Annotated in this window: 35 protein-coding genes (1 of these 35 running past the window's edge); 11 read left to right on the top strand and 24 right to left on the bottom strand. The window is 50.5% G+C overall.

Annotated elements, in window-relative coordinates:
• Nucleotides 1–557: 557 nt before the first annotated feature.
• The 6 genes from HY774_25805 to HY774_25830 all read right to left on the bottom strand — a co-directional run bounded on the left by HY774_25805 (nt 558) and on the right by HY774_25830 (nt 8,629).
• Nucleotides 558–1,193: a 4Fe-4S binding protein gene (locus tag HY774_25805; GenBank protein MBI4751915.1), complete on the bottom strand. Its 636-nt coding sequence runs from the start codon at nt 1,191–1,193 to the stop codon at nt 558–560.
• A gap of 105 nt (nt 1,194–1,298) precedes the next feature.
• A complete protein-coding gene (locus HY774_25810; GenBank protein ID MBI4751916.1) occupies nt 1,299–3,509 on the bottom strand; it encodes a molybdopterin oxidoreductase family protein in 2,211 nt (736 codons plus the stop codon).
• A gap of 86 nt (nt 3,510–3,595) precedes the next feature.
• Nucleotides 3,596–4,633, bottom strand: a complete 1,038-nt coding sequence (locus tag HY774_25815; protein ID MBI4751917.1) for an MFS transporter — start codon at nt 4,631–4,633, stop codon at nt 3,596–3,598.
• Nucleotides 4,634–4,825: 192 nt separating this feature from the next.
• Nucleotides 4,826–6,223, bottom strand: a complete 1,398-nt coding sequence (locus HY774_25820; GenBank protein MBI4751918.1) for an ammonia-forming cytochrome c nitrite reductase subunit c552 — start codon at nt 6,221–6,223, stop codon at nt 4,826–4,828.
• Between the two features lie 190 nt (nt 6,224–6,413).
• Nucleotides 6,414–6,887: a cytochrome c nitrite reductase small subunit gene (nrfH, locus tag HY774_25825; GenBank protein ID MBI4751919.1), complete on the bottom strand. Its 474-nt coding sequence runs from the start codon at nt 6,885–6,887 to the stop codon at nt 6,414–6,416.
• A 518-nt stretch (nt 6,888–7,405) separates the two neighbouring features.
• Entirely contained in the window at nt 7,406–8,629 is a 1,224-nt protein-coding gene (locus tag HY774_25830) for a VCBS repeat-containing protein (GenBank protein MBI4751920.1), read from the bottom strand.
• A 917-nt stretch (nt 8,630–9,546) separates the two neighbouring features.
• Here HY774_25830 and HY774_25835 point away from each other — a divergent pair.
• Nucleotides 9,547–10,077, top strand: coding sequence for a putative metal-dependent hydrolase (locus tag HY774_25835; GenBank protein MBI4751921.1), 531 nt, complete (start codon nt 9,547–9,549; stop codon nt 10,075–10,077).
• A gap of 205 nt (nt 10,078–10,282) precedes the next feature.
• Nucleotides 10,283–12,640, top strand: coding sequence for a prolyl oligopeptidase family serine peptidase (locus HY774_25840; protein ID MBI4751922.1), 2,358 nt, complete (start codon nt 10,283–10,285; stop codon nt 12,638–12,640).
• Nucleotides 12,641–13,081: 441 nt separating this feature from the next.
• On the opposite strand, the gene HY774_25845 is transcribed toward HY774_25840, so the two are convergent.
• Complete coding sequence (locus tag HY774_25845) at nt 13,082–14,344, bottom strand: ABC transporter permease (GenBank protein MBI4751923.1); 1,263 nt, start codon at nt 14,342–14,344, stop codon at nt 13,082–13,084.
• Nucleotides 14,345–14,488: 144 nt separating this feature from the next.
• Entirely contained in the window at nt 14,489–15,778 is a 1,290-nt protein-coding gene (locus HY774_25850; protein ID MBI4751924.1) for an ABC transporter permease, read from the bottom strand.
• A 176-nt stretch (nt 15,779–15,954) separates the two neighbouring features.
• On the opposite strand from HY774_25850, the gene HY774_25855 reads away from it, so the two are divergent.
• Nucleotides 15,955–18,576 (top strand): DUF3160 domain-containing protein, encoded by a 2,622-nt coding sequence (locus HY774_25855; protein MBI4751925.1) that lies wholly within the window; start codon nt 15,955–15,957, stop codon nt 18,574–18,576.
• 43 nt (nt 18,577–18,619) lie between these two features.
• On the opposite strand, the gene HY774_25860 is transcribed toward HY774_25855, so the two are convergent.
• From HY774_25860 to HY774_25875, 4 genes are all read right to left on the bottom strand, one after another.
• Entirely contained in the window at nt 18,620–18,913 is a 294-nt protein-coding gene (locus HY774_25860) for a hypothetical protein (protein ID MBI4751926.1), read from the bottom strand.
• 151 nt (nt 18,914–19,064) lie between these two features.
• Nucleotides 19,065–22,862 carry a PAS domain S-box protein gene (locus HY774_25865; GenBank protein MBI4751927.1) on the bottom strand — a complete coding sequence of 1,266 codons (3,798 nt, stop codon included), beginning with the start codon at nt 22,860–22,862 and terminating at the stop codon, nt 19,065–19,067.
• The gene (locus HY774_25870) at nt 22,862–25,108 is read right to left on the bottom strand and encodes a transglutaminase domain-containing protein (protein ID MBI4751928.1); all 2,247 of its coding nucleotides are present in this window, start codon (nt 25,106–25,108) and stop codon (nt 22,862–22,864) included. Before HY774_25870 ends, HY774_25865 begins: the two co-directional genes overlap by 1 nt.
• A 137-nt stretch (nt 25,109–25,245) precedes the next feature.
• Nucleotides 25,246–26,349, bottom strand: coding sequence for a hypothetical protein (locus HY774_25875; GenBank protein ID MBI4751929.1), 1,104 nt, complete (start codon nt 26,347–26,349; stop codon nt 25,246–25,248).
• A gap of 217 nt (nt 26,350–26,566) precedes the next feature.
• Here HY774_25875 and HY774_25880 point away from each other — a divergent pair, with 217 nt between their 5' ends.
• The 7 genes from HY774_25880 to HY774_25910 all read left to right on the top strand — a co-directional run bounded on the left by HY774_25880 (nt 26,567) and on the right by HY774_25910 (nt 40,607).
• Entirely contained in the window at nt 26,567–27,778 is a 1,212-nt protein-coding gene (locus HY774_25880; GenBank protein ID MBI4751930.1) for a hypothetical protein, read from the top strand.
• Nucleotides 27,779–27,898: 120 nt separating this feature from the next.
• Nucleotides 27,899–30,184, top strand: a complete 2,286-nt coding sequence (locus tag HY774_25885; GenBank protein ID MBI4751931.1) for a tetratricopeptide repeat protein — start codon at nt 27,899–27,901, stop codon at nt 30,182–30,184.
• 385 nt (nt 30,185–30,569) lie between these two features.
• On the top strand, nt 30,570–34,031 hold the full coding sequence (locus HY774_25890; GenBank protein MBI4751932.1) for a TonB-dependent receptor: 3,462 nt from the start codon (nt 30,570–30,572) through the stop codon (nt 34,029–34,031).
• Between the two features lie 212 nt (nt 34,032–34,243).
• Entirely contained in the window at nt 34,244–35,473 is a 1,230-nt protein-coding gene (locus HY774_25895; protein MBI4751933.1) for a type III polyketide synthase, read from the top strand.
• A gap of 195 nt (nt 35,474–35,668) precedes the next feature.
• Nucleotides 35,669–36,160 carry a hypothetical protein gene (locus HY774_25900; protein MBI4751934.1) on the top strand — a complete coding sequence of 164 codons (492 nt, stop codon included), beginning with the start codon at nt 35,669–35,671 and terminating at the stop codon, nt 36,158–36,160.
• A complete protein-coding gene (ubiG, locus tag HY774_25905) occupies nt 36,139–36,891 on the top strand; it encodes a 3-demethylubiquinone-9 3-O-methyltransferase (GenBank protein MBI4751935.1) in 753 nt (250 codons plus the stop codon). Before HY774_25900 ends, ubiG begins: the two co-directional genes overlap by 22 nt.
• A 224-nt stretch (nt 36,892–37,115) precedes the next feature.
• The gene (locus HY774_25910; GenBank protein ID MBI4751936.1) at nt 37,116–40,607 is read left to right on the top strand and encodes a protein kinase; all 3,492 of its coding nucleotides are present in this window, start codon (nt 37,116–37,118) and stop codon (nt 40,605–40,607) included.
• A 184-nt stretch (nt 40,608–40,791) separates the two neighbouring features.
• Here the strand turns inward: HY774_25910 and HY774_25915 are convergent, their stop codons facing one another.
• From HY774_25915 to HY774_25945, 7 genes are all read right to left on the bottom strand, one after another.
• On the bottom strand, nt 40,792–45,426 hold the full coding sequence (locus HY774_25915; protein ID MBI4751937.1) for an efflux RND transporter permease subunit: 4,635 nt from the start codon (nt 45,424–45,426) through the stop codon (nt 40,792–40,794).
• A gap of 168 nt (nt 45,427–45,594) precedes the next feature.
• Nucleotides 45,595–46,893 (bottom strand): efflux RND transporter periplasmic adaptor subunit, encoded by a 1,299-nt coding sequence (locus HY774_25920; GenBank protein ID MBI4751938.1) that lies wholly within the window; start codon nt 46,891–46,893, stop codon nt 45,595–45,597.
• Between the two features lie 374 nt (nt 46,894–47,267).
• Entirely contained in the window at nt 47,268–47,858 is a 591-nt protein-coding gene (locus HY774_25925; protein ID MBI4751939.1) for a TetR/AcrR family transcriptional regulator, read from the bottom strand.
• Nucleotides 47,859–48,148: 290 nt separating this feature from the next.
• The gene (locus tag HY774_25930; protein ID MBI4751940.1) at nt 48,149–49,171 is read right to left on the bottom strand and encodes an aromatic ring-hydroxylating dioxygenase subunit alpha; all 1,023 of its coding nucleotides are present in this window, start codon (nt 49,169–49,171) and stop codon (nt 48,149–48,151) included.
• 54 nt (nt 49,172–49,225) lie between these two features.
• Entirely contained in the window at nt 49,226–49,537 is a 312-nt protein-coding gene (locus HY774_25935) for a (2Fe-2S)-binding protein (GenBank protein MBI4751941.1), read from the bottom strand.
• A gap of 107 nt (nt 49,538–49,644) precedes the next feature.
• The gene (locus tag HY774_25940) at nt 49,645–50,841 is read right to left on the bottom strand and encodes a P-aminobenzoate N-oxygenase AurF (protein MBI4751942.1); all 1,197 of its coding nucleotides are present in this window, start codon (nt 50,839–50,841) and stop codon (nt 49,645–49,647) included.
• A 43-nt stretch (nt 50,842–50,884) separates the two neighbouring features.
• On the bottom strand, nt 50,885–51,802 hold the full coding sequence (locus tag HY774_25945; protein MBI4751943.1) for a ferritin-like domain-containing protein: 918 nt from the start codon (nt 51,800–51,802) through the stop codon (nt 50,885–50,887).
• A gap of 417 nt (nt 51,803–52,219) precedes the next feature.
• Between HY774_25945 and HY774_25950 the strand changes: the two genes are divergently transcribed.
• Nucleotides 52,220–53,041, top strand: coding sequence for an acyl-CoA desaturase (locus HY774_25950; GenBank protein MBI4751944.1), 822 nt, complete (start codon nt 52,220–52,222; stop codon nt 53,039–53,041).
• A gap of 78 nt (nt 53,042–53,119) precedes the next feature.
• Here HY774_25950 and moeB read toward each other — a convergent pair whose 3' ends face one another.
• The 5 genes from moeB to HY774_25975 form a co-directional block, all read right to left on the bottom strand.
• Nucleotides 53,120–54,595 carry a molybdopterin-synthase adenylyltransferase MoeB gene (gene moeB, locus HY774_25955; GenBank protein MBI4751945.1) on the bottom strand — a complete coding sequence of 492 codons (1,476 nt, stop codon included), beginning with the start codon at nt 54,593–54,595 and terminating at the stop codon, nt 53,120–53,122.
• 106 nt (nt 54,596–54,701) lie between these two features.
• Complete coding sequence (locus tag HY774_25960) at nt 54,702–55,148, bottom strand: M67 family metallopeptidase (protein MBI4751946.1); 447 nt, start codon at nt 55,146–55,148, stop codon at nt 54,702–54,704.
• A gap of 39 nt (nt 55,149–55,187) precedes the next feature.
• Nucleotides 55,188–56,144 carry a cysteine synthase family protein gene (locus tag HY774_25965; GenBank protein MBI4751947.1) on the bottom strand — a complete coding sequence of 319 codons (957 nt, stop codon included), beginning with the start codon at nt 56,142–56,144 and terminating at the stop codon, nt 55,188–55,190.
• Between the two features lie 252 nt (nt 56,145–56,396).
• Nucleotides 56,397–57,038, bottom strand: coding sequence for a helix-turn-helix transcriptional regulator (locus HY774_25970; protein MBI4751948.1), 642 nt, complete (start codon nt 57,036–57,038; stop codon nt 56,397–56,399).
• A gap of 80 nt (nt 57,039–57,118) precedes the next feature.
• A protein-coding gene (locus tag HY774_25975; GenBank protein MBI4751949.1) for a hypothetical protein crosses the window boundary here: on the bottom strand, nt 57,119–57,671 show its 3' portion. It continues 308 nt past the right edge of the window; 553 of the gene's 861 nt are visible here — the last part of the coding sequence; its start codon lies beyond the right edge, outside the window; it ends in the stop codon at nt 57,119–57,121.

Below are 57,671 nucleotides of genomic sequence, written 5' to 3' on the forward strand. Positions count from 1 at the left end.
CGCTCATCCGCGACTGCCCTCGCTTGAGTTCTCCTCAGTCTATTTGTCAAAGATCGATGGTCAACTTCTCTTCCAACCCCACCAACTTCTCAATAAACCCGGTTGGATTTTTACAGATTGAGTTCTGCGACACGCTCTAATTATCTTGCGGGACAGCAATCGGAAAATCCTGTCGCCATTGCGGCTGCTCAATTTCGGGCCGGCCATCCGGTGCTGTCGTGAGTGTTTCGATGTCAACTTTCGGCATAAATATCTAACCTTTTTCGAATGAAGAAATTGAGAATACTTTTTCACCTTGTCCCGTGTCCTCGTGTCCACATAAGTGCCAGGATAAGAAACCTCGTGTCCTTTCCGTTGGTATTGAATGACGCCCTTGTCGGGCTTGGGTCTCGTTGTGGGCTGTGACCGTGGGCTTCGCACCACGGCTATTACACGACGACCCTGCGGGCCTGAAATCCTTATCCTGGCGCTTATGCCCCCTTGTCCCCCCTGTCACTTTGTCACCTTGTCACTTTGTCACCTTGTCACTTTGTCACCTTGTCCCCCTGTCATCTGTGTCAAATGCCAATCGCGTCCATCAGCATTTCAAGCGTGAAGCTCTGATCAACCGGTTGTTCATTCATGGCGTCGGTCACATTCAGATGCTGGATTGGATTATCTTTGGGAAACAGCATGTTGACCTTGGTGGTAATCACCTGCTGTCCAAACTGAAAGCGGTTATTGGAAACTGACCGCGGTCGAATCTGTTCGATTTCCTCACGTGTACCGAAAAACAGCGCCTGACTTGGGCATACGGTGGCACACATTGGCTTTTTCCCAACTGATGTCCGGTCGTAACACATATCGCACTTCATCATCAGTTCAAACTCGGTCTTCATTTTCGGGACGCCAAACGGACAGGCCAGAACACAGTTGCTACAGGCAATACACCGGGGCTTGCGTGCGGTTTGAACCACGCCATCTTCGGTTACCTTGATCGCATCAGCCGGACAGACTTCAGCACAGGTCGGCGTGTTGCAGTGCATACACACGACCGGCGTGGTCTGAACCGAGATCGCCCGGTCAACATATTCGAGGTGGATCATCGGGTGTCCTTTGTGGGTATCGCATTCACCACACGCCTGGACGCACGATTGACATCCGATACAGCGATTCGGATCAATGAAAAATTCCATGTGTTCGGGCACTGGCATAGGCAATCCTTGGTTAGGGTTTAGGATTCAGAGGTTTAAACAAAAGGACATAAAGGGCGAACGGGACATAAAGGACAAAAATTCGAAGACCCGGAACCCGGAACCCTAATCCCTGGCTTTAAACACTTTCACCGCACAGACCTTGTATTCCGGGATTTTAGAAATTGGATCCTGGGCGGAAATGGTGAGCTGGTTGGCGCTTTGCCGGCCAGCCCAGTGATAGGGAATAAACACCGTATCAGGCCGAATCGTGGTTACAACGTGGGCTTTGAGTGTGCAATTGCCACGACGTGATTCGACAGTGGTTAAATCACCATTGGCGATGCCCAGTTTTTCGGCCAGCCGGGGGTGCATTTCAACTCGTGGTTCCGGGTATTGATCAACCAGGGGGCCAATTCGTCGGGTTTGCGAGCCAGAAAGAAAATGACTGATTACCCGGCCCGTGGTCAGAATGATTGGATATTCGGTATCAACATCTTCGGTCGGCGGTGTGTACCCAGCGACGACGAACCGGGCTTTCCCGTCTGGGAAGTAAAACGGCCCGGTACCTTTGGCAATCGGATTCCACGAGCCAGGTTCAAAAAGCCGTGGGGTTCCAGGGTGGTCATCGCTCGGACAGGGCCAAAATACCCCGTGCTGACGCTCCACTTTTTCATAGGTAATGCCTGAATAATCCGCCACGCCGCCTTTGGAAGCAATTCTGAGTTCATCCAGCATTTCCTGTGGGCTGGCAAAGGTAAAGCCTTTTTCCGCTCCCATTTGGCGGGCAATATCCTGGATGATGCGCCAGTCCTGGCGGGCTTCGCCCGGTGGGTCAATCACCTTGTTGATTTTGATAACCCGGCCTTCAATTTGAGTGACGATCCCTTCATCTTCTTCATGGAGCGAACCAGGGAGCACGATATCAGCGTGATGCGCCGTTTCATTCAGGAAAAAGTCAATCGCCACATAAAATTCAAGTTTTTCGAGCGCTTTGGTGACAAATGCATTGTCTGGCAGAGAAACCTTGGGGTTGAAACAAAGTGACAGCAAGCCACGGATTTCACCCTTGTCAATTTTGCGAAAAATTTCATAGGCATCAACGCCAGCCTGGGGAAGGTCATCTGGTGAAACGTCCCAGACTTTGGCGATATAGGCGCGATGTTCGGGGTTGCTGATATCACGTCCGCCAGGAAGTTGATCGCATTTCTGGCCGTGCTCGCGTCCTCCCTGGCCATTGCCCTGGCCGGTAATGGTGGCATATCCACAGTTTTCGCGCCCGATTCGGCCTGAAGCCAGCACAATGTTGATGGCACCGAGGACGTTTTGAACACCGTGGCTGTGGTGCTCGATCCCACGGGCATGCATCAGAAAACTGGTTTTGGCGGTGCCCCACCATTCCGCTGCCTGACGAATTGATTTTTCGGCAATCCCGGTGACTTTAGCAGTGAATTTAGGCGTCCATTGTTTGACGTGTTCGGCAACGGCTTCGAACCCAACGGTTGAGTTTTGAATGAAATCGTGGTCAAGCCAGTCATTTTCAATCATTAAATGAAGAATGCCATTAAACAGCGCAATATCCCGACCAGGTTTGATTGGCAGGAACAGGTCGCAAGTTCGGGCAACCGGCGTGATCCGTGGGTCAACCACGATGATTTTGGCGCCGTGTTCGCGGGCCTGCCAGACGTAGTTGGTCGTGATGGGGGCGCATTCGGCCACGTTGGCACCACTGATCCAGACCACATCGGTTTTCAACATATCGGACCACGGATTGGCGGCTCGATCAATCCCAAAAGCTTTTTTATTGCCTGCCCCGGCGCTGACCATACAGAGCCGCCCGTTATAATCAATATTGGCGGTTTTGAGCGCGACACGAGCAAATTTTCCCATCAAGTAGGCTTTTTCAGTCGTCAGGCTGGCACCACTGAGCAGCGCAAAGGCGTCTCGACCGTGAACAGCCTGAATGCGCTTGATTTCGGTTGCCACCCGGTCAATCGCCTCGGCATATGGCATCGGGCTAAACCCCGACGGATGTGATGGATCCCGTTTGAGCGCCGTCACTAACCGATCTGGATGTGCTCCCTGCAAATACCGCTTCACGCCCTTGGGGCATAACATCCCACGGTTGAAGGGAAAGTCTTCCCACGGTTCGAAGCCAATCACCTGATTGTCTTTCACTTTGAGCTGAATCCCACACTGCTGTCCGCAAAAACAACAGTGTGTTTTGACCACTGAATCCGGTTCAATGCCGGTTTCCAGGCGATTTCCTGTACTCCGGGCCAGATGTGGACCAAATGATTCGGTAAGTTGTTCGAGCGTAACAGGGAGTTTAGCCATAAGTCTTCTGTAATATCAGTTTGTAGTCAGTAGTCAGTAGCCAGTAGTTCACTAAGTTTATTTGACTGAATCACTAAAACCAGGGCTCAGCCCTGGTTTTTCCAGACCTGCCCTTGCGCAATGGCCAGCATTCGTCTTCGGCAGGCCGGGCAAATCCATTGATAATGCTCAACTTCCGAGTCAATTTCGTACGTGAACCCCAGTTGCTGCTGAACCTGGATTAAATCCTGGACATGCATTTTTGAGGCGAAGGCTTCACCGCACCGACGACATTGCGCCTGTTCTTCAAGCTGGCCGATTTCTTTGTAAAAGCTGACCCCAAGCTGGGCCGGGCGTTGAAAAATGTGGAAAAATTTACCAAACGGAAGCCAAAGCAAGGTGAAAATAACGGTGATGGCATGCAGTATCGCCAAAAATTCATAGCCATAGCCTTTCATCCACGAATAACTGGCGGTCAGCATCAATCCTGTGACGCTGACTGAAAACAAAAGGATCAGCGGCAGAAAATCTTCACCAAATTGCTGGATGGCCGCCGCGCCGTGGTCACGCATCCGGCGGCGCATGGCGAGCATGACGCCTAAAATCACGGCAAACGAGGCCCACACCAATCCGTGAAAGATCAGGAAACCAAACAAGGAATGGACTGGAAAGGAAAAGGTCGGGAAGCCGAAAACAAAGGTTCGATACCATTCCAGGTTTTCAGGGACGGTTTCAAAATGAATCCACCCAAAAACAAGGGGGAAGGTGATGGCGATTGCCAGCACACATCCCCACATAATGAACCAGTGCGCACCCCAGCGCGCTTTGCCTCGACGAAAAATAAATTGATTGAATGCAAAATCAGAACTGACCTTTTTCACCCAGTGGATGGCATTGTGAATCAGATACTGAGGGCGAAAAAACACCTGCCAGCCGCGTTTCCAATACATGGCGGTCGGCGGGCGTTGCAGCCACATCGAATACCGGTAGGTCAACCCGAAGGTCGCAAACAGAACGGCAAACGTGTAGCCAACCAGCGCGGCATCAAAATGGGTCAGGTTCCGCGAACCAACCACAATCATCCCTGTCAACAACAGTGTGACGACAACTCCCCAGGCAATGGCTTTCAGTTTTTCAGGTTTCATACTGATTTAGGGTTCAGGGTTCAGGGTTCGGGGTTCAGGGTTCGGGGTTCGGGGTTCGGGGTTCGGGGTTCGGGGTTCGGGGTTCGGGGTTCGTTCGGGGTTCTTCGAATTGAGTATCTTTTCGTGATCGTTGTTCTTTTGCTTGTTTCCCCGAAACCCAGTTTTCAAACCCTGAACCCTGAACCCTGAACCCTATTTCGTTGCTTGTGCCGTTTGGGTTGTTGGCGGTGTTGGCGGTGTCAGTGCTTTCGGATCGCGGACGGCCAACTGTCCTTTGCGCAAGAAATTAATGGATTCGCCCAAAATCCGGGCGGCTTCCTGTGGGGCGTGGAATCCGGTCGAGTTTTCAGCTTCGACAAAATCCAGGTAGAACTGTCCCCGGCGTTGGAAATCCTGAGCCAGGGCCAGATCGGCATCAGTCTTGCCAGCAGCTTTGGCCGCTTTGATGTCGTTAATGAGATCCATTAAGGCATCCATCGCCAGGTTTCTGAGTTGATAGGTTCGTTCCTGAATCGTCTCAACCCGAGCTTTTAATTCAGCTTCCGGCCATTTGTGACACGTCTGGCAGGCATTATTGATATTGAGCAATGGACTGCGGACGTGGTGGTCGCTGATTTTCATGGCGCCGACCCGTTTGTACGGCATATGGCAGTCAGCACAGGAAACACCGGATCTGGCGTGAATGCCCTGATTCCACAATTCAAACTCTGGATGCTGGGCTTTCAAGGTCAGAGCGCCGGTATCGGCGTGCGTCCAGTCCTTAAATTTGGCTTCGTCATAATAGGCGAGAATATTTTCAACCTTGAGACCTTTGGCCCATGGATAGACCAGCCGTTTTTCCGGTCCTTTAAAGTAATACTCAACGTGGCATTGACCGCAGACAAAGGTTCGCATTTCCTGACGGGTGGCCATTTTGTTCACGTCATAGTTTTGAATTCCTTGTGACGCTTTGTAAGCAGCGATTCCTTCCATAAACCCTGGACGGGTGACGCGAAGCTGCATTGTTTGCGAATCGTGGCAGTCAATACAGGCAACCGGATGCTTAAATTCCTTCCGGGCTTCCGTGTAGGGCATCTGGTTCATGATCTCAAAGCCTTTGGTTAAATCTCCTTTGCCCAGCCGTTTGTAAGGAACATACACCGAGGCATGGCATTGAGCGCAGGTACCTGGTTGTTTCACAACTTGCTGGCGTTCGGTAAAGCTTTGATCATCAAGCATATAGGCGTGACCGCGTTCTTCGCGAAAGTCTTTGGAAAACGCATAACCAGCCCACATGGCTTTGAGTCGTGGATCTTCTTCGAGTTTTGACTGAGCGACAATCGAGCGCGGGTCAACCTGGGTGGGTGTTTTTGGAATGGCTTCGCTGCCCCCAAATCGCGTCCGTTCCTGGTCCACCGTCTTTTTATAATCGTCATATTGGAGCGGAAAATTCTTGCCCCAAATGGCTGGATCTTCGGTTTCGTCAGTGAGTGGAACCACGGTGAAAAACGGGTTTCTGGCTTCCTGCTTCCGCTCAAAGATGTTGACCAGCAGCGCCGTCAGCCCAATCGTGACCAGGGCGGTTACAATAACTGTCCCCAGGATGAGCATGCCTCTGTTTTTTGAAAGAAGTGTTTTTGGCGTTTGTGGTGTGTGTGTGTGTTCAGCCATATGTTTACTCAGGGTTCAGGGTTTGGGGTTCAGGGTTCGGGGTTCAGGGTTCAGGGTTTTTGAATTTTTGTCCTTTTCGTCTCTTTCGTCCTTTATGTCCTTTTTGATTTTGCTTTCCCGGAACCCGAAGTCAGTGCAGGTGTCCGACGTTGCGATGACACTGCAGGCAATCTAATTGATTTTGTGGAAGTCCGTGCGGCTCAATTGCTTCCACAATGCTGGTGTGGCATTTTCGGCAGGCATTTTCGGTAATTTCACGGTTATGCGGCTTAATTTGAATCGGTTCGTGAAACCAACCGGTGGTAAAGCCAAATGAATGCCAGAATCCATTTGACGCTTTGTTGGCATATTTGGCCACAAAACCGGATGGAGTGTGACAATCATTGCAGGTCGCGGCGTTGCGATGGCTGGATTTCACCCAGCCGTCAAACTGTTCCTGCATGATATGACAGTTGGCACAGGCGTTCGGATCGTTGGTCAAATAGGAATAGCCCTTGGCGTAAATAAAAGTATAAGAGCCGAGCCCTGTCGCCAGTCCAAGAATGACGCTGATCACAATCAGCTTGGTTTTGGTGAGCCTGGTTAGTCGGGTCGTGAATTTCATAAGCACCTATCTGTACCAATGTGGTTTTCCGTTTTCGGTTAAGATGGGATCACTTCCAGGTCACTGTCTCAATTTCGAGGTCAGTCAACGGATTGAATGCTTTGGGGGTATATGCTACGGACTGAAGATGAGAATTCGCATACCGTTTTTCCTTTGCCTGGAGATTTTTTACAGAGCTTGCTGGGAATTGATTTTCCTGTCTGCAATCACTGTTCCAAAGCTGATTTTTCCCCAAAACAGGCTTTAAAGTTGCTTGCTGGATGCAACTTTAAGGAAGAATTCAGGAAAAATTCCCAGCCCGTCAAGGGTAGTGTGGATTTATTCGCGCCCAAAAGCTGAAAACTGCTCACTGCTGGAACTCAGATTTTCAAAGCAGGAAATCACATCGGCCTGATCAACTCTTTCCGCTTCAAAAGGGGAGTCTATAAACACTTGAGCCCCAGGGCTGTGACATAAGTCATTTTCCCTGGGGCTTTGCAGGATGGAGAAAAGGGGACATTTATCTTTTGGACAGAACTCTACACATTCAACACCACTGTGACTTGCTGTGGCTGGCGGTTGAAAACAATCAAATCCGTCTGATGGTTGCCATCAATATTTCCCGTCACGACCTGGAGCGGATTGTTTCCAGCCGTCAGTTTGAGTTTCTGCTGGAGTGGTTTTGACGCACTCCCAAACAAAATCACAATTTTCGAAGCGCGATTTCCAAACGGAGACACCACCACATCCGTGATTCCATCTCCGTTAAAATCTCCTGAATTTACATACAGTTGGCCACTTTGTACTTTTTTTCCCGAGAGGACAGTTTGGGCTTCGGCAAACGACCCATTTCCAGTCCCAGCCAGGAACATCACGCCGTTGGTTGTCCCAACGACCAGGTCCGGTATTCCATCCTGATTAAAATTTCCGGCAGCGATGGTCGCGGGTGAGTTTCCGATGTTTTCAATGGTTGTCTGGTCAAAAACAAGGGTTCTGGCTGCCGGTTGAATCGTGGTGTTGATGAGCAAGGAAACATCATTGGATCCGGCATTGGCGGTGGCAATGTCTGGATGCTGGTCGCCGTTGATGTCGGCAATGACCAGCGAACGTGACCCGCGTCCAACTGCAATCCGTTGGGGGTTCTGAAATCCACCATCTCCGTTTCCCAGGAGAATCGCAACGTTGCTGCCGGCCCCAAACCCAGCTTCAAGCACAACCAGATCCAGTTTTTGGTCCTGGTTGAAATCTGCAGTTCCCAACCCAACTGGAAAACTGTCGAGTTCCACGCCATTGAGAAATGGAAATATCCCCTCACCGTTACTGGCGTGGATTGCCAGAAACAGGGTCGTGGTATAGGTCACGGCATAATCGTCTTTCCCATCCCCGGTAAAATCCCCAATCGCCAGCGACGTGGCATCGGCCATGGTCCGAAACTCGCTTTCAAGCACAAACCCGCCTTTGCCATCACCAAACCTCACTGACCAAAAATCAACCTGATGGCCATCATCGGCGCCGCTTCCAACCAGAAGCACATCCGGGTGATGATCGCCGTTAAAGTCTCCGACGCCGGCCAGACTCGGTAACCCCTGGACGCCGATGGCAATCCGGGTGGCTTTGTCATCGGCATCGGTCAGGAGGAAATATCCATTGATTGGGTTGAAACATAAAACCACCGTCACCATCAAAAAAACCACGACGGCCAGCTTCCACCGGAAAAAACGCGTACGCTGGATAGATTTGGAAAATTCATGGACTGAAATCATGGTGCTCTCTTCCTTGCTTCTTTTGGTTCTGGCGGTTTCCGGTGATCGAGGAGGGTGTCATCCTATCTGATTTCAACGCGGGAGTTGTTAGGGCAAAGCAAAAAGAACGTTAAGAATGTTAAATGTCAAATTAGTCAGTCGTCAGTCGTCAGTAATGCCAGTTAAGAGTTGAAAAAATTGTTCGTTGAAAACAAAGGGCTTATCAAAATCTCAAATTTCAGACGTTCAATCTGCTGTCTGTAAGTTGTTGATTTTGAAATCTCAATTTCAACCCTTCATTCGCATCAGTGGGGAATGACCCGAATTCCCAGGGCTCGAAGACTCGCCCTGGGCTACGAGCCGGCACCCAGTTCCTGGGCTAAGAACCAAAACGGCTTCAACTCTTAACTGGCATCAGTAGTTCACGAAGAGATCGTGGGGAAATCCAGTGGTTTAACCTGCGAAACACATGCCAGCCAATGGCCCAAGTGGAGTTTTGGAAGTCTCATGTGCATCAAGGGAAGGATTTGAGGCCCGAAGGGTCGTTGTTTAATAGCCGTGGTGCGAAGCCCACGGTTATAACCAGATCAAGGTCCCAGCCCGCCACGGGCGTCGTAAAATGATCAAAACCACAGGCTATTTTCCTTATCCTGGTGCGCCTGCAGGACAGATTAAGGTTTGGATTGAGCATCCTGAGGTTGCTGTGTTGAGTAAGCCGCTTCCACTGGTTGCCTTGCTGGTTGGGGCTGGATTATGTTGCGCCGTTTCATGCCAGGCCGCTCACAAAATTGAAAAGAACCTCTACCTGTTATACCATTTTGGAATGAAGCGGTCGTATCAGAAAACAGTCAAGCTATTCATTCAAATAAACTTAGTGAACTACTGACTACTGACTACTGACTACTGACTACAAACTGGTATTATTTCGGAGACACCTTATGACCGACCTTCGCTATCCGGTGGGAAAATTCCCGTTTGAACGCAACGATTACTCTGACGCCGACCGGGAGGCTGCGATAGAAGACATTGCCAGCCTGCCGCAAAAGCTCCGCGACGCTGTGGCGGGTTTAACTGATGAGCAGCTTGATACGCCCTATCGCCCTGACGGCTGGACAATCCGGCAGGTGATCCATCACGTGGCTGATAGTCATGTCAACAGCTACATCCGATTCAAACTCGCGCTCACCGAACATGAGCCGACGATCAAGCCTTATGCCGAAGCACTCTGGGCCGAGTTTCCAGATGGGAAAAGCTTCCCGGTGGAAATTTCACTCCAACTGCTCGACGCACTGCATGCGCGACTGGTCAACCTGCTGAAAACCCGATCCCCCGAAGACTTTGACCGAACCCTGCTGCATCCTGAAATGGGCCCGTTGAACCTTCATAAAATGACGGCTTTGTATGGCTGGCACAGCCGCCACCATCTGGCACATATCACTTCGCTCAAAGAACGCCTGGGCTGGCAGTAGGAAGGATGAAGGATGAAATATGAAGATCTATAGCCCTTCATATTTCATCCTTCATCCTTCATAATTCCAGTCTCCGTCGCACACATTTCAGATTGTCCATTTCATAGAATTCACTACAAGAAGAGAGGGAAAGCCATTGCGTTTTGAAAACAACACACCGTATCGTCATCTTCGCCAATGGTTGGGGTTCGGACTGGCCGGCTTGATGTTGCTTCCGCTGACACCAGTCCCAGCCTTTGCGCAAAAGGAAAAGGAAACTGCCTCCAAACCAGCCTTTGCATTGACGATTGACAACATCATGCGCGGACCGGAACTGGTGGGAACGACACCAACCCAGGTTCGCTGGTCGCGTGACAGCCAGAATGTCTATTTCAGTTGGAAAGAACCTGGTGAACCGCGAGAAAAAGACCCGGATACCTTTGTGGTCAATCGGGATGGAAGCAATCTGCAACGAATGAGCGAAGTTGATGTCAAAAATGCACCGCCCATCACGGCAGACCTTTCGAAGAATAAAGAGTTTTCTGTTTTTGATCGCTATGGCGACCTGTTCCTCTACAACCACCTCAATGGCCGGTCAACACAATTGACCAAAACCACTGAACCTGAATCAAATCCACACTTTACGGTTGATCAAAAGCACATTTTCTTTACCCGGGACGGCAATCTCTTTTTGCTTTCGCTTGAAAGTGGCACCCTCCAGCAGCTTTCGAATTTTCGTTCCAGGCCCGGTCCCGATGAAAAGGAAAAAGGGACGGACAGCCAGGAATTTCTGAAGCAGGAAGAAAAAACGCTGCTGGAAATAGTCCGGCAACGAGCCAAAAAACGTGAAGAACGCGAAGCCAAAGCCAAAGAACGGCTTCCGCTCAAGCCGTTTACCATTCCAGGCAATCTTTCACTGCAAAGCCTCGAACTCACTCCAGACCAAAAATACATCCTGGCGAGTTTTACCGAAGAACCTTCGCGGTCCAAAATTGCCAATGTTCCATTTTTTGTAACCGAGTCGGCTTATACGGAGCTGGCGCCAACCCGGAACAATGTCGGCGACCTTCAAACCCGCTACAAAATGGCCGTGGTGACACTGGCCACTGGCGATGTGAAGTTTGTCGAGCACGGTTTAAAAACCACCAAAAAGCCAAAACCCGAAGCCGGAAAAGAGCCTGCCGGTGAACCGCAAACCATTGATCGTGATGTGTATTACGGTTCTGTATTTTGGTCCGAAGATGGATCAAAAGCTGCGTTGCAATTGCGGGCGTTTGACAACAAAGACCAGTGGGTGACGACGCTGGACCCGGCAACCGCCAAAATCAATATTCTCCACACAATCCACGACGATGCCTGGGTGGATGGCCCAGGAGTATCAACCCTTGGCTGGCTCCCTGACAATCAGAACTTGTACTTTGAATGGGAACGCGACGGTTATGCCCATCTCTACACGATTCCAGCCGCTGGCGGACAACCCAAACAATTGACCAGCGGCCAGTTTGAAGTGGATAACGTCCAGATTTCGGAAGACAAAACTAGGTGGTATTTCACTTCAAATGAAGTTCATCCTGGGGAAATCCATTTTTATTCGATGCCGCTCGAAGGTGGCACCCGGACCAAACTTTCCACTCTGCCTGGATCAAATCTGGCATCGGTTTCACCAGACGGCACGATGCTGGCGCTGATTCGGTCCTATACCAACCGCCCACCGGAAGTATATCTCCAACCAAATCAGGCTGGCGCTGAAGCCAAACAAGTGACCACTTCGCCAACGGCTGAATGGCTTGCCTATCCCTGGATTGATCCACCGATTGTAACATTTCAAGCCCGGGACCGAGCCACGGTGTATGCCCGTTTGTACAAACCGAAAACCGCCGTCAAAGGTGGCCCGGCAGTGATTTTCGTCCACGGGGCCGGGTATTTGCAGAACGCCCACAAATACTGGTCATATTACTATCGTGAATTTATGTTCCATCATTTGTTGATGGAAAAAGGATACACGGTACTTGATGTTGATTATCGTGCCTCGGCTGGGTACGGACGTGACTGGCGCACCGGCATCTATCGGCATATGGGTGGAAAAGACCTTGATGATCAGGTGGATGCGGCCCGCTGGCTTGTTTCTGCCCACGGCGTGGATGCCAAGCGAATCGGTATCTATGGCGGAAGTTACGGCGGATTTATTACGTTGATGGCACTCTTTACCCAGCCGGACGTGTTTGCCTCAGGTGCGGCGTTGCGTCCGGTGACGGACTGGGCGCATTACAATCACGAATACACGTCAAACATTCTCAATTCACCCCAGGATGACCCCGAAGCCTATCGCCGGAGTTCTCCGATTTACTTCGCTGAAGGCTTGAAAGGACATTTGCTCATTTGCCATGGCATGGTGGATCTGAATGTGCATTTTCAGGATTCGGTCCGACTCGCCCAACGGCTGATCGAATTGCGGAAAGAAAACTGGGAACTGGCTGTCTACCCGGTCGAAGACCACAGCTTTGTCGAAAGCACAAGCTGGGCTGACGAATACAAACGGATTTTGAAGCTTTTTGAACAGACGTTGAAACCAGCCAGGAAGTGAAAACTTTAGGCTGAAAGGATTGCTTTCACGTGTCGGTTTTTGGTTTTGCACCGCGAAGCGTTGCGGTTCGGATAGCCGGTCGGTTGGCCGCTTTGGGCCTACCACCGGACCTAAAGGCCACCTCCTTGTCACTCCCCGCTTCGCCCGCGCCCCGCTGGGGCGCGGGCGAAGCGGGGAGAAATGGAGAGAACGAACCTTTTCCCGGTGGTAGCTCCCAAAACCTCGCAACCAACCGGCTATCCGAACTGCAGCCTTTCAGGATGCTCAATCCAATTGTCAATCTGTCCTTCCCCCTGGAAGGAAATTAAAAACCTACGCGTGAAAGCCGAGGGCTTGGGGCTGAAGAAAACGGGCTGCAGACATTGGGTTAAAGAACTGGTTTTATTTCATCCTTCATCCTTCATCCCTCATCCCTTCGATTGCCCTGAGCCCTGGTTCGGTTCACATATTTCGAATTGCCACCACCGGGTCCATTTTGGCGGCTCGAACTGCCGGGTACATTCCGGCAATCAGTCCCACCGTGGCCGAAGTTCCAAATCCAGCCAGAATCGCCCAAAGTGGAACCGCCACCGGAAAGCTGATTACCAGACGAATGATCAAGGCAATACCAAGCCCAACCACAATTCCGATGATGCCGCCAAACGTCGTCAAAATCACCGATTCAATCAAAAATTGAGTCAAAATATCTCGTTTGCGAGCGCCAATCGCACGCCGAACGCCAATTTCGGCTGTTCGTTCAGTGACTGAAACCAGCATGATATTCATCACGCCGACGCCTCCGACCAGAAGTCCGGCCAGTGCAACCGGCACCACGATCAAGGCCAGCCCGGCTAAAATTTGATTGACGGCATCAAAGACCTGTTCGGCCCGATTGACGCCGAAATTGTTTGGGGCTTCGGTGGAGACTTTCCGGCGGATGCGAAGGGTTGCGGTGACATGGTCAGTAACTTCGTCAACTTTGCCAGTCGGGGCCCGAACCACAATCACGACGCCTTCGATATTCGGGTATTGTTTGGCAACCGTTTCAAATGGCGCGTAGACGATTCGTTCGTCGAGTTCGTCGCTGCCAATCACTCCCTGACCTGCCGCCGAGGCCAGCACACCGATGACCCGATACAGGCTACCGTCAATTTTCACTTCTTCACCTATCGGATCCAGGGTATCAAACAACTGGCGGGCAATCCCTGAGCCAATCACCACCACCTGTGACCGGTTTCGACGCTCGGTCTCAGTAAAAAAGCGTCCATTTTCAATATTGACTGAAACCAGATCCGGGAAATTATCCCACACACCCAACACCAGCGGGTTGATTGCTTCGCGGCCACGGGCAGTCATAGTGGGCTTATCCGCTGTCGGTCCGTAACTCCCGCGAATTTTCTGTGGTGAAACACCCAGCGGAGAATCCAACGCCACTACGGCCAGAGCATCCTCATAGGTCAAGTCTTTGCGCTGGCGTTCTTCCGGCGTTGGGGAGCGAAATGAAGGGCCAATTTTTTCTTCTTTGGTGAAATAAATCACATTTGGCGCGCTGCGTTCGCTAATGGCGGCAATTCGAGCCGAAAGCCCGGTCAACACCGCACCAACCATCACCACGACCGTCACACCAATGATGACGCCCAGCAGTGTCAAGGCTGACCGCAGTTTATTGGCCCGCAACGATTCCAGAACCGTAATGAAAATGTCTTTTAGAAGTTGGTGACGCATGTTCGGGGTTCGGGGTTCGGGGTTCGGGGTTCGGGGTTCGGGGTTCGGGGTTCGGGGTTCGGGGTTCGGGGTTCGGGGTTCGGGGTTCGGGGGGGCAGAATTTCGAAGACCCTGAACCCTGAACCCCGAACCCTGACTCCTAACTCACTCTGTTCTCAAAGCTTCAATCGGGTCAAGTTTGGCAGCTCTCCGAGCGGGAACAACGCCGAAGACAATACCGACCAGCAGGGATTGCGCCAGCGAAGCGCCCAGCGCCCAGAGCGGAAGTCGAAGCGGTAACGCCGTGAGTTTGACAACCGTCCAGATTAAACCAGCCGCCAACCCAATTCCGACAACTCCTCCAAAGCTGGTCAGCAGCACTGATTCAGTTAAAAACTGGATCAGAATATCTTTCTTACTGGCACCAAGCGCCATGCGAATACCGATTTCGCGGGTTCGTTCGGTGACAGAAGCCAGCATCATGTTCATCACCACGATTCCACCAACCACAAGGGCAATGGTAGTGAGTGGATATAAAACAGCGGCGACAATCCCGGTGATTTGGCCGGCAAAGGCTTCGATACTTTTCGCGGTTGTAACGCTAAAGTCATTTTCTTCAGAGGGTTGAAGCCGCCGCACCTGACGCATGCCAAATTCGACCTGTTCGACCAGTTCAGCAGTTGAGAGTTCATATTCCGGCTTCGCTTTGGCAAGGATGGCAATCGAACGCGAACGCGCACCAAAAGCTTTGGCGTACGTTCCCAGCGGCACCTGAACAAATCCATCCTGTGAAGCTCCGATTGACGACCCACGTGGAGCATAGACGCCAACCACTTCATATTGATTGGTGCCAAGTTTGATCAGCTTGCCGACGGGAATGTCAGTTGGGAACAGATACTCAGCCACGTCCGAGCCAATGACACACACTGCCCGCCGATATTGATCATCAAGCGGTGTTAATTCACGGCCCCATTGCAATTTCAAAGCACTGAGTGCCGTGATATTTGGTGTAACCCCTTGAAACACAATGCCATCCAGTGACCGATTCCCGTTTTGAACCGGCAGTGAAGCATCCACCTGACCACCGATGTCGAGGCGTTTTCCTAACCGTTCGCGGAGCCGGGATAACTGTTCGATGGTGATATCAGGACGTTTGGCGCGGGCTTCGACAAATGCCTGGCCGTCACCTTGAAAGTCTTGAAAAGCAGCTTTCTCAATTCGAACAATCCCTGGCCCCAATCCAGCCGCCGTGTCGGCAATAAATCGTTGCGCGCCTTCCAGCAAAGCAGCCACCAGCGTGACAACCGCGATTCCAATCACGACCCCAATAATGGTCAATCCTGAACGAAGGCGATTGGAAAGCACCGCATCGAGAGCAATTCGCAACCCTTCAACCCAGCTTTGAAAAAGCCGGAGTTGTGAGCGAATCAGTTTGGTTTGTGAAAGTCGGTTCATTCAAATGAGCGCACGCTTGAAAGTTGGGGGCAACAGATTTTTACGCTTGTTGATCGGGGCTCGTGCTATGCTTGGGATTCTGTTTCTACCGCTCTTTCTCGATCAGGTCGAGGGAGTTTCGCTTATTTCTTCCTTTCGTGGACATCGGCGAATTCTATTCAACTGGAGGTAATTCTATGACAGATAAGATTTTATTTGTTCAATCGCCTGAAGAACTCATTGGGCTGAAAGGTGAACTGGCTGAAGCCCAGGAACACATCGGGCAAATCACAGTCGAGGAGTTTCAAACCCAATTTGACCGCAGCCACACATTTTTGGATCACATTTCCTGGAACATTGGGCAGGTTAATCTTGGAAAAGGCTACCTCGCGCCTGAAAAGGCTTTAGAAAAGCCAAATTATGCCGGTTTTGCCGGGCGATTGCCGTTAACCACTCACGAACAAACTCAGGTGCGAAAGAACGGCTTTGTGATCACAAGTCGTTTACAATCAGATAGTTTTGGGCAACTCTATTACAAAATTTATTCTGAAGACTTACCTGTGTTTATCACTTCGGATTCGATTTTGCACGCCTGGCACCGGTCGTTTGATCGCATTTTGACGGACATTGAAGCCAATGGATTGTCGTGGATGCTCCGTGAAATTTGTGACGGAATGCTGGCTCAAATCTCACATGCCAAAGCTGAATATGGCAGCGGAATTTTGGGTGAAAGCCTCAATGATGCCGAGTATTTTCTATCGGTGGCAAAGGCACTGGTTGAAGGCGATGGGTTTATCCCACTTGGAACTGGAAACTGGATTTTTCCTGATCTGAATGAGCGATGGGAAATCCTTCGAGAGAATGATCCAGAGCGAGGTGAATTCTGTGAATTTTCGGGGAACTATTTGTGCTATACCCTTCAATCAAAAACGGATCCGTCAATCAAATACCATTTAACCCGTGAAGAAAATTCGGTCATCTATTACTCCGAATGCAAACTGACGGTTGAAAACATTCTGTATTATGCCAGCAGACCTGACATTGAAGATTCTGCTGAGGGTGAAGGGCAGAGATTCTTTTCAATCATTCGGAAATTCCTCGATCTTGGTATCTTAACCCCAGATCAAGTACCAGCCGCATTTTTGGAAAAACCTGCCTGTTCACCACGGGTAACCTCGACACTGGCAGCCATCAAAGGTGAACAATCACAGCAATTTGAGCTTTTTGGAAAGTCTCGAACTGTTGATTTTTCACAATTCAAACCACGTGGCAAATATACTGAAACCATTGATTTACAAAACTATTTTCGAGCCATGATGTGGTGTGGGCAGATTGATTTACGGGTGGCGGAAAACCCGGAAGACTGCTCGCTCCGTGAACTTGGGGTGGCCCTGGTTTTATACGACCTGCTGCAGCGGTCTGGAAAATATGAAACCTGGCAGCATTTTGACCGACTGTTGACTGAATTGATTGGACCGGCGGATTCGATGAATTTTGATGACCTCAAGTTCTTGTTTTCAATGGCTGGAATGACCTCAATCTCAAACATCACGGATGAGTCACAACTTCAACGCCTCCAAACAATGATTGATGAAGGTTTGCTTGGCGTTCAACAGATTGCCGGTGAATCATTTGAATCTCCCGTTGGACCAGAGCGGAAGATACTCCCCCGGTCATTTTGTCTTTTCGGGCAACGATTTAACCTTGACGGCTGGGCCCTGGGGCAGTGTACCTTTGACCGAATCGAATGGAACGGCCAGAAAGTCCCCCGGCGGATCCCATCCTGCCTGGATATCGCTTTTTCAGTACTGGGAAATGATGACACGGTGCCATTTTTAGTGGACCGGATTCAAACATCTGACGGTGTTCCGTTTCGGGATGGATTGCCCTATCAGCATCAGTTGGCGGCGCTCCGAAAAGTTATTGATGAGCAGCCCGAACGTGCGTGGAATTCAAGCATTTATGCCCTCTGGCTGGCGACCTTGCGGGAATTATCCAAACCAACCACCAGCCCGGAATACCCGGAGGTTTTTCGCACCCACGCCTGGGCGATGAAAACGCTCAACACACAACTGGCTTCGTGGACACAACTCAAACACGACACGCTGCTCTATGCCAAACAGCCGTACACAGGGCACATTGGATGTTCGTTCCCGGCGGGGTATGTCGAGCCAGTGCCGGCCTTTTGGGAGCGTTTTCAAACGATGGTCAATCAGTTCCGCACGCTTCTTGAGAGAACAAAATTCATACAGCCAGCGGTGACACCCGTAGATATTGAAATCATTGAGACTGATGAGGATACAGAGGTCCGTCATCACCCCCGACCAGAAATTTCAGTCAGATGGATTGAATTTCTCACTCGCTTTTCCGACACGCTCAACACACTCAAAGAAATTGCCTGCAAACAACTCAATCACGACGCCCTTTCGGCTGAAGAAATCCGATTTTTACGGGACGTGGCCGAGGTCAATGAAGGGTCAGGTCGGGCCGAATATCGCGGGTGGTATCCAAAATTGTTTTATCCCGGGCCGTGGCTGTGTGCCAGGGAAGATTATGTCATTGCCGATGTCCACACCGCCGGGCCGGATGCGCGGTTAGGCGATCCGGGAGGTGTGCTCCATCAGGCGATTGGCCCGGTCAACTTGATGGTGGTTGGCGTTGAATCAACGGACGGCACGATTCTCTATGGCGGACCTGTGTTTAGCCATTATGAGTTCCGGTCAACCGGAACCCAACGTCTCACCAAAGCTGAATGGACACAATGCGTTGAAAACAACCAGCTTCCGACAGTTCCGGAATGGATGCAAGCGTTGGAGTGAAGAAAATATTAGTGATTAGTGGTTAGTGGTTGGTGGTTAGTGGTTAGTGGTTAGTACAAGTCCCCATAAATGGGGGATGGAATTTTGGTGATTCCGAATTGGCTTTCGCCCGGATGGGCGCCGGACAATAGCCGGTGGTTTGCCGCTTTGGGCATACCACCGGAGTGTCGGTCTGGAGTGGTTCGCGCCCGGATGGGCGCTGGAAGCTGGTTCGGGTCCCGGTTTTCGTGGAATTTTCGGCTTCTGGCTCACGACTCCTGTTCCAGCGCCCATCCGGGCGCAAACCCGTGATGGCGGCTCTGTCCGGTGGCCGCGTGTCCAAAGCGACACTTGCCACCGGCTATTTTCCACCGCCCATCCGGGCGAAAACCAATGTTTCTGCCAGCGAGTGGTCGAATTTCATCCCCCTTTTATGGGGACTTGTAGTTAGTTCTTGGTTCCTGGTTCTTCTCCGAAAGTATTGATTTCTAACCACTAACCACTAACCACTAACCACTTTCTTCTTTCTTCTTTCTTCTTTCTTCATTCCCAGAGGGTGCGTCGAGCAGTTCGCGGACGCGTGACAACAACTGCGTAATCGAAAAGGGTTTGGGAAGAAAAGCCGTCCCTTCTGTCAGGAGTTGCTGGACTGAAACCAGACCTTCGGTATATCCCGAGATATAAAGCACCTTGAGGTCAGGCCGAATTGCCCTGATCTGACTGCTTAATTCAACGCCTCCCAGTCGGGGCATCACGATATCGGCAATCAATAAATGGATCGGCTCCCGGTAGTTTTTGGCCATATCCCTGGCCAGTGCACCGTCCCCAGCTTCAAAAACTTTATACCCCAGGTCCGACAAAATATCCCTGGCCATGGTTCTCACGGCAGGCTCGTCTTCAACGAGTAAGATTGTTTCCGTTCCACGAAAAACCTGCGGTGGAAGGCTGGGCAGGGTTGATCGGCGATTGGTTTCCTGCCAGACCGGGAAAAAGACTTTAAAGACCGTTCCCACCGTGGGATCACTGTAGAAAGTGATGTGCCCGTGATTTTGTTTGACGATCCCGTAACAGGTTGAAAGTCCAAGCCCGGTGCCTTTTCCTTGCTCTTTGGTTGTGAAAAAGGGCTCAAAGATATGTTCGAAGTTGTGCGGGGCAATCCCAACTCCATTATCTGTCACTGAAAGCTGGACATAGGGACCCGGTATCAGGCCAGTGGTCTGCCGGTTAAACTCAGGGCCAAGTTCAACGTGCTGGGTTTCGATAACCAGAGTGCCACCTTTGGGCATGGCATCACGGGCGTTGACAATCAGATTGAGCAGAATTTGTTCAAACTGGCTGGAATCAATTTTTATTTTCGGCAAGTCTGGGGCCAAAATGGTTTTGACTTCGATGTGCTCACCAATCAGCGGGAGGAGCGTCTCCTGCATCTCCGAGATGCGAGTATTGAGATTCAAAATATGAGGTTCAATTGTTTGTTGCCGGGCAAAGGCCAACAACTGACGGGTCAGAGTGGCCCCCCGCTCGGCAGCCGTGATAATGCTCAGGAGCGAGGTCGTCGCGGAACTGTCTTCGTGTTGAAACCGCCGTTTGAGCAACTGGGTGTATCCCAAAATAATGGTCAACAAATTATTGAAATCATGGGCAATCCCGCCTGCCAGCCGCCCGATGCTCTCCATTTTTTGGGATTGAGTCAGTTGACCTTGCAACAGTTTGTACTCAGTGATGTCCAGGTGAGTGCCAGCGGCGCGAATTGCCTTCCCTTCAGGTGACCAGTCAATCACCTTGCCGCTGACCAGAAACCATTTCCAGGTACCATTTTTAGCCTTCAGGCGTTGTTCGGCCTGGAAAAAAGGAATCAGCTTCTTGAGGTGCGCGGCGATGCTTTCTTCAACCCTGGCTCGATCATCCGGGTGGGTCAATCGCAGTTGTTGTTGAAAGGTAGGTTCAATCTCATCAGTGGAATACCCCAGCATTTCGGCCCACCGCTGGCTATAGACCACTTTATCACTTTCAAGGTTCCAATCCCATAAACCCAGGTTGGCGCCTTGCAGGACCAGTTCAAGCCGTTGCTCAGTTTTTAACAGCGCACTTTTAGCCCGCTTGCGCTCCGTGACGTCGGTAATGACCAGGACAAACCCAATGATCTGGTCATATTGATTCCGCTTGTAGTTCCAATCCACCTGCAAGTCAACCGGACGGTCAAACCTGGTTAAGGTCTGAAGTTCCAACGTGAACGGAAGCGGTTGTTCATCCAGGAACGATTCAAACTGGGCTTTGACTGTGGGAGACCCATAGGGTTGCAACAATAACCAGGCACTGTGGCCGACGACTTCATTGTTGGTATAGTCAAAAATGTTGTGCGCATAGGCATTGGCAAAAGTTATGAGACCGTCGGGTTGAATTTCCAGAATGCCATAGGGAATAGTTTCAACCAGCAATGCAATTTGCTTCTGGCTTTCCAGCAGGGCTTGACTGGCCAGCTTGCGTTCGGTGACATCGAGGCAAACCCCTCGCAGTTGGGTGAGTGACCCGGATTGATCAAACACCCCAGCCACGATTTCAGCGATAAACATTGACTGACCATCTTTTCTCAGGACCTGGACTTCAGGATAAAAAAGTCGCTTGTTCAAACATAAATCGGTCAGAAACGCATCGTGGTCTCTCAGGGTTGAGTACCACGAAGCCATGTTGTGTTGTTTGGCTTCATCCGGGGTTTCAAACCCGAACATGGTGGCAAAGATCTGGTTGCAGGTGATGAGGGTGCCGTCAGGGTGGGAGATATAGTTGCCGGTAAGGTCGGCCTCAAACATCTCGCGATAGCGTTCTTCGCTTTCCAACAGAGCTCGTTCGGCTCGTTTGCGCTCGGTGATATCACGAACCAGACTAATAATTTCATTGTCCGGAAAGGGCAAAAACCGGGCTTCAAAATGGCGTTCGGGTCCAGGCTGGTTATGCAGCGAATACTCAACCGTTGCCATTTTGTCGGTTTGATGGACCCATTGCATTGCCTGGAGCAAGGGATCGGCCACATCGGGGGGCAAAAGGGTGCTGATTCGCTGCCCAAGCAATTCGCTGGTCGTGACATTGTAATCGGCGGAGGAACCCGCAAAGAAATCCACAATTTTCCCGTCAAGGTCAAGCCGAAACATCTGGTCGGGGATGGCTTCAAATACCGCCTGGAGTTCAGCCGTCTTTTCTCGAAGTGCCACTTCGGCTCGTTTGCGTTCAGTGGTATCGCGGCTGATGACCACCCAATAGACGTGGCCGCGTTTGTTGGCAAAGGGAACGATGCTTGATTCAACCCAAAACTCGGTGCCTTCCTTGCGGTAATTGATGGCCTCGGTCACCACGGGTTTTTCATGGAGGCGAATTGCCCGAAACCGGGCAACTTCGGCGGGATCGGTTTTAGGACCATACAAAATGGTTGGCGGTTTCCCATACACTTCGTCAGGTTCATAGCCTGTCAATCGGGTAAAGGCATCATTGACATAGGTAATGACCAGGGTTTGCGGATCCGCCAGACTTGGTTCAAGGATGTAAATACTGTCCTGGGCGTGAACCACTGCTGACCGGAAAAGATGAAGTTGTTCTTCGGTGCGTTTGCGCTCGGCAATTTCGCCTTTTAACTCACGATACATCACTTCAAATTGCTGATTTCGCTCATAGACCCGATATTCGAGAAATTCATTGAGCCGCTGCAGATTTTCACTGGCTTGCTGGGCATCGGTTACATCCTGATTCATCACCAGCGCCGCCGCAAAAGTATGGGATTCGGTCCAGATGGGAATCGCCGAATTCAAAATCGAACGTCGGTTGCCATTGAGATATTCAATGGTAACGACTTCCTCATTGAGCGAGGTCTCGCTTTGGGTGATGGCACGGGCAATCGCCCATTCGTGGGCTTTCACCTGCCTGGTTGTTTCAAGCGACCATACGGACTTTGGTCCCTTGATATTGCTGGATGCCTGCTTCACCCCGGCCCACATCTGTTGCCCAGCCAGGTTTTCATACAGAATGCAACCTGCCCGGTCAATAATCCAGACCCCAATCGGAAGCACCCGTAATACGGCATTGAGCAACTCGCCATTCGGAGTGGATTGAAAATTGTTTTCGACGATGGGAGTGGCTTCGACAATTTTCCGGGCTGCCGAAATTCGCGCTCTGGTTTCACGCTCGCGAAGCAATTCCATCGCCCGCTTATAACCGGATTCAAGCGCCCGCAACTGCTCGTTTTCTTCGCGCAGCGCCTGGAGTTCCTGTAATAAAGCTTCCCGTTCCGGTTGTGGGATGTGGTTAGAATCGTTCATTAGCTCGGTGTGGTCGGTCGGTGCCCGGCGGTACGAGCGGGGGGTTGGTCAAGGCTCATTCGACGAACCGTCTCAACTGCCTGGTGAGCCAGTCCACGCAATTGGTGGTGGTGATCGGTTGTCAAACGTGTTGTCTGATGGGACGGTGAGTAACGAATATCCTGATAAGCTTCAAAAAACGTGCGAATCTGGCGGAGCGCATCCTGCAAATCAGGCACAGAATGTGGTTTCGAGTCCGGGTTTCCTGGTTCATCCTCTGTTTTGATGGTCTGTTCAACCCGTTCAATAAACTCAGCCACTGTTTCAGAATCCCGCACAGTGAACCCCGCAACCTGGAACGCCCTGAATACATCCGCCAGTAAGTCTTCAGTGGTGGAAACTTCAGGTTTAGTGCGGCGCCACAAGAAAAACTTTGCAAAACGTGTCGCGTTGAGTGAACCCAGTGATAATCGGAATCTGATTTTATATAACAGAAAACCAGTCAGGGCAAAAGTCAGGCCGATTCCCCAGGCCGTCAAGCCCGCATTTTTCATGTTGTTCCAGGATTTTTGCATGAGATTGGCCAGATTCAGGTGAGCAATCTCCACAATGAGCTTTTTTCCAATCAGGCTCAGCCAGGTTATGGCCGCTTTCCACCACCGGGCAAATCCTTGCTCCCGGTCATAATTGAGGACGGTGGGCGGGGTTGGGTCAAAAGGTACCCATCGAAGTGATTCCTGGTCATAGACTTCGCACCAGGCATGGGCGTGTTGCTGGCGAACAATCCACCGCACACTGGCCCCATTGAGTTCCTGGGTGTAAAACCCGGCGGCAACTCGGGCCGGAATCCCTATTGAACGTAAAAGCAAAACCATCCCGGAAGCATAGTATTTACAATATGCTGGCCGCCGGTTTTGAATAAAATCAACGATTGGATCCCCCTTCGGATTGAGTTTGACATCCAGCGAATAGACAAACTGGGTGCGGAAAAATGTTTCCACTCGCCGGGCGGCTTCAAGTGATGAGATCGGTGGTCCGCCAATGACGTCGTGCGCAATGGGTTGTAATTGAGTCACCAGCTCGGGAGGAATGGCCTTCTGAAGCGCCAGTTCACTGTCGGATAGAGTTTGCGGTGAAAGCTGGTCAGTTTGAACTGGAAATGGAGCGGAAAACTGATACTGCGTGAGTTTAGCACTCTGAAGACACCAGATGGATGGGCCACGGGATTGCTTCAAACCGATTGATTTATCAACTGTAAAGCCTGTGGTTCCATAGCTTAACGGCAATACACCATGGAAGTCGGCAAACAATTGAACCTGTCTGGTCAAACCCGATGAGGCGGGATGGGGCGTGTTTCCCAGAGTTGGGTGGGTTGGAGCAGGGAACAAAACCTGCTGGGCCGTATCGGTTGTCGAAACCCAATCTGATGGGAGTGGTTGCGCCTGGCTTCTCTCGGTTTCCCATCCGCGTTCGGTATAAACCGAAAAAACCTGGGTCCGTAAATATCCGGGCGGGTTTAAACCATCAACAGTTGCCACAATCGTGGGTTCGAGCACCAAACTGCTTTGGCGAGACAGAATTAAACTTCCGGAAGCGCCCATCTGATCCGAAAAGGAATCGAGTCCAGTCCCAGAGGCTGATTCAAGCCAGCCAACAATTCGAAACAGATTGCGGCTGACCAGATTGAGTGTGGTACTCCCAACCACCGTCATTCCAACAATAACCACACTGATCAAGCAGATGACTCCCCAGTATCTGAATTTTTCTCTTTTTGTGGCAAAAGTGCGCTGGTATTGGGTGAGATGCCCCCGAATCAATTCTCCCAACACCTGTATCCCAAACAGGCAAAGCATCAAAAAGACAAGTTGCCGATTGGCATTATTCAATGACATCCCGGCGGCCAACGCCAGAAAGGTGCTGCAGGCAACCACACCGGCATCCCGCCACTGCCGGCGCGGAGGAAGATACCAGACCCATACGGCAACCAGCTCAAAGAAAAAACCGCGAATGAGGCTGGCTGCCGGAGTAATGTCTGAAAAGGACACAAAATAGTACCCAACCGAAACCAGCAGCAGCACCAGAATTACAATTCCGGTGCTTTTGATTCGATTGAGCGACGGCCATCCAAATTCAAACCGGTTGGCATAAGCGGAAAGAACCCCAATGGCACACCCTACCGACAGCGGCCATTCCTGATATGCTAAACCAAATGCCAGCAAGGCAGTCACAATCAACCCGAGTTGGGAGAGGTGAGGTCGGTGAGACATAAGGAATTATGAATTATGAATTATGAATTATGAAATCCAGATCTCTATCGCAAAGTTAGGGTTACCAAGCTGTATTTTACTGAAAACACAATCTATTCTTTCTTCATAATTCATAATTCATAATTCATAATTTCAAATCAATCTACAATCTTCACATCGGTTTCAAACTTGCTGTATTTGTGGAAGGCAATACAGTTCATTCCGGTGGTGTTGACCTGTTTGCTCGTCAACGTGACCTGGGCATAGACCGGAAGCAGGAAATCACGGTCGCTGAGCGATACCCAGCCGAAATCAACCGTCGAGGAAGCAGCCGTTAACGGAAAATCAGATGGAATTTCAACGGCTTCCTGTTCCATCCGCAGCACCTGCCATGTGTCGCGGTGGATGTAGACCTGTCCACGGTACCCGGTTACAACCTGGGCTTTTTCAACCTTGAGCAACTGTTTGGAATTAGGTTTGGCCACACGGTAGGAATACACAATACATGGCTGACCGTAAAAATTGACTTTTCCCTGTTCGACAAACTCGGCTTTTGATTCTGGACTAAAAAGGGAAGCCAGTTGGCCCGCAAACTGGCCAGTCGAGGTCAACCCTCCGATTTGATCCAGGGTGAGATTGGTTGAGCTACCGTTCTTCTGTTTGAGCTTGAGTTCTTCACCCCGTTCAGCAAGGTAACTGACCTCAATTTCCAGGTAATCGCCTAATTTCCAGGGTGTTGATGGTTGCTTGAGGTATCGCTGGACTTGCTCCCGAACCACAAAATTCGGCAGGCTGCTGACATAGGCGAGCGCCATGACACGGGCCTGTTCAATGAAAGGAAGGGATTTGAACTCCGGTTTGTCCTGTTCAGGGTGATCATCCAGGGTTTGGGGGTTGAGAGGGCGGGCGATCAAGGCTTTGCGGCGATCTTCTGCCCGCCACAGGGCATTGGAGACCACGGCGGCCCGGAAGAATTTGATTTTGTTGGCATACGCCGACTCCACGGCAAAATCAATTCCCCGGCGGTCAATGTCAGCCGCAATATCATCCGGGTCAAGGGCCTTTGAATAGGCTGTCCGGACGCGCGCCATAATTTCATCCTGGGTCAACGGAGCACCAAAGGGGGAGGGAGCGCTAGAGACCTGCATTTCCTGAACCTGGGCTACGGCAGTTCCAGGGTGCATCAGCCCAAAGCCACTGCCCGAAACTGCCAGCATCGCCAGAGCAATGCCTAAACCAGGTCTTCTCAACATGTGTGCCATAACAATCTTCCTGAATCTGTAGGGTGGTGTGGGAGTTTGCTGAGATTAGTACAGCGGACCAGGAGTTTGCCATGTGAATTCCGGGTTCCGGGTTCCGGGTTGTTTTTGGCGCTGGCTCAAGTATTGAATTGACAGTTTTTCTGATTTGCTATACAACAGGATTGTTATACAACAGATTTGTTGTATAACAATCCTGTTGTATAAAGGAAAATTGAGTATGCTCAATAACCAGGTTGGTCCACCAGTCCGAGGAGATGATTTTTTTGGGAGGGAAGGGATTGTCAACCTGATCTCAACCAAACTCAAAACAACCAATATCCTGCTGGCAGCACCGCGTCGGTTTGGGAAAACAAGCGTGATGTATCGGCTCATGGACGTCCCACAATGGGAATACAAAATTGTGCATGCTGATGTCGAACATGTCTGTGACCCGGCTGATCTGCTGATCAAGCTGGTGGAGCAATTTGCCAGAGATTCGGCACTTTCTAAAATTCTTGACACCGTTACCTGGATCCCAAAACAGGGATTTGGCCTTTTCAAAAAGCATATTCAGGAAATCGAACTGGTAAAGGTCAAGATCAAGATGAAGGAAGAGATTGCCACCAGATGGCAGGCTCATGGAGATGAACTGTTTAAAAAAATCGCCGATTCACCAACTCCAGTTATTTTTTTTCTGGATGAATTCCCAGTCATGATTGACCGGATGGCGCGAATGAACGATGCCAGACGGCAGGAAGTCATCACCTTGCTCAGGTGGTTTCGGGCGCTTCGTCAGGCCCCAGGGCAAACCAAAGTTCGGTTTGTGATTGCCGGGTCCATTGGAATTGATCGTGTTTTGAATGAACTTGGGGAAATTGCTTCAATCAACGACCTGGAAAAAATCAAATTGGACCCGTTCCCCAAACAAGTTGCTGAAGCCTTTCTCGATAAACTTTCCCAACGGGCCAACCTGCCATTTTCAAATCCCTGTAAACGCAAGGTTCTGCAGGTGATTGGCGAGGGAGTTCCCTATTTCATCCAGATTCTGTTTTCTGAGATTATCAAAGCCCAGGCTCAGTCACCGACTCAACTCACACCCGGCTTGATTGAAAAAATCTACCGCGACAAAGTTCTAGGCGTAGACTGTAAGTCATATTTTGATCACTATTTCGGGCGACTCCACGGCTACTATTTGCCACACCAAGAAAAGGCTCTTAAACGCATTTTACGCGAGCTGGCAGTGGTCAGTGGTCTCACGCAAGACGCAGCCTATCAGTTATATAAAGGTGAAGTTTCTCAGCCTTCACATGAAGAATTCAGCCGGTTGATGACCGACCTGGAAAATGATTTTTATGTGGGCTTTGATTCAAGAGGCAGGAAATATAGCTTTGCCTGCAAGTTATTGCGTGATTGGTGGCTTCGGCACTATGGAATGTCCATTACCATCTAATACCAGTTTATAGTCAGTAGTCAGTAGTCAGTAGTTTGCTAAGTTTATTTGATTGAATTATTTGACTGTTCACACAGGCAAGAACTTCACTGTAAACTGGTTTAACACAGAGGAGTCGTCATGGAGTTTTTTTACAACCTGGACTCAATGCGGGAAGAGGAGATCAAAGAAACATTTGTTGGCCGACAGGGTCTCCTGGACGAGTTGGTTGAACTCATTCGTCGCCAGCCGGACGGGGCCGGAGTTCAACATGCCGTTATTCTGGCCCCGCGCGGCATGGGAAAAACCACCATGCTCTTGATGCTCCAATTTGCAGCCCGTGATGGAGAGTTGAAAGAAAACTGGCAACCGGTCAGATTTCCTGAAGAATCGTATGGAATCAATGATTTAGCAGATTTTTGGATTGAATCACTCACCATTTTGGCAGCCGACACCAATGATGAAGAACTCCGAAAACAAACTGAACAGCTTGAGGTTGAATACTCAAACAGTGATGAATTACAGGAAATTGGGCTGGCGGCGCTCAAAGATTGGCGGAACAAGCACGGGAAGCGGCTTCTCTTGCTCGTTGACAATTTCGACATGATTTTGGAGCAAATCAATGATGAACGCGATAACGCCCGGCTCAGAGATGTGTTGATGAACGATGGCACCCTGATGCTCATTGGTGGTACCGTGTCCTTTTTTCGGGAGGCACGAGCCTATGATCAGCCGCTGTATAATTTTTTTAAAATCTTTGAGTTAAAGCATTTAACCTTTGATCAAATGCTTGAATTGTTACGCCGGAGAGCCGAAGTTGACCAGATTGAAAATTTTGAGGAGAAGCTCAAAGCCAACCTGACCCGGCTCCGCGTGCTGGAATATTTTGCGGCTGGAAATCCCCGACTGGTGTTGATGCTCTATCGGGTCGTCACTCAATCAGATCTCACTGAGGTCAGGCTGGCACTGGAGAAATTACTTGACGAGGTAACCCCTTACTTTAAAGCCAAAATCGAAAGCCTTCCGCCACAACAGCGAAAAATCCTGGATTACATTGCCCGTATCAGCAGCAAAACCAACGAAGGACTGACGCCGACTGAGATTGCCACCCATACCCGCCTTTCACCCAATCAAGTCAGCGCACAACTCAAACGCTTGTCGGAGCTTGGCTACGTTCGGTCGGCAAATTTGTCTGGAAGAAGCTCGTTTTACACGCTTTCCGAGCCGCTCTATGCCATCTGGCACCAAATGCGGTTTGGCCGCGACGCCCGGCAAAAGATGCAGTGGCTGGTCAACTTTCTAAAATCGTGGTTCAGCCCTGAAGAAATAAAAGTAGAAAGCCAAAAATTAGCTGAGCGTTTTCTGGAATTTATTCAATTGAATCACTTAAGCAAAGCTAGTAACACACTTGACTATCGCCAGCTAGTGGCTGAAGCAATGGAAGATGAAGAGGAAAAAATCAAAGTTACTGAAAGAATCAATCAAGATATACAAAAATATGTAGAGGTAGCTAAAACTACTCTAAGTAAAGTAAAAAAGATGAAACTTCTTTTCAATGAAAGCCAAAATGCGCTAGCTAACGGACAGCCTTTGGAAGCCTTACAAAAACTAGAAGAGGTGTCGAAAATTGATCCGAGAGGGGAAAGCACATGGATACTGAAAGGAAGAATTCTCCAAGAGCTTGGGCAATTGGAGGAAGCAGGGGCAAACTTTGATCAAGCGCTAACTATCAACCCAAATAATTGCGATACTTTATTGGACAGTGGGCTCATTCAATTAAAGCAGGGTAACTTCGAACAAGCGATCAACAGTTTTGATAAACTACTAAGAATCACTCCAAATGATACATTAGCCTTGTGTGCACGAGGTCTAGCCCAAATTCTCTATGCTATTCACTCTATTGAGTTTGAAAAGATTAGTGATTCAATCAAGTTTATAAAACAAGCACTCAAGCTCGATCCAGAAGACGAATTGGCCAAGGGTGAATTAGCAATTGCCTATTGGGGATTATTTAGCTGGGAAGTTATAAAAGGCAACTTTGAATCAGCAGAACAAAACTGGAAATTAGGTTTGGATAATTTTAATGATTTGTCAGGTAAGTTGAAACAAGCATTATTGAATTTGGTTTCATTTACCTTCAATCAGCTTGTTGAATGGGAACAGATCAATTTTGCCCGAAGATTGATAAGCGAATCTCCTCTGGAAGACCAGTTCTTTCCTCTAGTCCGGGCGATTGATTACCTGAAAACCGGCGACGAGGCCCTGATTGAAAAACTCTCGCCCGAAGTGCGGCAAATTGTGGAGCAGGTCGTTGAAACGCTCCGACCATTGGTTCCTGAAGCGCTGAACAGAAACGTTGCCAAACCAGTTCGGAAAGCGACCGCTGGACCACGACATCGCAGTCGAAAACAACTCGATAAAACATGATCTGTCGAATGACAGAAAATTTGGGACCTTTGGGATTTGGGGCTCTCAATCTTCGAACTATTAGCCCTTTTCATCCCTTTTGTTTTCCCCCGACCCCTGAACCCTGAACCCTAAACCCTGAACCCTAAGAATTTGTCCTAAGAAACCAAACATCTTCTTGCGCGGGGTTTTGCCGGCGTGCTAGAAAAGATCGTTCCAATTTGTTCATTTTCCCGCATTTGCGACCTTTCGGTCATTGGTCATCAGTTCAATTCCAATTTGATTCGTGGCACAGCCAATCAAGTCTGTTTCACCCGCTCTTCTGTCTGATTTCGCCGCATTCAGAGGTCATTTTTTCAAGGGATTTTCCAATCTCACTAAGAATTTGAAGGGAGACGAAGCTTGTATGCGCAGGTATGTCCAAACGTGGGTACTGTGTCTGGTGCTCGGGTGTTTGGTAAGCCCGGTCTGCAATACCCCAATTTACGCCCAATCTCAGGTTAACGCTGCGGATTTACTCGGCCAGGTCACTGACCCAAATGGTGCGGCACTGGCCGGTGTCAAAGTCACGCTCCGCAATCCTCAAACCGGGTACACCCGTGAAACCACGTCGAAAGAAGACGGCACCTATCAGTTTTTGGCCGTACCTTCCGGCAAATATGAAATTGCCGCCGAAGCCGAGGGGTTTTCCAAGTATCTGAGTCAGGATATTTCCCTCACCATCGGTCAGGTGGCAAAATTTGAAGTTGTCATGCAGGTTGGCAACGTCACCGACGAAGTCATTACCGTCACGGCCACGCAACTGATTGAAACCGGTCGAACGTCAGTGGCCGAAACCATCAACCAGACCGCCATCAACAACTTACCGTCAAATGGCCGCAGCTATGTGAACTTCACGCTGCTCACCTCGACAACCACGCGTGACAACCAGCCGTCGCTGGGTCCGGCGCCGACCTCAGGGTTGAACTTCGGTGGTCAACGCGCGCGGGCCAACAACGTTTCAATTGACGGCGCCGATGCCACTGATAACGCCACCAACGGCGTGCGGGCCACGGTTTCACAAGAAGCCGTCCAGGAATTTCAGATTCAGACCAACAGTTATGCCGCCGAATTTGGTCGCGCCTCATCCGCCGTGATCAATATCGTGAGCAAGACCGGCAGTAATGACATTCACGGCAATGTCTTTGCCTTTTTGCGCGATCAATCAGTTTCAGCCCGAAACCCGTTTTCCCTTGATCCAGATTATCCGGCCACCCGGTTCCAGGGCGGGTTTACATTGGGCGGCCCCATCAAACGGGACCGTACCTTTTTCTTCCTTGCCTTTGAAGCCACTCAGCGTCAGGAAACGGGTTTCAACCAGATTGGGAATGACAATTTCGGGTTGTCGGCAGTATCCCCCGGTGATCTGGCGGCGGCGGTTGGGCCATTTCCGGCCCTGCTGACACCTGCTCAACAGGCATTTGTCCAAAACTCAGCCGTGCCGTTTGCCACGCGTGCGACCTATTTTGGTCTGGCGCGCGAAGCTTCAACCGTGGCGCTGACTGGCCGCACTCTGGCCGGGCTGCCAATATTCCCAGCCACGCGGGTGCCTCTTCCAGGGAGCTACGTGGCACTGCGCTCACTGCTGGGGAACTATCCGCAGTCGGAAAAGACCTATTTCCCGTCATTGCGCATTGATCATCGGTTTAACAACAATAACAATTTCTTTGTCCGGGGAAGTTTTACTTCAACAACCGTGACCGGGACACCGTCAAATGGTCAAAACCAGCCAACCGGGATCAATGCCCTCTCGCGCACCGGTTTTACCGGGTCGCGTGACTTCTCGTTGGTGGCTCAAAACGTGACCACCGGGGCGTCGTATGTGAACGAAGCCCGTTTCCAGTATGCCCGACGCGGGTTGAACTATGGTCCACAAGGCTCAACCGTTGCCGTTGAAGTCTCTGGATTTGCCTCATTTGGCCGTGAGCCGTTTTCGCCGGTGTTTCGAACCGAACAACGCTTCCAGGCCACCGACAATATGACCTTGATTCGAGGCGATCACACCATCAAGTTCGGAGTGGATTATAACCTCGTCAAAACAAACGCTTTGTTTGAAGTAAATTTCAGCGGTTTGTATTCGTTTAACAACCTGCTGGTGACCGATCCCTTGCTGGCCTCGCTGCAGTTCCCAGCCAACGCACCGCCGTTTTCACCAGTTCAATCCTATGGATTGGGTTTTCCTGAGTCGTTTGTTCAGTCGTTTGGCGACCCAACCAGCGTGTTTAACAACCCGGAAATCGGCGCGTTTGTCCAGGATAGCTGGAAAATTACGCCGCACCTGACGTTGAACTATGGGGTTCGATATGACGTGGAACTGACCGAGACCTTCCCCGCCGTAACCGAATTGAACCGACTCGCGGAAGATTACCTCAATATCCAGCAGGGATTGCCCCGTGATTATAACAACGTGGCCCCGCGCATCGCGATTTCGTGGGATCCATTCAAGGATGGAAAAACGGCCATCAAAGCCGCGTACGGGCTGTTTTATGGCCGGCCACTGTTGGGCGTGTCCTTCCTTTCAGACGTCAATGATGGGGCACAATCTCCATTCCTGGCCGTGCCGGGACTGGTTGGCGGCGTCAATTTGTTCCAGGGCGCTCAAATCACCCCTGGTCCGGGGCCCACAGTCCCAGGTTACTTGCAGGGGCAACAACGGTTTGATCCATTCAATCCGGCGTTGGGAAATCAGGCCACCTTGCTGCAGATTTCGCCGATTTTGCCGCAAACGCTGCACCTGTCCCGCAATTTCAAATATGACTATACCGGGCAGGCCAATCTTTCAGTTGAACGTCAGCTCACCTCCGACATCGGCCTGGGCGTGACCTACAGCTTTATCAAAGGCTCACAGTTGCTGCGTCCGCGAAACATCAATCAGGCCAACCAGGACTTGCTGTTCCAGTTCCGACGAGGTCTGGCTGGTGATCGTTCCAGTCCACTGTTTGCGCTGGCCCAGATTGTCGGTCCTGGCGGAGAGTTGATTTTCAATCAGTTCCGAGCCACGGGTCCAAACTTTGCCTTTGCCCAGGCTCAAGGCTTGCCCGAAGTGACGGTTCGCCAACTGGCAGCGGCGTTTGGATTGCCACAGGTGCCGGGGATGTTCATTCCGTTTTTCAACGTGAAGAACTATGAATCAAGCGGCAGTTCGGTCTACCACGCGCTGACGGTCAACGTCAACAAGCGCTTTTCCAACAACTTCCAGTTGCTGGGTTCCTACACATGGTCACATGCGATTGATGATTCAACTGATATTCAGACCCAGCAGGAACCACAGGATAACAGCAATCCGGGTCAGGATCGGTCAAATTCAAACTTTGACCAGCGCCACCGGTTTGTCTTTAACAGCGTGTTCCAATCGCCATTCAAGCGCAAGGATGGCGGGGCGTTAAACTACTTCCTGGCCGACTGGACGTTTTCACCGATTATTGAACTGTCTTCCGGTCGCCCATTCAACATTTTCACCAATGATGACCGGACATCGGTGAACAGCGCCAGCACCGCTCGACCAAACGTGGTGCCGCTCGGAACGGCAGGTTCCTTCCCGTCACCGGACGGTAAAGTTGGGCTGGCTCTGCCGCCATTGGGGTCAGTTGGAAATCTGGCCCGGAATTTCTATCGCACGCCGGGCTACGCCTCGGTTGATTTCCGGCTGGCGCGGAAATTCTTCCTGCCACCCAACGAACGCGCCAACATTGAGTTCATCTTCGAGGCGTTCAACGTGTTTAACCGAACCAATGTCAGCGAAGTGCTCTTTTTCTATGAACGCGCCGGACAGCCGTCCAACGCCTTTCCAGCCCGTCAGTTGCAGTTTGCGCTGAAGGTCAATTTTTAAGACAGGGTTCAGGGTTCGGGGTTCAGGGTTCGAAACTTGATTAGGGTTCGGGGTTCAGGGTTCAGGGTTCGAAACTTGAGATGAAAAATGGTACTTCTTACAGGTACACATCAAACCAGTCTGTTGATATCTAAAGTGGCCTTGGAAGAAGTCTTATTTGACAAATCCAAAGTGAAAACCCTGTATTTGGTAGGTTGTTCAATCTCAGAATTATGAAAACCCGGAACCCCGAACCCCGAACCCCGAACCCTACATTTCAACCCCGATTCCGCTTTGCCCTGAAAGACTTTCATCATCTTCAACCAGGGTTTGTCAGTGATCAGGCAACGATTACCGGGTGGTTGGGTTGGGCACATGCCAACGCGCAAGAGAAGATTCACCACCGCGAAGAGGCGTTTGATCGGGTCGGATTTGAGGCTCACATCCAACGCTTGTTGCGGCGTTTAAACCATCGAGCCGATGCCGTCGTCACCAGACAACACGCGCTCAAAGATTTTCTCCATTTTGATCAATCAGCCATGCGAATTTTTGGGAGTGACCAGCCTCCGACCGGAGCGGTTGCCCAGGATCGCATGGCTTTTTTTCAGGAAATTGCCACCACGGCCTTTGCCGAGTTTTTCCCCCTCGCTGATTCTCCTCCAACCGATCTGATCCATGTGACCTGCACCGGGTATTTAGCGCCAAGCTGTGCCCAACAACTGGTTGAAAAACGTCACTGGAGCACCATCACACGGGTCACCCACGCCTACCATATGGGGTGTTATGCAGCGTTTCCAACGTTGCGGCTCGCAGGTGGGTTTTTGAGCCGTGAACGGTTTGAAGGAAACACCCGTGCCCGCGTGGATGTGGTTCACACCGAACTCTGTACTCTGCACCTGAATCCGGCCCTCCATTCCATTGAACAGCTTGTCATCCAAAGCCTGTTTGCCGATGGGTTGATCAAGTATTCGGCGGTCAATCTTGAACCTGAAACTGTGATTGGGTCACCACACCTCACGGTTTTCGCCCAGCACGAACAAATTCTTCCCGATTCAGCCGATGCCATGACCTGGGTTTGCTCAGAGTGGGGTATGCACATGACGCTGGCGCGAACCGTTCCGGAACTGATTGCCCGTGCCCTGCCTGCATTTTTGGAAGTACTTTCCCAAAAAGCTGGGTTTGACGCCGAAGGGCTCAGATCAGGTGCTCGCTTTGCTATTCACCCGGGAGGCCCGAAGATTGTGGCGGATATTCAATCCTTACTCAAATTAAGCGAAGTCCAGGTGGCCGCCAGCAAGCAGGTGCTGGCGGAATGTGGAAACATGTCGTCAGCAACCCTGCCGCATATTTGGGAGCGGCTTTTAAAAGATGACAGAGTCCCATCTGGAACAATGATTGTTAGCCTCGCTTTTGGTCCGGGCCTGACCATGTGCGGCACTGTGATGGAAAAACAGGCCGAATGAAGAATTGAGAAGTTGTTTTTCAGCAAAAAAGTTCCTGTGGGAACAATTTTATAACTCAAATATATTCATGAGTTTACAGCCAAAAGTTTGTTTTCTCCGCTTTTTAGACTACGTTGGATTCACTTGTATCTCAAGCTATTGATAATAAATGATCTAGCTCTTAATTCTTAATTCTTAATTCTTAATTCGAAAAAGATGCTATTTCTGATTGGATTTATTTTTTCAGTTCAAATTGTGGTGATCCTGGTGGATGAGTTTTATTTCCACTACCGGCGTGAAATCCCACGCTGGGAACGGATTGGACATCCGCTCGATACGTTGACCGTTCTGGCCTGCTATGGGTATGCCCTTTCATTTGAGTACAGCCCACGGACAGTTGGTCCATTTATCGGCATGGCCCTTTTTTCGACGATCTTTGTGACCAAGGATGAATTTGTCCATGCCAGATATTGCGAACCAGGTGAACACTGGCTCCATGCGGTGTTGTTTGCCTTTCATCCCCTGGTTTTGGTGGCAATCGCAGCCCTCTGGTCGGGTGTTAGTGCCAGTAATCCACTTGGATTGCCAGCCGTTGTGGCGGGTGTTCCGCTGAAAATCATGCTCATTGCCCAGTGTTTGCTCACTGGCGTTTTTGGAATCTATCAGACGGTTTATTGGAACTGGATATGCCGCAACAACCCCGCGTAGCGGTCAACAATGAAATCTATCATCAACTTGGCGAACGCTGGTACACGGCTCAGGACGATCCGGTGGCGCTGCTGCGGGCCGAAGCCGCGCTACGCAACCCCTGGATGGTTGAACAAATCCAGAACCACTTTGAAACCAGTCAGTTATCGGTTCTTGATATCGGATGTGGTGGCGGTTTTTTAACCAATTTACTGGCGAAGCCCGGATTTCGAGTGGTGGGCCTTGACCAGTCAGTTGAAAGCCTGGCCGTGGCCCGACTCTATGACACAACAGGAACAGTTCAGTATGACCAGGGAGATGCGTACCGGTTGCCCTATCCGGATCAATCATTTGACGTTGTTTGTTCAATGGACTTTCTGGAACATGTTGATGACCCAAAACAGGTTGTCGCCGAAGCTTCGCGCGTCATCAAACCCGGCGGAATGTTTTTCTTTTCAACGTTTAACCGGAATCCGCTGAGCTGGCTGGTGGTTATCAAAGGCGTTGAATGGTTTGTCAAAAATACACCGCCTCACATGCACGTCTATCATCTCTTTATAAAACCATCTGAACTGGGCCGGTTTTGCCTCGATTGTGGGTTTGCCGATCCAACCTTCTACGGATTGCGCCCCAGCCTCAATCGAGCGTTTTTTCAGATGCTGGTCACACGCGTCGTCCCACCCGATTTTTCCTTCACTTTTTCAAACTCATTGCAAACCGGGTATTTAGGCGTTGCAATAAAACAACCCTAAATTGGGTTTCAGGCAGGAACAGTCTGCCGGTGAAACCATATTCGGTTTGAACCATCACTCAAATCCAAATTCAATTCTGACGAAACATCCTCAGCTCAGTGAAGCCTGGGATTTAGCTTGCGGTTGGAAAACTTTTCCTGACAGGTGAGGAGTTTTCTGACTGAAATCAGAATTGCCGTGGAAACCCAGGCAGGCGGCACAATTTCCCTCTGGAGGTCATTCCCATGGCATCGCTCACCTGGGAAGATAAGCTGTTGCAGCGCGCCGTTGATCAGGGCCTGGTGCCAGCCTCGGTGTTTCTTGAACCAGTTACCATCACCATTCCGGCGGCCAATCTCAATCGAGACACCCCTTTTCGATATGGACCCAAGGTAGATCCTCTCATTGATCAGGGAATTATTTCTGAGTTCCAGGTTCAGTCGCTGCTTCGGCAAATGAAAGCTGAAGGGAGTTTCGATGCGAACCAGGAAGGTGTCTCCCGATGGCCAACTCACTTTTTGGAAGACAGTCTGCCCAATGGGGAACTGACTCTTCAGCCCAAAACGCTGACTGACCCCAACCCTTACCCGCCGATTGAAGATCCTTTTCCAGTTGAGAATTGGGATCGATATGAATTCTTGGGCCGACTGGGCGAAGGGGGGATGGGATGTGTCTATCTGGCCTGGGATAAACAGCTTAGCCGTACCGTTGCGCTGAAATTTATTCGCAGCGGAAGCCGTCAACTCGAAGAACGTTTTAAACTCGAAGCCCGCGCTCAGGCCCGCATTGAGCATGAAAATATCTGCAAAGTTTTTGAGGTTGGCGAGGTGAACGGGCAAACCTACATCGCGATGCAGTTTATTACTGGAAAGTCCCTGCATGACGCCCACAAAGAAATGACTCTGAGCCAGAAAGTGTTTGTCATCAAAACAGTGGCCGAAGCCCTCCACACCGCACATCGGCTGGGAATCATTCACCGCGATATTAAGCCAGCCAATATCATAGTTGAAACAACCGATGAGGGCAGCCTCCGGCCAGTGGTGATGGACTTTGGGTTAGCACGCGAAGCAGGCGCGGATGGAATGACTGAAACGGGGGCGATTTTGGGAACTCCAGCCTATATGTCGCCCGAACAGGCACGTGGGGAAATCCATCATCTGGACCGGCGAACTGACGTCTATAGCCTGGGGGCCACGCTCTATGAATTAGTCACGGGTCGCCCTCCGTTCCAGGCTGAAAACGCAATCAAAACGGTGCTCAAGGTCATCCATCACGATCCGGTTCCGATTGGAAATCTGGTGCCCCAGATTCCGGCTGATGTTCAAACCATTGTTATGAAGTGTTTGGAAAAAGAGCCGTTACGCCGTTATGACTCAGCCCTGGATCTGGCTGGAGATTTGCAGCGCTATCTGGATGGTGAGCCGATTACCGCCCGCTATTCGACTATTTTCTATCGGATCAAAAAACGGCTGTTGAAAAACAAACTGGCGTTTGGCATCGCGGTTACTTCGCTCTTGTTGATGACCGGGATGGCTGGAATTGCCCTCAGAAATGAAATGCGAACCCGCCAGCAAGCCCAACTGGCTCAAATGTTTATCTCTGAAGCCGAACAGATTGAGACCAACCTTCGATTGGCATATATGTCGCCGGCCCACGATGTACGGGCAGAGCAGCAGGCAGTTCGCCAACACCTGAAACACCTTGAGGAACGCATCGAAGAAGCAGGTAGTCTGGCTGAAGGGGTTGGAAATTATGCACTGGGGCGGGCCTATCTAGCACTCACTGATTATGATCAGGCAAATACCCACCTGCAGGTGGCCGAAAATGCCGGAATGAAAAGCCCTGAACTGGATTATGCCCTTGGTCGCACACTCGGCGAATTTTTTCGGCGTGAACTGGCCCGGCAGGTCCCGGCGGAATCCGAACGAGAACGGAAGCAGCGCTTGAAAGGACTTGAGGAAACCTATGCGGTTCCAGCTTTAAAACATTTGGAAGCCTACGCCAATTCTGGCGGTTGGATGCGCACCGAAGAAGCCGCCTATGTTCGAGGATTGATTGCCTTTTATCGGCGTGACTATCCCCAGGCCCTGGAGAAAGCTCAGGAAGCACTGGTCCAAAGACCCTGGTTTTCTGAGGCAGTGCTTTTGATTGGCGATATTCATCGAACCCAGGGCAATGAATATCTCGCTTTAAAAAAGATTGAGAAGTCACTTGAGCAGTTTCAACTGGCCCACGGGGCGTATGCACAGGCGACTGAAATCAGCCGGAGCCATCCCCAGGTTTTTGAATCAAAAGCTGATTGTGCGGCTTCGGTTTTTGAGGCAATTGTGTATCGCAATGCCTTTGAAACCCGCGAAGATACCGAAATTCGCCAACAGTTTGCACAGACAATCCTGATTTGTGATCAGGCGCTGGCGGTTCAACCTGATAATCCACGGGTGTGGTTGGCCAAAGCCCGATGCAAATGGCGAATGGCAGATATTCTGGCCGTTTGGCGACAGTTTACCGAATCTGAAAAACTGGTTGACGACGCCCTGGAATCCGCCACCCAAGCGCTCGAAATCAATCCTCAATTCGCCGATGCCAATGCCACAATTGGCCGCATCTGGTACATCAAAGGTTTGAACGCCAATGATTTAAAGCAGGATGTTACACCCTTTCTTCAGAACTCAATTCGATATCTGGAACAGGCCATCCACCAAAAACCAGACCAGGCTCTATTTCACTATAATCTTGGATTGGCGTATTTCTTGCTGGATTTGTACCAACGACGGCATGGCCTGGATAATACATTAGCCCAGCAACAACTCATCATGGCACTGGAGGCGTCTCTTCAGCATAATCCAACCCACATCAGGTCATTGATTACACTGGCTGGGGCCTATGCCGAACAGGCTCATCAGGAATGGCAACGCGGCAACTCACCACTCTTTTTTTACCGGCAGGCCATATCGCTTGTTGAACGCGCATTGCAGGTCAATGAGACTGACCTGCGTGCAATCGAAGCCGTTGGAACGCTTTACCTGGAACGAGCCACATTTGAAATCCTTCGAGGTCAAGATGCCAGTTCCTGGATTCAACTCGCCGCCGAAGCAAAGCAAAAATTACATGCCTTGTCACGCGAAAAACCAACTGAGGTCTATCTGGCGGGGTATATTGAATTCACCAAAGCTCGGAACGAGTTTGAAATCCTGAATCATCTTTCACCGGATCTGAGAACTGCCCGCAATCTATTCAAACAAGTCGAATATGAACTCCTTCCGGAATCGTTCACTCCAGACTATTTCCAAACCCTGGGCAATCTGGAGCTGCTTGAGGCACAAATCGCCATTCGAAATGGAAAAACGCCAACCCAGGCGTTTGCAAATTCCAGAGCCTCTTTCACCAAAGCGCTTGCGGCTGAGCCAGCCAATCCAAACATCCTGTTTTTGATCGTGAAAAGCTACAATTTGGAACTCAACCACCTGTGGGCACAACGCAAGCCAATGCAGTCAGTTATCGAGGCATCAACCAGATTTGCGGAATTGCTGGCCGGCACGCCTTTCCTTGAAAATGAGAAAAAAGCGGAACTGGCACTCTGGCGACTCCATCAGGCACAGGCTGAGTCGGGTGATACTCGATTGCAGAAAATACAAATCGCTCATGACCAGCTCCAGGAAATCATCTCTGGAAATCAATGGCTGACCAGATCATATCAACACTTCTTGAGCGACAACCCAGAGAAAATTGAGAATTGAGAATGAAGAAAGTGGTTAGTGGTTATACCATTTTGGAATGAAGCGGTCGTATTAGAAAACAGTCAAGTCATTCAATAAAATGAACTTAGTGAACTACTGACTACTGACTACTGACTACAAACTGGTATAACCACTAACCACTAACCACTTTCTTCATTCTTCATTCTCAATTCTTTATTCAAAGTTACCACTGAAAGGCTTCAATTCGGCCCAGGGCTGCCGCCAGATTGATGCGGGCGGCGGTGTACTGATAGAGCGCCGTGATGCGCGCATCACGGGCATTGGCCAGCGCGGTCTGGGCATTGGTGACTTCGATGTTGTCGCCAAGGCCGACTTCAAAGCGTTCACGAGCCAGTTCCAGTTCACGTTGGGCCAGCGAAAGCCCCTGTTCGGCGCTGGTTAATTGCGTTCCAGCCAGGGCCAGCGTCTTGACGGCCAGCCGAACATCCTGTTTGACCTGGGTTTGGACATCCGCCAGTTGAGCCAGTGCCTGCCGTTTGCGACTGGTACTTTCCAGGATTCGACCATACGTGGCACCACCATCAAAAATTGGAACGTTGACCCGAACGCCAAAAGTACGCGTTGGCAGCGTCAGTTGACCTGGGCGCGGACCGCTCAGCCCATAATCGGCAACGGCTTCGACCGATGGGGTCCAGTCGGCCTGCGAAGCTTTTTGGTCAAGTTCCTGACGCTTGAGTTCGTGGCCGGCAATTTGAACTTCCAGCCGTTCGGTGAGCGCTGATTCAATCGCTTTCTGTTCTTCCGGGAGCGTTTCGGGCAAATACCGGAGTTCACTCGTCAACACCAGGTTTTGATCAAGTGGTAACCCCGTAACTCGGAGCAGGCCCAGCCGGGCGCGTTCGGCATTGGTTTCAGCCTGGACCCGTTTGACTTCTTCATCAGAAAGTCGTGTCCCGGCCCGGACGACATCCAGAGCGGTTGCCAGCCCGGCATCACGCTGGTTTTGCGCCAGTTTGAGCAGGGAACGGGCGAGTTCGACATTGGCCTGGGCGGCTTTGACAGATTGTTCAGCCCGGACAAGCTCCAGATATCCAAGGAGCGCGGCATTTGTGACCTGTTCTTTGGCAAATACCAGTTGGGAATCAGCGATTTTCTTTTCAATTTGACTGCTCTGGTACCGTCGAATGGCTGACAGGCTAAACAGGTTTTGAACCAGCTCCAGTCGAGCGTCAAACGTGTCATAGGCAAACACCGCCGACTGACCCGCCAGCAACTCAGGCGGAAATCCTTGAGCCGCCAGGTTGACCGAGGTATTCAACCGACCAACCCGGCCAGAGACATTGGGCAACAGGGCCGAAAGCGATTGCCACACCCGGCCCTGAACTTCCTGGCGCTGCTCCTGGGCCAGAATTGTCTGAAGATTGTTCTTGACGGCCAGTTCGATGGCTCGCTCCGGCGTCAACGAAAGTGGTTCAAGGTGTGGTTCAGGAGACACCACTGATGTCGCTGGAAGTGGTGAAACTGCTTGAGGTTGTGTCAACCCAGCCAGCACAAGGCCAGGGATGTGGAGTTTGCGTCTTGAAGACCCAACGAGGGGCTGGGGGCTGGGGGCCAGGGGTTGGGGGATAGACATAATTTCCCCATATCCTCGTGTCGCGCCGTTTTGTTCCTGGGCAGTCACTGGTGGACAAACCAGGAAGAGCGCCAGAATCAAACCAGTGGTGACTTTCAACGCTTCAGCCGCCTTTGGTTTTCGAGAACTGGAAAAGAAACGGACCCACACTTCGCCAATTTGTTTCCAGCCTGCCCAGTTGGCCCAGTCGTCAAACACTGAGTAAAACACCGGCACGACCACCAGCGTGAGCAACAGACAGAGCGTTTGCCCGCCAACCACCAGGACGCCAATTGAGCGGTTAGTTCCAGCGCCAGGGCCGGTTGCCAGAATTAACGGCAACATGCCAGCCACAAAGGCAATGGTTGTCATCAGGATTGGCCGCAAGCGTTCGCGGTTGGCCTGCAAAATCGCTGCCAGCCGATCCATTCCTTTGGCTCGCAGGCCGTTGGTGTGGTCAATTTGCAAAATGGCGTTTTTCTTCACCACGGCAAACAGCACCAGCAACCCAAGTCCTGAAAAAATGTTGAGTGACTGCCCGGTGACCAAAAGCGAGAGCAAACCGAAGGGAATCGCCAGCGGCAGCGTGAGCAAAATAGTGACCGGATGGATAAATGATTCAAACTGGGCTGCCAGCACGATGTACATAAAGATAAAGGTCAGGGCAAACGCCAGCACGAAATAGAAGGCAGCGTCATTGAGTTCTTTGGCATCGCCCGCGAGAACTCGCGAATATCCTGGCTCCAACTCAAGACCAGCAAAAACCTGGTCAATCTGGGTGGTAACTTCTGACAGCGACCCGCCCGGCGCAATGTTGGCCAGCAGGGTCACCTGACGTTGCCGGTTGAGACGTTCGATAACGGCGGGCCCGCGGCTTTCAACAAACGACACCACGTTTTCCAAAGGCACCGCTCCGGACCGGGTTGAAGGCACCGTCATTTGGGCCAGTTGCTCGGGCTTGATGCGCTGGGCTTCAAGCGCCCGCACGCGAACCTCAAACTGGTCATTTCCACGGGTCAGCCGCGACGCTTCGACTCCGGCCACAAAAATATTGAGTGACGTGGCGATGTCTTCGACCGCCACACCCAGGTCAGCCGCACGCTGGCGATCAATCACGGCCCGGACTTCGGGTTGCCCAAGTGCGAGCGTTGAGTCAATGTCCACCAGGTTTGGAATTTTCTTGAGCTGTTCTTTCAGGGTGTCGGCATACAGTCCCAGCTTTTCCAGGTCGGGACCGTTCAAAACATATTGAACGGTCGAATTGCGATATCCGCCGCCTGAAAACGGAGGCACTGGTTGCAGACTGGTTCGCCACTCTTTCGGATAGCGAGCCAGCAACTCGCGGGCTTTGACAATCAGTTCGGCCTGCGAGGCGTCGCGTTCGTGGATTGGACGCAGCTTGACATAGATATAGGCGTTGTTGGCTTCCTGTTGTTCACCGCTTCCAATTGTGGTCAGCGTGTCGGTCACACCGGGAAGCGCGCGCAAATCGGTGGCAACTCGCTCCAGCAGGGTTGAGGTCTGGGCCAAGGTGGTGCCTTCAGGCATCCGGAGGTTGATCTCAAACTGTGATTCGTCATCCAGCGCAATAAAATCACCGCCCACCATTCCACCAATCGGCACCACCGACACGATGACCAGAACACAGACGGCAATCACTGTTTTGCGATGGGTCATAGACCAGTGCAGCAGCCGTGTATACCACTGCTCAACCGGGCCAAACCAGCGATCAGCCGGAGTCTTTGCCTCGTGTCCATCTTCTTTGGAATGTGGTTTTAAGATCCGAGCACACAGCATCGGTGTCAGGGTAAATGACACCAGCATCGAGATGCCGACCGAAGCGGCGGCGGTCAATCCAAACGGCGCCAAAAAGCGGCCCACAATACCGCCCATAAACGCGGTTGGAATAAACACCGCCATCAAGGAAAGCGTCGTGGCCAGTACAGCCAGTCCAATCTCACGGGTGGCTTCGATGGCTGCCGGAAATGGCGCAAAGCCTTTTTCACGGATAAATCGCTCGATGTTTTCAAGCACCACAATTGCATCGTCAATCACCACACCCACCATCAGCGTCAATGCCAGCAGGGTAATGATGTCGAGCGTGTATCCAAAGGCCGCCATCAGGGCAAAAGTTCCAATGATTGAAATTGGAATGGCAATCCCGGCAATGAGTGTGAGCCCAAATCGCCACAAAAACAGAAATACAATCAAACAGGCGAGCAGGCTGCCTTCAAAAAGGTGGGTTTTGACATCATTCACGGCGGCTTCGACAAAAACCGACTGGTCGGAAACAATCTGAAAGGTGACATCAGAGGGAAGGGTTGGGCGGATTTCTTCCAACCGCTCTTTGACGGCGCCAATCACGGCAACAGTATTTTCACCAGAACGCTTTGAAATCAAAAGAGTTACGGCTGACTGGCCATTGAGCAACGAAAGCGAGCGTTGTTCTTCAGTACCGTCTTCAATCGTGGCAATATCGCGCAGTCGCACCACGAAGTCACCGCGCTGGATGACCGGAATCGTTTCAAAATCTGGCACTTCCAGCAGTTTCCCCAGGGTGCGGAGGGTAAATTCCTGGCTTCCCTGAGGAATTCGGCCACCTGGAACTTCAAGATTCTGGCGGCGAACCGCTTCGACAACTTCGACGGCTGATACACCATAGGCTCGCATTCGGTCTGGATTGACCAGGACTTTGATCTCGCGCTTGTTGCCACCGATGATGCGGACCTGTCCGATTCCGGGAATGTTTTCGATCCGTTCCTTGATCAACTTTTTGGCGATGTCGGTTACCTGCACCAGTGGTCGAGGCGCTGCCACCGCCACCTGCATCACTGGCGAAGAGTTGGTTTCAAACTTCTGAACCGTCGGGGTCTCAATCGTTTTGGGAAGATCGGAAATGACCAGATTCACTTTGTCACGAACTTCTTGAGCCGCGACGTCAAAGTTTTTATCCAGATTGAACTGGATAAACACCTGGGACACACTTTCAACCGAAGTTGATCGTAACTCTTTGATTCCACTGATGGTATTGACCGCAGCTTCGATCTTATCGGTAATTTCGGTTTCGATTTCAGCCGGAGACGATCCCGGATTGGCCACCGTCACCGTGATGACCGGAAAATCTACCTTCGGGAAACGATCCACTCCCAGTGAAAAGTAAGAAAATGCACCAGCCACCGTCAGTGCCAGGATCAGCATGGTGGCAAAAACCGGGCGATTGACACAGATTTCGGCTAATTTTTGCATAATTGATGACCATTTTGGGGTTCCGGGTTCCGGGTATGAAAAAAACAAAAAGGACAAAAAGGACGAAAAGGACGAAAAGGGAACAAGGTGAAGTAAAAGCACTATTGCGTTGAACCTCGCCTGCTTTCGAAAACCCTGAACCCTGAACCCCGAACCCTGAACCCTGTATTATTTCGACTGAATTTCAACCAGTGCTCCGTCAATGAGTTTGGCGGGTGGGCCCACGACAACCTGATCCTCCGGCGTCAACCCGGTCAGGATTTCGATTTCCTCTCCGTCGCGGGAACCAGGCTGCACGATTCGAAGCCGGGCTTTATTCCCTTCAATCACATACACCCCGGAGGCATTGAGTGCCGGTTGGTAAAACACCGCTTTGGCTGGCACAAACACAGCGGCACGTTGTTCGGGCTGTGCGATACGGGCTTTGACAAACATTCCAGGACGCAGCACGCCGTCGGGGTTTGCCAGTTGGGCTTCGACCATCAGTGAGCGGGCGTTCTGGTCAACGATTGGGTTGAGTGCCGTGACTTTGGCAGCAAATTTCCGGTCTGGAAACGCATCGCTGGCGAGGGATACTTCCTGGCCAATTGTGACTTTGGAAAGCTGGGTTTCTGAAATCTGAAGCTGGACCTTGATTGGATCCTGACGCACAATCATCGCCACCGGAGTGTCCGGCATGACGTATTCGCCTTGATTGGAAAGCCGCTCCACGACAAATCCGGAAAACGGCGCCCGAATCGTCAAGTCAGCACGGCTTTTTTCAGCCAGTGCGACCTGGAGCCGGGCCTGCTCAAGTGAAGCGCGGGCGGCGGCGACAGATTGAAATTCCTGGCGGGCAACTTTGATCGTCACATCCAACTGCCGTTGAGCCGCTGTGGCATTGGCTCGTGCCGTTTCAACCTGGTGCCGTGCCTGATCAAACTGGACGCGGGGAATGTTGTCGTTTTGAGCCAGTTTTTCATAGCGTTTGAAATTGGATTCAGCCAGCCGAACCGCACTTTCAGCCGCTTCGAGGTTGGCCTGGGCCGAAGCGACTTCAGCCATTTTCATCGGGTCAAATTCTGCATCACCCGTCACGCCCAGCCGGCTTTCGGCCTGTTTCAAAGCGGCTTCAGCCTGTGCAACACCAGCTTTGGCCTGATCAAGCCGAAGATTGGCTTCACGCGGATCCAGTCGCGCAAGCGTGGTTCCTTCTTTGACAAAGTCACCCGACTGAATAGGGATTTCAGCAATCAATCCAGTGGCATTCGCCGCAACTTTCGAACTTTGAATTGCGGAAATACTCCCTGTTGTCTCCAAATAGGTTGGGAGCGTCCGCTGAAAAACCGGTTTTACCTGAACCATCAACGGAGCTGGCGGTGCCGCGTCAGCCCGAGTTGGTGTAGAGGCTTTCCCCTGACAGCCAGCCAGTCCGACAAGGCAAAAAATGCCCAATCCAAAAAGTGAAAAAGTAGATTTATTTTTCATATTTTTTCAATGTACCGTCCAGACGGTTTGTAAAAAAATGAAGACAGTCACCCAATAAAAAGAATGAAGAATGAAGAATGAAAAAAAGTGGTTAGTGGTTAGTGCTTAGGGACTGTAAAAATACAACTTCCCGTTTTTATCGAAAGTCACCCGGAGAGATCCAATTTCAGAACAGGAAACCACGAAAAAACACGAAAAACACGAAAAAGAAATCTAAAGACTTCAATGGGTTCTGAGCTTTTGTCAGGGAAAGTGCCACCGAACTCAAAAGAAAATGGCTTCAACCCAAATGAAAATCGGGAAGTTGTTTTTTAACGCTCCCTTAGTCACCTTATCACTCTGTCACCTTGTCACCTTATCACTCTGCCACCTTGTCATTTGTCACCCTGGGTCATCTCCAACATGACCGCCACAAGGTTGTCCTGTTGTTCCTGAGACATCGTCCATAGGCCAAGCATTTTAAAAAAGAACATCGCATCCGAAGCCAGCGCCGCAATCAACGCCGGAGTTGGGGTAAGGCTGTCCTGGGCCATCAATTCATACCAGCCGTGCAATTTTTCCCGGAAAGGACCAACCAGTTCGTGGTTATTGGCGACTGCAGCCAGAATCGCGGCGCCAACTGAAAAATTCTCCTGGGTCGCATTGGCCGGGTCGAGGTTTGATTTGATGTAGGCTCTGGCCCACGAACCAGGAATATCACCTTCAGTTTCCCGATGATTGAGCAAAATGGCTTCATACTCGGAACACAAGGAATCAACCATCCCCTGGATCAGGGCTTCCTTGGTTTTAAAGTGGTAGAGCACTCCACCTTTACTCACGCCCGATTCACGTGCCACGGCGTCAATCGTCAGTGCATTGACCCCGTCACGAACAACGATTTGTTGCGCGGCCTGTAAAATTGCAATCCTGGTGTTGGCGGCAGCCGTGGCAATTTGAGCGCGTGATTTTCGGGGGGCTTTTTCCATAAGTTTTCAATTTTTTTGCGAGTGGGAATAAGTGTTGTATGCACCGTCCGTCTGGACGGTATATATATACCGTCCAGACGGACGGTGTGTCAACAGAAAAATCCTGGGTTTGGGGTTCAGGGTTCAAGGTTTAGAAAAAAAAAGGACATCAAGGACCAAAAAGACATAAAGGACATAAATTCAAAAACCCGGAACCCGAAATCCTGACAAGATGACCGACTGACAAGGTGACAAGATGATTTCTTTCATCCTTCATCCCTCATCCCTTCAGGAACCCGGAACCCGAAGACTCACACCCAAAATTCAATTTCGACCTTTTTCTCAGGCAGCAGGCGTGGGTCACGACCAGCGGCAAGTTCGTTGCGGATTGATTCAATCAAGACGTGGATGGTGTCGGCTTCGGTGTTGGAAAATTCAGCTCCAAACTGGCGAATCGTCTGCATCTGGTTGTTCAAAATAGCAATATCCTGGTCAATGATACGTTGGGCCAACCAGCGAATCAGTGGCCGTGCCGGGAGATTCCAGATACCATAGTTGTAGGTCAAATCCGTATAAACCAGCGTTTCGTCATCACTCACTGGAATTGATTGTGAAGTAATGATAAAGCGTCGTTTTTGGCTGAAAATATAATCAACCGAAGTGATATTTGGCAGATGGAATGAATCAGTGTGCTGGATTTCGCGAGCCGTGGGGTTCAGAAACTTTGAAAACCACCCAAAATTGGACCGTTCGTTGTGATACGCAACCACCACGGAACCGTTTTTTCGGGTGATCTGAGCGGTAAATCGTTCGGCTTTGGCATCGCGGAAAATGCGGGGATGAACAAAGGTGGTATGCGGAATATCAACAAAATTCTCGACACAATTGGTCACGGTATTGTGAAAGCGGTTTTTAAGTCGAATAGCTGCCCAACCAGGAGTTCCATAAAAGGGAATCGCAAAGGGGGAAAACTGATGTTCGCAGGTTTGGGAGAGCCTGACATAGAGATACCCATCCTGCTCACATACCGGAAAGCTCCGAGCACAACGATTTTTTCGAACTTTGCTTTCCGGGCCTTCAGATGGAACACTTACCACCTGTCCCATTCCATCATAGATCCAGCCGTGATACCCACACTGAAGCTTCCCGGCATGTACTTTTCCAGTTGAAAGCTGTGCACAGCGATGCAGACAGCGATCTTCGAGCGCGACTGGGCGGCCCGTCTCATCCCGAAACAAAACGAGCCATTCGTCCAAAATTTGAACCGGCCAGAGGCAATCTGATCGGAGGTCTTTTGATTCGGCAGCAATGTACCAGAAGTCTTTGAAATCCATGGGTGGTTAGATGGGGCTGAAAAAACCGGGGCTCAGGGCTCAGCCCTGGTTTTCTCATCCCAGGTATTTCACCTTCAAGGAAGCTGTCAATTGCAATTGACAGGCAAGCCGGGCCCGTGGATTGGCGGGCGCAACGATGTCGAGGACTTCGAGTTCATCGGGGAGCGGGTCAGCCAGATGGCCGTCCGAAACGTCTTCGATTTCAATCAAACAGGTGCCACAAATTCCGGTTCGGCAGCCAAATAAAATCGGTGAGTTCCCAACATCCAGATGATCAGCCAGCCACTCGCCTTCCGGCAATGTAACTGGTGGTAACGGGCTTTGGCTATAAGAAATTTCTTTGAAGGGTCGTGATTGATTGGACATTAAATCAGGGTTCAGGGTTCGGGGTTTGGGGTTCAGGGTTCGGGAAAAGGACAAAAGGGACATAAAGGACATAAATTCGAAACCCTGAAACCCGAAACCCGAACCCTTTAAAAGTCTATTTCCCGAAAGAACGCTTTCAACGCCTTTTGGTTGGTCTTCAGATGTTCGGTAATTGAATTGCGGCCCATGATTGTCATTTCGCGGTTGGTCTGGTCAACATATTGCAGGTCAGCCAGGTACTCTTTATACGATTCCATGGCAATTTCACGGCTTTTGGCACTCAGGTGTAAGCCTTCTGATTCTTCAGCAAAACAGCGCCACATCATTTGACGAGCCTCGGCATCAGTCATCGAAAAGAGTGGTGATCGCAAAATCTCATACACGTTCCGAAACAGCGCCGGGTCATACCAGAACAACCCGTTTACCGCCGTTGAGAAATGAAAATGGTCCCGCTGTGTGCCGTGGAGCGTCCGATTGGCAACCCATTTTTCAAATGGAGTTGGATCGGGCAAGGCGGTCAAAACATCATGCGAAATGATCGTCGAACTGTTGAAATGAAACGATTCGTCCAAAAAGTGGAAGTAGCTGATTTGGGCTGGGACCGGTGAGGTTTCCTTCTCAGGTGAACGGGCGTAAAACTGGCTCAATTTGTGTTGAACGAGTTTCCCGTTAAGCGTTCGAACTCCGCGAACGGCAAAATACTGACAGGCAATAAAGGCATTATTTGATGACAGTAACGAATAGGAATTGAGTTGGAGTTGTCGCCAGAAGTCCATCACCCGGTTGCTATTGCGAAACATCATGGTTGCCACATACGGACCTCGCATTGGGTAGGTAAACAACCGTTTGCCAAATACCGCCAGTTCAAAAGCTTCACCAATGGTTTTAAAGGCGTTGATATGCGCTCGTTCCTGGGCAGATTCCAGGTCGAGGATATCACACACGGTCCGGAAATCTTCCAGGGCGTAAAGTCCTGCCGCACTGGTCTGATTAAAGAAAATAGTCGCGATTTCAGCCGAAATAATCTGTGAATAATAGGCCACCCAGTACAACTGGTTTAATTTGATGCGCTGCTCACTCGTGGCGCTCTCCCACAATGGCGTGGCAAAGAGCAGTGAAAAGGCTTCTGGATTCCAGTACTGATCCTGACAGGTCTTAAAATCAAACTGTACTGCCAGGCGATCTATTTCCTGAGTGCTGTCCTGGTCACGATTTTTCCGGAGATTCAGCTCCAATTTGCGACAGGTTTTCTGGTCGTCAAGGAGTGAACGGCGAGTTAGCGGGTGAGAGAAAGTGTGGTTCATGGAAATAGCCTGATCAAGCCGGTTTTGGCATCGAATAGATTCGTCACCAGACCGGGAGCGAATCACCAAAAGTTGCCCTTCCTGGAGTAAAACACCCTTTTGCGTCCAGGGTTTCAACCAGATTGGAAGTTGCGGGAACAGCACGAATCAAATTCTGAATCAGCCGAAGTTTTCTCAAAGTTGATTCTTCGGCGTCGAGTTCACAATAAAGGCGCGATTTTTGGGATAAGGAAAGGTGGCCTTTTACCTGCTCAACCTGACCCAAAACCATGACCGGACCAATTTGAATCATCCGCAGAAACACCATCACGATTTCCGCAATCCGATCAAGAGCTGGCGCGGCAAACATCCGCTCAGAACAAAGAACAACCCCGCTCCCATGATGGCGGGCTTCATCTTTTAAAATTCGTTCCAGAACACCACCAAAATCAGGCATGAGACAGGCTTTGGCCAGGTTCCGGTAATGGGCAATTCCCCAGCCCTCAAGAACAACTTGAATCAAAAATTGCAACACGGCGGGTGATTCGGTTTCAAGGATCTGGGCTAAAAATGTGACAAAGGGGTTTTCAGAGGGTGATGAAACGGTTGTGAGACCGAGAAACTGAGAAATCAATTGAAAATGGGTGGCTTCCTCAGCCGCAAACTGGCAATACAGCATCTGGGTTTCCAACGATTCGGCCATCAGGGCCATTTTCGGGGCAAAATACATGCCACATTTTTCAATCCAAAACGCTTCTTCGAGGATGGCTCGACTGCACCCAGCCAGAATTGCCGATCGTTCTTCAACTGTAGCTTCCTGGAAGATCTGTGACCGATCAAGCTGAAAAAATGAAGCCGGCCAGAGCGGGCCCCGGTCAGTGGCCTGGTTGGCGAGTCCAACTTCTGGCACCCGTGAATCCAGAAGACGCTGGAGGCGATGGTGTTGATGTAGCTCTGGAAGTTCTAATCGAAGTGGAATCATGTCGCCCATCTCTCACATTCTCGAAGAATATCTCCCAACCAGGGGGCTCCCCCAACACAGTGGATGAAAGTCAGGTGGCTTCACAGAGTTTCCGCTCCCAGTCGTTATGTCAAGAGCAGATGTGACAGTTGCTCAATATTGACAAACACGACTAGCCTCATCTGACGGAATATGCTAAATAGCGAAATTCATTCCATCTTGCCAAACGTGCCTCCAAGAAATTCTCATCGCGTCAATTGTTCCGAGTAAATTGGCAATGAACCTGGATAATTTTAAAGGTTCGCCCCTACCCAAGCCTTTTCTTTTCTATTGTTTCCTATGCTTGCAGGATCAAAATTCACTTCTCAGTTGTTCAAGACCGTTGCCTCCCTGGTTCAATGGATCGATTCTGACTTTGCCAGTAAAAAGCTCAAGGAAATGGATTTACCTGATCGGGTTGACCTGATTCGGACCGTTCCGTTCATTGCCTTGCACCTGATGTGTCTGGCGGTGTTTATTGTGGGTTGGAGCTGGACGGCTGTCCTGACAGCGATTGCGCTGTATTTTGTCAGGATGTTTGCCATCACCGGGTTCTATCATCGCTATTTTTCGCATAAGACATTCCATACCTCCCGGATAGCACAATTCCTGTTTGCGGTGCTTGGGGCTTCAGCCGTCCAACGCGGCCCGCTCTGGTGGGCCTATATCCACCGTCATCACCACCAACATTCAGACAAAGAAGGCGACTTTCATTCACCTATCCAGCGAGGGTTTTGGTGGTCTCATATCGGCTGGATTACCAGCCCCAGGAATTTTCCAACTGATTATAACCGGGTTCGTGATCTGGCCAAATTCCCAGAACTGGTCTTCCTGAACCGGTTTGACACACTTGTTCCGACCGCGCTGGCAGTTGGGTTGTTTTTCTTTGGAAAAGTGTTGGAATGGTATGTTCCAGGCGCCGGTACAACCGGGGTCCAGATGCTGGTGTGGGGTTTTTTTGTGAGCACCACCGTGCTCTTTCACGCCACCGCTTCGATCAATTCCTTAGCCCACCTTTTTGGCCGCCGCCGATTTCAAACCGGTGACTGGAGTCGCAACAATTTTCTTTTGGCCTTGATCACCTTGGGCGAAGGTTGGCACAACAATCACCACAAATATATGTCAACCATGCGAGCCGGCATTCGCTGGTGGGAGATTGATATCACGTTTTATGTGCTGAAAATGATGTCCTGGATGCGGATTATCTGGAATGTGAAGTGAGGATTTTGGGCTGAAGAAAACGGGATGGGGTTGCTTATACCCGACTTCTTCAGCCCGAAGTTTTCAGCCCTGGATTTCTCAGTATTTCGGAACACTCGGATCAACATCAGTTGACCAGGCGGTGATGCCGCCTTTGAGGTTGATCAACCGGCCAGGAAAGCCCGCTTCTTTGAGTTGAGCAATTGCTTTTGCGCTCCGACCACCCATTTTGCAATGCACCACGGTTGTCAGTGTCGGGTCAATTTCAGATTGACGACCGACGACCTGCCCAAGCGGGATCAGTTTGGTATAAGGTAAGCGTGCGATTTCATATTCATAAGATTCACGCACGTCAATAATTTGCAGGTTCTCTCCGGCATCAATCCGCTGTTTTAATTCCACGGCTGTGATTTCAGCCAGTTCATCTTTTGGTGAACTGCCAGGAGTTGCTGGAGGAGGCTTTAATCCGCAGAATTCCTCATAGTCAATCAAGGCATTGATCGTGCGGTTTGGACCGCAAATCGGGCAATTTGGGTCTTTGCGCAGTTTCAATTCCTTAAAACGCATCCGCCACGCGTCAAAATGAATCAGCCGATTGATCAGGGTATCTTCAGCCCCAAGAATAATTTTGATCACTTCAGCCGCCTGAATCGAGCCAACAATCCCTGGTAAAACCCCCAAAACGCCGCCTTCGGCACAAGATGGAACCAATCCGGGCGGAGGAGGTTCAGGATAAAGACACCGGTAGCAGGCGCCTTTTTCGGCCCAAAACACCGTGGCCTGCCCCTCAAACCGGAAGATTGAGCCATACACATTTGGCTTGCCCAACAATACACAGGCATCGTTGACCAGATAGCGGGTCGGAAAATTGTCAGTTCCATCCACAATCACATCATAATCCTGGAACAATTCCAGGGCATTCTGGCTGGTCAGGCGTGTTTCGTAGGGAATCACTTCAATATGTGGGTTGATGTCCAGCAATCGGTCGCGGGCTGAGGCAATTTTGGGGCGGCCAACATCTTTCGTTCCGTGGATAACCTGCCGTTGCAAATTTGAGGCATCAACCACATCAAAATCAACAATTCCCAGGTGACCCACGCCGGCTGCGGCCAGATACAAGCCCAGTGGAGCGCCTAGACCACCGGTCCCAATCATCAGAACCCGGGCGGCTTTCAACTTTTTTTGACCTTCAATCCCAACTTCAGGAAGGATCAAATGCCGGCTATATCGGGCCAGTTCAGCATTTGAAAGCTCGACAGCACTGCTTTGGCAGGTTTCTGTAACACATTCCTCAACCTCCACACCTCCGGCAATTGCGGGAACGATCATGACGGTATCACCATCCTTGATTGGGGTTTCCAATCCTGATGAATGGCGAATATCCGTATCATTCACATACACATTCACAAAGCTCCGCAGTTTGGCAGCGTCACTGTACAGATGTTTGCGAAGATCGCCGTGGGTAGTGGTGAGAAAGGTTAAGGCATCCGCCACCGTCGTGGCATCGCATGAAAACTCGGTGTTCCCGTTGGCAAACTGCCTGAGCGCGGTTGGAATGAAGATTGTCACTGACATAGATCAAGCTCCTGGAATTCGGTGAAATAGCATTGGATGGTTATTTTTTCGAAAAGTTCACTCTTTTGATTCAATCAATTACAAAAGAAAAATGATACAATTGAAGCTACCTGGCAACGAACACGCCATCACAGATCTCAAGCTGTTCCGGGTTAAATCGGCTCCGGTCAGCTTCCAGTTCCCACGATAACACATCCCCGGCCTGTCCTCTGGCTACCGCAACAATGATGTAGGAATACGTCGGCCAGGCATGGTCCTGGTCAAATCCAGAAGGGATAGCCGGGTGATCCGGGTGAGAATGATAAAATCCAACCACATCCAGTTTTTTTGATCGGGCATATCGCTCACCCTGCATTAATTCTTGCGGCAGAATCAAAAACCGATTGCGTTTGGCGGCTTCTTCACGAGCATTTGAAATCGGATATACTTCGACGACCTGTTTTTTTCCATCGGTGGACAAGTGACCAATGAGCAGCCCGCAGCATTCGTATGGATAATCAGATTCTCCGTGATGCTGAATGGATTCAATATGTTCAGATGAAAGTTCAATCACATTTCCCTCCAAAAAATTTAGCAGGGTTGAAGGCTTCGTTCAGTCGGCGACTTCATCCCAAAAAGGATCACTCAAATGTCTGGTTCCTGAATCACATAAAATCGTGGCCACCACCGATCCAGGTTTGAGTTGCCGGGCTAACCTGATGGCGGCAAAAACATTGGCTCCAGTGCTAATACCAACAAAAATTCCGGCTTCACGGGCCAGCCGACGGGTTGTGGCCTGGGCATCCTCAGTTGACACTTCAACATTGTCATCAGCCAGATGCGGATTATAAATGCCAGGCACCAGTGCCGTCGCCATATGTTTCATGCCTTCCAGTCCATGCATGGGCAGGTCTGGCTGGACTGAAATACATTGAATATCAGGGTTCAATTCACGGAGCTTGCGGGTGGTGCCGGTAAACGTGCCAGAGGTGCCAATCCCAGTGATGAAGTGCGTTAACCGTTCTTCGGTCTGGTGCCAGAGTTCAGGGGCCGTTGTACGGTAATGAGCCAGCCAGTTGGCCGGGTTGTTGTACTGATCAGGATAGAAATAAATCCCAGGATTGGCATCAACCAGCCGGCGGGCTTCAATCTGTGCCCCATCTGACCCTTGAAGCGGATCAGTTTCGATGAGATGAGCGCCAAGTGCCCGCAAGATTCGCTTCCGTTCTGAACTCGCATTTTTTGAAATGCACAAATGGACCTGATACCCACGAGCAGCGCCGATCATGGCGTAGGAAATCCCGGCATTCCCACTGGTCGCGTCCAGAATAATTTTATCGTGGGTTAGCCGCCCCCGTTCTTCACCATCAAGGATGATTGACAAAATACCGCGATCTTTGACTGAACCACTTGGGTTGAGATACTCAGCTTTGGCATATAACTCGACACCGGCTGGAAGCTCTTTTTCAAATGCCCGGAGCCTGAGTAAAGGAGTATTCCCAACCTGGTCAATCAGATCATGGGTCATTTTCAACCCTGGGGGTTGGCTTATTGTCGGGGACCGTTTCATGAAGATAGCTCCCATTGCGAACTCCCATACCACCTAAAAAATCATGAGATTATCACTATAACGTCATCTTGTACGCTATATTTTCACTTCAAGTCAATCAGAGGCCGCAGGTTGGGCACCTGATTCAAGCCTGATTCAGTTTGGTAGCGGGAATGTTGGATTACTGACTGTTACCAATGACGGAAAGAACAGGTGGGTGAATGAGATACTGGACGAATCGGCGGGGAAGAACTCAATCCTGGCAATAGCGACTTATTTCTCAGATTCACTATAGGTCATCACCAGATACATCACCGTATCTTGTTTCCACGAGTTCTCATACACATGGGGTACATCAGCTCGAAAATAAACGGCGTCTCCAGCACTTAATTCAAGTGGCGGTTGGTCACCAACAATCAGTCTGAGCTTACCGGAATGAACCACCAGGTTTTCATAGGTTCCCGAAGCATGAGCTTCAGCACGTTCGGTGTGGCCACCCCGGAGCCGCAATTCATAAAACTCAGCCCGGCGCTGGGTATCAAAGGGAAAGAGCGCCCGGCTTTCAAAGCTCCCATCGCCAGATCGAAGAATCTTTGAGGATTTGGCCGGCAGAAATTTCACATCATCACCGGCCTCATCTCCAAGCAAATCGGCAAATCGCACCCCTAAACCGCGAGAAACTTTCCAGAGTAAGGAAATGGTCGGGGCACTTTCACCAGTCTCAATTTGGCTGAGCATTGTCCGGCTGACACCTGAGAGGGTTGCCAGTCGTTCCAGGCTCAACCCTCGGCTTCGACGCAATCGCTCGATGGTTTCACCGACCCGGCGCTTGAGTTCCTGGGCTTCAGGGTCCTCGGAATGGCGTTTTTGTTTTGGCTCATCTAAAAGGATAGGATTATTTTTGGTTGGGGCCATATGTTGAAAAATAGAGATGAAGAGCCCCTGCCGTTTATTCAAAGGGACAACCCTGTTCAATTCACGGCCTGGGTTGAGGGTTATGGGGATATTTTCCGAGCCAGCTCGTTTTCGGGCCGAATGGTTTTTGAGTTGAGATCAACTGTCCACTCGGCCATTTCTTCCTTTCCACCTTTGGTTCGATACATAAATTTGACTTTCATGCGTGAAGCGGCAGCCCCTTCGCACCACCAGCCATCTATTTGATCGAGTGAACCTTTGGCCGCCAGGTCTTCCATCTGAACCGTAAGATACTGATCAACAGTTGAGGCTTCTTTTGCCTTGGATTGGCTGACAAGTTGAATTGCTTCGGCAGACGGATTCGCCTGGGTTTGGTTCTGCTGGACATAGAGCGTAAGCCAGAAACTGAGACCAGAAAACAGGACCACCATCACCACACATACACCCGCAATTTGCCATTTGTTAAGGGGAATCTGGGCCGTTCGATAATTTTTAATGGCGCTTTCCCAGGTTGGCGGCTGATTTTCCAATAAAGACTTCAACCGCTTTGTTTTCCGAGCTTCACGGGCTTCCTTTTCCTTTTGTGCTGCCTCCCGCTGGGCAGCAAACTGTTTGGATCGGGCGTCATTATCA

The organism is Acidobacteriota bacterium (assembly GCA_016208495.1).
In the GTDB taxonomy this organism is placed as follows: Bacteria; Acidobacteriota; Blastocatellia; order Chloracidobacteriales; family Chloracidobacteriaceae; genus JACQXX01.

What these genes read in the sequence shown, in the direction of transcription:
- HY774_25805 (MBI4751915.1), bottom strand. Translation starts at nt 1,193, where the DNA reads ATGCCAGTGCCCGAACACATGGAATTTTTCATTGATCCGAATCGCTGT.
- HY774_25810 (MBI4751916.1), bottom strand. Translation starts at nt 3,509, where the DNA reads ATGGCTAAACTCCCTGTTACGCTCGAACAACTTACCGAATCATTTGGT.
- HY774_25815 (MBI4751917.1), bottom strand. Translation starts at nt 4,633, where the DNA reads ATGAAACCTGAAAAACTGAAAGCCATTGCCTGGGGAGTTGTCGTCACA.
- HY774_25820 (MBI4751918.1), bottom strand. Translation starts at nt 6,223, where the DNA reads ATGCTCATCCTGGGGACAGTTATTGTAACCGCCCTGGTCACGATTGGG.
- nrfH (MBI4751919.1), bottom strand. Translation starts at nt 6,887, where the DNA reads ATGAAATTCACGACCCGACTAACCAGGCTCACCAAAACCAAGCTGATT.
- HY774_25830 (MBI4751920.1), bottom strand. Translation starts at nt 8,629, where the DNA reads ATGATTTCAGTCCATGAATTTTCCAAATCTATCCAGCGTACGCGTTTT.
- HY774_25835 (MBI4751921.1), top strand. Translation starts at nt 9,547, where the DNA reads ATGACCGACCTTCGCTATCCGGTGGGAAAATTCCCGTTTGAACGCAAC.
- HY774_25840 (MBI4751922.1), top strand. Translation starts at nt 10,283, where the DNA reads ATGTTGCTTCCGCTGACACCAGTCCCAGCCTTTGCGCAAAAGGAAAAG.
- HY774_25845 (MBI4751923.1), bottom strand. Translation starts at nt 14,344, where the DNA reads ATGCGTCACCAACTTCTAAAAGACATTTTCATTACGGTTCTGGAATCG.
- HY774_25850 (MBI4751924.1), bottom strand. Translation starts at nt 15,778, where the DNA reads ATGAACCGACTTTCACAAACCAAACTGATTCGCTCACAACTCCGGCTT.
- HY774_25855 (MBI4751925.1), top strand. Translation starts at nt 15,955, where the DNA reads ATGACAGATAAGATTTTATTTGTTCAATCGCCTGAAGAACTCATTGGG.
- HY774_25865 (MBI4751927.1), bottom strand. Translation starts at nt 22,862, where the DNA reads ATGAACGATTCTAACCACATCCCACAACCGGAACGGGAAGCTTTATTA.
- HY774_25870 (MBI4751928.1), bottom strand. Translation starts at nt 25,108, where the DNA reads ATGTCTCACCGACCTCACCTCTCCCAACTCGGGTTGATTGTGACTGCC.
- HY774_25875 (MBI4751929.1), bottom strand. Translation starts at nt 26,349, where the DNA reads ATGGCACACATGTTGAGAAGACCTGGTTTAGGCATTGCTCTGGCGATG.
- HY774_25880 (MBI4751930.1), top strand. Translation starts at nt 26,567, where the DNA reads ATGCTCAATAACCAGGTTGGTCCACCAGTCCGAGGAGATGATTTTTTT.
- HY774_25885 (MBI4751931.1), top strand. Translation starts at nt 27,899, where the DNA reads ATGGAGTTTTTTTACAACCTGGACTCAATGCGGGAAGAGGAGATCAAA.
- HY774_25890 (MBI4751932.1), top strand. Translation starts at nt 30,570, where the DNA reads ATGCGCAGGTATGTCCAAACGTGGGTACTGTGTCTGGTGCTCGGGTGT.
- HY774_25895 (MBI4751933.1), top strand. Translation starts at nt 34,244, where the DNA reads ATGAAAACCCGGAACCCCGAACCCCGAACCCCGAACCCTACATTTCAA.
- HY774_25900 (MBI4751934.1), top strand. Translation starts at nt 35,669, where the DNA reads ATGCTATTTCTGATTGGATTTATTTTTTCAGTTCAAATTGTGGTGATC.
- ubiG (MBI4751935.1), top strand. Translation starts at nt 36,139, where the DNA reads ATGCCGCAACAACCCCGCGTAGCGGTCAACAATGAAATCTATCATCAA.
- HY774_25910 (MBI4751936.1), top strand. Translation starts at nt 37,116, where the DNA reads ATGGCATCGCTCACCTGGGAAGATAAGCTGTTGCAGCGCGCCGTTGAT.
- HY774_25915 (MBI4751937.1), bottom strand. Translation starts at nt 45,426, where the DNA reads ATGCAAAAATTAGCCGAAATCTGTGTCAATCGCCCGGTTTTTGCCACC.
- HY774_25920 (MBI4751938.1), bottom strand. Translation starts at nt 46,893, where the DNA reads ATGAAAAATAAATCTACTTTTTCACTTTTTGGATTGGGCATTTTTTGC.
- HY774_25925 (MBI4751939.1), bottom strand. Translation starts at nt 47,858, where the DNA reads ATGGAAAAAGCCCCCCGAAAATCACGCGCTCAAATTGCCACGGCTGCC.
- HY774_25930 (MBI4751940.1), bottom strand. Translation starts at nt 49,171, where the DNA reads ATGGATTTCAAAGACTTCTGGTACATTGCTGCCGAATCAAAAGACCTC.
- HY774_25935 (MBI4751941.1), bottom strand. Translation starts at nt 49,537, where the DNA reads ATGTCCAATCAATCACGACCCTTCAAAGAAATTTCTTATAGCCAAAGC.
- HY774_25940 (MBI4751942.1), bottom strand. Translation starts at nt 50,841, where the DNA reads ATGAACCACACTTTCTCTCACCCGCTAACTCGCCGTTCACTCCTTGAC.
- HY774_25945 (MBI4751943.1), bottom strand. Translation starts at nt 51,802, where the DNA reads ATGATTCCACTTCGATTAGAACTTCCAGAGCTACATCAACACCATCGC.
- HY774_25950 (MBI4751944.1), top strand. Translation starts at nt 52,220, where the DNA reads ATGGATTTACCTGATCGGGTTGACCTGATTCGGACCGTTCCGTTCATT.
- moeB (MBI4751945.1), bottom strand. Translation starts at nt 54,595, where the DNA reads ATGTCAGTGACAATCTTCATTCCAACCGCGCTCAGGCAGTTTGCCAAC.
- HY774_25965 (MBI4751947.1), bottom strand. Translation starts at nt 56,144, where the DNA reads ATGAAACGGTCCCCGACAATAAGCCAACCCCCAGGGTTGAAAATGACC.
- HY774_25970 (MBI4751948.1), bottom strand. Translation starts at nt 57,038, where the DNA reads ATGGCCCCAACCAAAAATAATCCTATCCTTTTAGATGAGCCAAAACAA.